Genomic DNA, 57,671 nt, shown 5'->3' with positions numbered 1-57,671 from the left:
CGCAAAGAGCTGGTGAAAGTGGCAAACAAGAGCGGTGAGGAAGCGAAAGTAGCGATCCGCAATATCCGCCGCGACGCCAACGAAGAGATCAAGAAGCTGGAAAAGGGCGGCACCATTTCCGAAGACGAGTCCCGCCGTCATCAGGAATCTGTCCAAAAGACCACGGACAAGTTCATCGCGGAAGTGGACAAGATCATCAAGGAAAAAGAGAAGGACATTCTCGAAGTGTAAGCCAGGTATCCCCCTCTGTTGAGGGGGATGTATGTCTATATCTCTCATTGCGGGGGAACACTTTATGTTAGAACATCTGGCGCGCAAGTGGTCGCGCAAGGCACAACAGGCAAACACAACTGAACTGGACCTGTCCGGCCAGATTCCGCATCACGTGGCGGTGATCATGGACGGCAACGGCCGATGGGCCAAAAAGCGCAATTTGCCCCGAGTGGCCGGCCATCGGGCAGGGATGAAAACGGTGAAGGAAGTCGTCAAGGCAGCCGACGAGATTGGCGTACAGTATTTGACGATGTACGCGTTTTCCACCGAGAACTGGAAACGGCCGCGGGACGAAGTGGATTTTCTCATGAGACTTCCCCAGGAGTTTCTGTCGACTGAATTGGAAGAATTGGTTGAACGCAACGTGCGGGTGCGGATGGTCGGCAGCCGGGAGCAGCTGCCGCCGTATACGATTCAGGCGCTGGAAACGGCGGAACAGAGAACGCGCAATAACACCGGCCTGCAGTTGAACTTCGCACTCAATTACGGAGCGCGCAAGGAAATTGTTGAAGCCGTAAAGGATATTGCAGCCCGTCTGCAGGCGGGTGAAATCGACCTGGAACAATTGAATGAAGATGTCATTTCCCGGCATCTCTACACGAGCGAAATCCCTGATCCGGATCTGTTGATCCGCACCAGCGGAGAAATTCGTCTGAGCAACTTCATGTTGTGGCAGTTGGCCTATACGGAATTGTGGTTTACCGAGGTGCTGTGGCCTGATTTTACCCGGGAACATTTCTATCAGGCAATTGTGGAATACCAGGGCCGAGCTCGACGCTACGGGGCGGTTTAAGCCGAGAGGTGGAATCAGTTGAAGCAGCGGATCATTACAGGCCTCATTGGTGGGGCAATCTTCCTGTTCCTCGTCTATCTGGGGAACATGTGGTATTCATTCCTGGTGTTGTTATTGGCCGTCATGGGCCTTTTTGAATTTTTGCGGATGGCGGGACTGCAGCCGTTCAGCACGGCGGGTGTGCTCGCTTATGCGTTGATGGTCAGCATCGTCTGGCCGGCGCTTTCGTTTTCAGCCGGGACCGGTGTTGTTATACCGAATTTGGTGCTGCCAGTCACGCTGCTGCTGCTGGTTTATTCCGTTTTGCGAAAAAACCAGTTTCACATTGAACACGCCGCCCTTACGCTGATAGGGGCGTTATACATAGGCTACGGATTTACTTACATGGCCGCCGTGCGCAACCTCCCGGACGGCTTGATGCTGACGATGCTGGTCATCCTGGGCATCTGGGCGTCCGATTCTGGTGCCTATTTCATCGGCAAGGCCGTGGGCCGGCGAAAACTTTGGCCGGCCATCAGTCCGAACAAAACCGTAGAGGGATCGTTTGGCGGACTGCTCGCTGCGGTCGCAGTCGTGCTGGGCCTCAATGCCGCTTTTGGGCATCTTCCCTTCGGACAGGCTGTGGCCATTGCCGTGGTGGCGGCCGTGGCCGGACAGTTGGGGGATTTGGTAGAATCGGCGATCAAACGCCACTTTGGCGTCAAGGACTCCGGCAGTATCCTGCCTGGCCACGGCGGCGTTCTCGATCGCTGCGACAGTTGGATTATGGTCTTTCCCGTCTTGTATCTGCTAGGCATTGTCTAAATGCGAACGCCATATAGAAAGAGATATAGAGGGTGAAACGATTGAAACGCATATCGCTCTTGGGCTCTACCGGGTCGATCGGCATTAGCACGTTGGACGTAGTGGCCCAGCATCCGGAGGAATTTTCGATAGTGGCCTTGGCGGCAGGGAACAATATAGAACGGTTGGCGGAGCAGGTGAAGCAATTCAAGCCCGAGCTGGTCTCCGTTGGCAGTGAAAAAGCGGTAGGCGAACTAATGGAGCTGCTCGGCAGCGACCATCGTCCGGAGATCGTCTGCGGAACAGACGGATTGGAGCTGGCTGCCCGTCATCCGGACGCAGATGTCGTCGTGACGGCCGTGGTCGGGAGTGTGGGAGTAGCGCCAACGCTGGCCGCGATCAAGGCGGGAAAAGCGATCGCCTTGGCCAACAAGGAGACGCTTGTCAGCGCCGGTCACCTGGTCATGAAAGCTGCGCGCGAACGGGGCGTGCCAATCATCCCGGTAGACAGCGAGCATTCCGCCGTGTTTCAAGCGCTCCAGGGGGAGCGCCGGGAGGACGTAGCCCGTATCATCCTGACGGCTTCCGGCGGCTCGTTCCGTCATCTGAGCCGGGAGGAACTGGCCCACGTGACGGTCGCCGAAGCGCTGAACCACCCCAATTGGAGCATGGGCGCCAAGATCACCGTTGATTCCGCCAGCATGATGAACAAAGGGTTTGAAGTGATCGAAGCCCATTGGCTGTTTGACATGCCGTACGACCAGATCGACTGCATCCTGCACTATGAAAGCATTATTCACTCTATGGTAGAATATAAGGACCGGGCTGTCATGGCTCAACTGGGCACCCCGGACATGCGCGTTCCGATTCAGTACGCGCTCAGCTACCCGAAGCGCATGCCGCTGATGACAGAGCCGCTTGATCTGGTGAAGTGCGGAACCCTGCATTTTGCACCGATGGATTTTGTCCGTTATCCTCTGTTACAATTGGCATATGAGTGCGGAAAACAAGGCGGCACCCATCCCGCCGTCCTCAACGCAGCCAATGAGGTTGCCGTTGCGCGCTTCCTCCAGGGCGAGATCGGCTTCCTGGAGATTGAACGCATCGTGCAGGAAACCTGCGAAATCCATAAAGGAATCAGCCAGCCCTCCCTGGAGGAGATCATGGATGCCGACGAGTGGGCCCGCAATCAGGCGCGATCCCTGTCTGCACGATAATGAAGCTTGACGATAACGTAATGAAAGGTGGCTTTCCCTTGCCTTTTCCCAATCTGGATTCGATCGAATCGATTCTCGCGATCATCATCGTGTTTGGCGTACTCGTGTTTGTGCATGAATTGGGCCATTTCCTGCTGGCCAAACGGGCCGGCATTCTCTGCCGGGAGTTTGCGCTTGGCATGGGGCCGAAAATCTTCAGCATAAAACGGGGAGAAACGGAATACACACTGCGCTTGCTGCCAATCGGGGGAATGGTGCGCATGGCCGGTGAAGATCCGGAGCTGGATATCCTCAAGCCGCACATGGAAGTGAGCGTGGAACGGGATGCAGTGGGAAAAGTGACGCGCATTCTGCTGGACAAAACGGACAGCGGCAGCGTGAACGGGACGATCGTCCGCTATGATTTGGAACACCAACTGACGCTCACCTTGAACGTGGACGGGGAGGAGCAGACGTTCTCCGTACACCCGCAGGCTCACTTGGTCAAGGACGGGCAGGAGGTGCAGATTGCGCCATACAACCGGCAGTTCAGGGGGAAGACGGTCTCTGAGCGCTTCCTGGCTATCTTTGCCGGTCCGGCGGCCAACTTTTTGCTTGCCTTTCTCCTGTTTGTGGCGATCGGACTGTCCTACGGGGTCCCCAGCAACGTGCCGTACCTGGGCGAAGTAAGGCCAGGCGGCCCCGCAGCACAGGCGGGCCTGATGCAGGGAGACCGGGTGATCGCCATTCAGGGGCAGCCGGTATCTACATGGAAGGAAATCGTGCAGATCGTCAGCCAGTCCCCCGACAAGGAACTGCTGTTTGACATCGAGCGGAACGGACAGCGCAAAAGCGTAAAAGTCCGCATCTACAACGACAACAACGTCGGCAAGATCATGGTGACGCAGACGCTGACGTACGCGCCTGGCGAGGTGCTGAAGTACGGAGCCGTCTCCACGTACGAGTTTACCGCGATGATTCTGAAAAGCTTGGGGATGCTGTTTACCGGCGCCGTCGGGTTGAACGACCTGAGCGGACCGGTGGGAATCTTCAAGATGACGGGCGAATTTGCCCAGCAGGGATTGGCGGTCCTGCTGAAGTGGGCAGCGGTGCTGTCCATCAATCTGGGCTTGTTTAACCTCTTGCCGCTGCCGGCACTGGACGGAGGACGGCTGGCGTTTTTGCTGGTGGAAGCTTTGCGCGGCCGGCCGGTCGATCCGCACAAGGAAGGCATGGTGCATTTTCTCGGCTTTGCTTTCCTGATGCTGTTGATCCTGGTCGTGACCTGGAACGATTTGCAACGCTTGTTTTTGCAGTGACGTGTAATCACCGACACAAACAAAAGGATGGTGCTCTATGTACAAGCGCGAGGAGACGAAACCGGTATATGTTGGAGGCGTACAGATCGGCGGACAAAAAAGCGTCGTGATCCAGTCGATGACGACGGCGGACACCCGCGACGTGGAAGCCACGCTGGCACAAATCCAGCGGCTGTATGAAGCCGGCTGCCAAGTCGTCCGCCTGGCGGTGATCAACGAAGACGCGGCGCGCGCCATCAAGGCAATCAAGGAACGCTCCCCGCTTCCGCTCGTCGCCGACATCCATTTTGATTACCGTCTGGCGCTGATCGCCTTGGAAAGCGGCATCGACAAGATTCGCATCAACCCCGGTAACATCGGCTCCAAGGAAAAAACGAAAGCGGTCGTCGAGGCGTGTCGGGAGCGCAACGTTCCGATTCGCATCGGTGTCAACTCCGGTTCCGTGGAAAAACGGCTGTTGGAAAAGTACGGGTATCCGTCACCGGAAGCGATTGTGGAGAGCGCCATGGACCACGTCCACATTCTGGAAGACCTGAACTACGACAACATCGTCATCTCCCTGAAGTCGTCTGACGTGCCGACGATGATTCAGACCTATTCGCTGATGGCGGAGAAGCGCAACTATCCGCTTCACGTCGGCGTTACCGAAGCAGGGACGCAGTTTTCTGGCAGCATCAAGTCGGCGGTCGGCATCGGCACTGTGCTGTCGATGGGCATCGGGGATACGATTCGGGTCTCGTTGACGGCTGACCCGGTCGAGGAGATCAAGGTGGCGAAACAGATTCTCCGCAGCCTGGACATCGTCAACAACGACCCGGTGGTGATTGCCTGCCCGTCGTGTGGACGCTGTGCGATTGACCTGATCGGGTTGGCCACCAGGGTGGAGGATGCCGTTTCCACGCTGAAGGTACCGCTGAAAATTGCCGTCATGGGTTGTGCCGTCAACGGTCCCGGCGAGGCCCGCGAAGCGGATGTGGGCGTCGCCGGGGGCAATGGCGAAGGACTGATTTTCCGCAACGGGGAGATTGTGCGGAAAGTGAAGGAAACGGAACTGTTCGAAGAGCTGATGAAAGAAATTCACGAATTGGTGGAAGAGCGGAAATCTGCCACGGTTGGATAAGAACACGTTCTAACCGGTGACAAACCCACGTGCATAGCGGCGGCCCCTTGCGAGCGGGCGGAGGAAACACCCGCTGCGAGGCTCCCCAGGCACGTGGGTTTGCTTTGCGAAAAAAGTTTGACGACGCAGTTGTGCGATGCATGAAGGAGGACAAGCGTGTGTTTAAGCAAAGTCAGATGTTGATTCCCACCCTGCGGGAAGTGCCTGCGGATGCGGAGATTGCCAGCCACAAGCTGCTGCTTCGGGCGGGCATGGCCCGTCAGCTGGCATCCGGGATTTACACCTACCTGCCGCTGGCGCTGCGCAGCCTGCAGAAAATCCAGACCATTGTGCGCGAAGAGATGAACCGCGCCGGGGCCCAGGAACTGCTGATGCCGGCGATGCAGCCGGCGGAATTGTGGCATCAAACGGGCCGATGGGACGTATACGGTCCCGAACTGGTGCGCCTGCAGGACCGCCACGAACGTTCGTTTGCGCTTGGTCCGACGCATGAAGAAGTGATTACCAGCCTGGTGCGGGACGAAATCAACTCCTACAAAAAACTGCCGATCAACCTGTACCAGATTCAGACGAAGTTTCGCGACGAGGTCAGACCGCGCTTCGGCCTGATCCGCAGCCGCGAGTTCATTATGAAGGACGCCTACTCGTTTGACACCACGCCGGAAGGGCTGGACAAAAACTTCCAGGCGATGTTTGATGCATATACCCGCATTTTCACTCGCGTCGGCCTGAACTTCCGCGCCGTGGAAGCGGACGCGGGAGCGATTGGCGGAAAAGGAACCTACGAATTCATGGCGCTGTGCGACATCGGTGAAGACACGATTGCCTATTCGGAAGAGGGCGATTACGCTGCCAATTTGGAAAAGGCGGAAGTGGTGTACAAGCCTTCCCCCAAACCGGCCGGAGAAACACCTGCGATGGAGAAAATCCACACGCCTGGTGTAAAAACCATTGACCAACTGACGGAAACGCTTGGCGTGGACGCCAGCCGGATCATCAAAAGCCTGATCTATCGGATCGACGACAAGCTGGTGATGGTGCTCGTCCGCGGCGACCACGAGTTGAACGAAGTCAAGCTGAAAAACCTGTTCGACGCGACGCAGGTACGCCTTGCGTCCGCAGAAGAGGTGCTGGCAGTGAGCGGCGCACCGGCAGGCTTTGTCGGGCCGGTCGGTCTCGCTGACGAAAAAACGGAAATCGTCGCCGACAACTTCGTCCAGGACGTCTACGACGGAATCGTGGGCGCCAACGAAGCCGACTACCATCTCATCCATGTGCAGCCGGGCCGGGACTTTACCGTGTCTCGTTACGCCGATCTGCGCAACATCATGGAGGGAGACGTCTGCCCGCGCGGCGGCGGTGTCATCAAATTTGCCCGCGGGGTGGAAGTAGGCCACGTGTTCAAACTGGGCACCAAGTACTCGCAGGCGATGGGCGCCACCTTCCTCGACGAGAACGGGCGCAGCCAGCCGATGATCATGGGCTGCTACGGCATCGGCATCTCCCGTACTCTGGCCGCCGTGATTGAGCAAAACAACGACGAACACGGCATCATTTGGCCCGTGTCCGTGGCGCCGTTCCACGTCCACGTCATTCCGGTCAACACCAAAGTGGAGGAGCAGCGGCGTGCGAGTGAACAGATCACCGAAGCGCTGATGGCGGCTGGCATCGAGGTGCTGTACGACGATCGGCCTGAGCGCGCCGGCGTGAAGTTCAAGGACGCTGACCTGATTGGCCTGCCGCTGCGCATCACCATCTCCGACCGGGCCGCGCAGGAGGGCGTCGTCGAAGTCCGCGTCCGCCGCACTGGTGAAACGCACGAGGTAAAACGCGACGAACTGGTCACCTTTGTGAAAGACCTGCTGACTCGCGTCGACCGGACGGGGGCGGAACTGGTCCACGCGTAAAAAGAAAGCAGGGATTCGGCTGATTTTGTCGAATCAAATCGGGGTACTCCCGTTGAACCGTGGGAGTACCCCCTGTTTTTTTCAGACAGGTTTGTACTGATGGCATGATTGAGGTGGAGAACCGTGAATCGGTTGGAAGAGCAAAAACATCGCTTCTCGCTGTTGGTGAAACAGTTGGATCTGCCGGCAGAGTGGGTGGAGCGATTTTTTCTTGATGGGCACATCGATAAATTGGAACTCTACCGGCAGAACAAGGAGTGGGTGTTTACCTTTACACTGCCCCGGTTGCTGCCGGCGGAGATCTATCAGGCCTTTATGCGCCGTCTGATCCAGAGCTTTTCCCATTTGGCGACAGTGGACGCCCGATTCCGCTACCGCGAACAGCCGAGTGTGGAGCAGGCCGTCAGCCAGTACTGGGACGTGCTGCTGGAGAATCTGGAACAAAAGATCAACTCCTTGGCGGTCACGCTGCGCCAGGCGAAACGGAAAGTGGAGGCGCAGAGCGTAACCGTGTACCTGCCGACGGAGATGGCGGTCGAGATGGCCAAGCGGAAGAAAGCGGACAGCGAACTGGCCGCCGCCTTTGAAAAAGTGACGGCCTGCGTGCCGCGCTTTACGTTTTTGGCCGAAGAGAACGACGAGGCGTACAAGGCGTTCATGGAGCAGCGGGAAGAAGAGGAGCGGGCGCTGATCGAAGAGGTCATGAGCGCGGTCCAGCAGGAGAAAGAGAATAAGGAAAGTGAGAAGACAGAGGCAGTGACCACGCTGATGATCGGCTACGAGATCAAGGACGAGCCGCTGCCGATCCGCGAGATCCAGGACGAAGAGCGGCGCGTCACCATCCAGGGCACGGTGTTTGGCGCGGAACTGAAGGAGCTGCGCAGCGGCCGCCATTTGTTGACGTTCAACATCACCGACTACACCGATTCGCTGACGGTCAAGATTTTTTCCCGCGACAAGGAAGACGTCAAAATGCTGGAGGCCGTAAAGGACGGTTTGTGGGTAAAAGTGCGCGGCAGCGTCCAGCATGACACCTTCCTGCGGGAACTGGTAATGGTCGCAAACGACATCAACCAAATCGAACAGGTCGTGCGAAAAGACACAGCCGAGGAGAAGCGGGTAGAACTGCACTGTCATACGCCGATGAGCGCGCTCGATGCCGTCGCCTCCGTCAAGTCGCTCATCAGCACGGCGGCCAAGTGGGGGCACAAAGCGATCGCCATCACTGACCACGGCGTCGTTCAGGCGTTCCCGGAAGCGTACAGCGTCGCCAAAAAGAACAACATCAAGTGCATCCTCGGCATGGAGGCGTACGTGGTGGAAGACGGCGTAGACATCGTCTACAACCTGACTCAGGAGAACAACCTGCCGATCGACGAAAACACCGAGTACGTCGTGTTCGACACGGAGACGACCGGTCTCAACGCAGCGGAGCACACGATCATTGAAATCGCTGCGGTGAAGATGCGCGGCACGGAGATTGTCGACAAGTGGACGGAATTGATCGATCCCCAGATCGAGATTGGCCCCAAGACGACCGAAATTACCGGGATCACCAACGAAATGCTGCGCGGCAAGGAGACGCTGGACGTGGTCCTGCGCCGGTTCAAGGAGTTTACCGGTGACGCTGTGCTCGTGGCGCACAACGCGGAGTTTGACAAGGCGTTCATTAATGCCTGCGCCAAGCGAATCGGGATGGAGCCGTGGAACAACCCCTTCCTGGATACGCTGCCGCTGGCCCGCCTGCTTTACAAGGGCATGCGCAACTACCGCCTGGGCACGCTGGCGAAAAAGTTCAACGTGGAACTGATCAACGCCCACCGCGCACTGGATGACACCGTGGCGCTGGCCCACGTCTTCCAGTACATGCTGAAAGACATCCGGGAGGCGGAGATCAAAACCCTGGCCGATCTGAACGAGCGGAGCAATGCGGAGGCAGACTACAAGAGCGGCCGCCCGTTCCACGCCACGCTGCTGGTAAAAACGAAGGCCGGGCTGAAAAACCTGTATAAACTGGTCAGCCGCTCCCACGTGGAGACGTTTTTCCGCGTCCCTCGCATTCAGCGCAGCCAGCTCGTCAAGTACCGCGACGGGCTCTTGATCGGAACGGCCTGCAAAGAGGGCGAGCTGATGCAGGCGATCCTGCGCGGGAAGACGCGGGACGAGCTGAAAGAAGTAGCCGCCTTCTACGATTTTCTCGAACTGCAGCCGCTGGATCACTACGCGCCGCTGCTGCGCAATGAGGAGATTCCCTCACTGGAGACGATGAAGGGATACCACCAGTTGATCGTCGATATCGGAAAGGAACTGGGCAAACCGGTGGTGGCAACGGGGGACGTCCACTTTCTCAATCCGCAGGACGACATCTTCCGAGACGTGTTTTTGCTGTCGCAAGGCTCCCCTGATGCGGGCAACCAGCCGCCGCTTTATCTGCGCACCACGGACGAGATGCTGGAAGCGTTTGCCCACCTCGGCGAGGAGACTGCGCGCGAAGTGGTGGTGACCGCCCCCAACGCGATCGCCGACATGATCGAGGACGTCAGCCCGATTCCGGACCGGTTGTACACGCCGATCATCGAGGGAGCAGATGACGAGCTGCGCCAGATGTGCTACGACAAGGCGAAGAAGCTGTACGGCGATCCGCTGCCGGAGATCGTGGAAAAGCGCCTGGAAAAAGAGCTGAACAGCATTATCACACACGGATTCGGCGTGATTTACCTGATCTCCCAGCGGCTGGTGACCAAGTCGCTGATGGATGGCTATCTCGTCGGTTCCCGCGGTTCCGTCGGGTCTTCCTTCGTGGCCACGATGGCCGAGATCACCGAGGTCAATCCGCTGCCGCCGCACTATCGCTGTCCAAACTGCAGGCACAGCGAGTTCATCACGGACGGCTCGATCGGTTCCGGTTTCGACCTGCCGGACAAGGATTGTCCCGCCTGCGGACACAAGCTGGCCAAAGACGGACAGGACATTCCGTTCGAGACGTTCCTCGGCTTCAAAGGGGACAAGGTCCCTGATATCGACCTGAACTTCTCGGGCGAATACCAGCCGCGCGCCCACAAGTATACGCAGGAACTGTTCGGCGTGGACAACGTCTACCGCGCGGGAACGATCGGCACGGTTGCGGAAAAGACCGCCTACGGCTACGTGCGCAAATACGCGGATGAGCGCGGCCTGACGCTGCGAAACGCGGAAATCGCCCGGCTGGTAAACGGCTGCACCGGCGTCAAGCGGACGACTGGCCAACACCCGGGCGGAATCATCGTGGTGCCCGACTACATGGAGATCGAGGATTTTTGTCCGATCCAGTACCCGGCGGACGACAGCGAATCGGAGTGGCGGACCACGCATTTTGACTTCCACTCCATCCACGACAACCTGTTGAAGCTGGACATTCTCGGCCACGACGACCCGACCGTAATCCGCATGCTGCAGGATTTGACCGGCATCGATCCGAAGACGATCCCGCTCGACGACAAGGCGACGATGTCGATCTTCAGTTCGACCGAGGCGCTGGGCGTCACGCCGGAGCAGATTCGCACCAATCTGGGGACGCTGGGCATTCCCGAGTTTGGTACCAAATTCGTGCGGCAGATGCTGGAGGACACCAAGCCGACGACGTTTGCCGAGCTGGTGCAGATCTCCGGTCTTTCCCACGGTACGGACGTCTGGCTGAACAACGCGCAGGACTTGATCCGCAGCGGGACGTGCAAGCTGTCCGAGGTGATCGGGTGCCGCGACGACATCATGGTGTACCTGATTTACAAGGGGCTGGAACCGTCCCGCGCCTTCAAGATCATGGAGTCGGTGCGCAAAGGAAAAGGCGTTCCCGAAGAAGACCAGGAAGAAATGCGCCGCAACAACGTGCCGGAATGGTACATCGAGTCCTGCCAGAAGATCAAGTACATGTTCCCGAAGGCGCATGCTACCGCCTACGTGATGATGGCGGTGCGGATCGCCTACTTCAAGGTGCATTACCCGCTTGAGTTTTACGCAACATACTTCACGGTGCGAGCGGACGACTTCGACATTCCGTTGATGGTCAAGGGCTCGTCGGCAATCCGGCAAAGAATCGAGGAAATCGAAGAAAAGGGACACGAGGCGCAGCCCAAGGAGAAGGCGCTGTTGACCGTACTGGAGATGGCGCTGGAGATGGTGGAGCGGGGTTTTCGCTTTGCCAACGTCGACCTCTACCGTTCCGATGCGACCAAATTCCTGATCGACGGCAACAGTTTGATCGCGCCGTTCAACGCTCTGCCCGGTCTGGGGACCAACGCGGCGATCAGCATCGTCAAGGCACGGGAGGAAGGAGAGTTCCTCTCCAAGGAAGACCTCTTGACCCGCGCCCGGATTTCCAAAAGCATCCTGGAATATCTGGAGGAGCAGGGAGCCCTTAAAGGGCTGCCGGAATCCAATCAGCTCTCGCTGTTCTGACGACTCCGGACGAGGAGCGGTCCGGAGGGGCCTGTCGGGATTTGGGCAACACACGGTTGTCAACGACAGGCTGTTATGCTATAATTTTTTTGGAAATACTGGTTATACGCACGCAGAGCGAGAGTGGGGAAACCCACTCTTTCTTTCTGGCCGAACCCCATGCTTCAACGACAAGGAGGTACTTGCTTGAGCAAGGTAACAGACATTGTCACCGAACTGGTTACGCCCATTCTCGACGAACTGGGTCTGGAACTGGTTGACATCGAGTACAAGAAAGAAGGCAGCAACTGGTTTCTGCGCGTGTTCATCGACAATGAAACCGGGAACATCGACATTGATGACTGCGGCCTTGTCAGCGAGCGGCTGAGTCAGCGTCTGGACGAGGTGGACCCTATTCCTACCGCGTACTTCCTGGAGGTGTCGTCACCGGGAGCAGAGCGTCCGCTGCGCAAGGAAAGCGATTTTCGCAAGGCTGTCGGCAGGCATGTACATATCGTAACCAAGGAGCCGCTGGAAGGCTCAACCGTGTTCGAAGGGGAACTGGTATCCTTCGAGGACGGACAGCTGACAGTGAAAGAAGCGAAAAAAACCTACGTCATTTCCCTGGACCAAATCGACGCGGCCCGGATGGCCATCGTCTTCTAATCCCGCGGGTGTGTGTTCGTAAAGGAGGAGGCAACGAAAATCATGAACGCCGATTTTATTGAGGCATTGGAAGCCATTGAGAGAGAGAAAGGAATTTCCAAAGACGTGTTGATCGAGGCCATCGAAGCGGCCCTCATTTCCGGATACAAACGGAATTTCAATTCGGCGCAAAACGTTCGCGTAGACGTGAATCGCCACACCGGCCAGGTGCGTGTGTTTGCCCGCAAAACGGTCGTGGAGGAAGTGCTCGATCCGCGTCTGGAGATTTCTCTGGAAGCGGCGCAGGAGATTGATCCCAACTTCCGGCTGGATGACATCGTCGAGATCGAAGTGACGCCCCGCGACTTTGGCCGCATTGCCGCTCAGACCGCGAAGCAGGTGGTGACCCAGCGCATTCGCGAAGCAGAGCGCGGACTCATCTACAGCGAGTTCATCGAGCGGGAGGACGACATCATCACCGGTGTGGTCCAGCGCATGGATGCCCGCAACTACTACATTGACCTGGGCAAGGCGGAGGCAGTGATGCCGATCACGGAGAAAATGCCGACCGACGACTTCAAGCCCCAGGATCGGGTGAAAGCCTACATCATCAAAGTTGAAAAGACGACCAAAGGACCGCAGATCATCGTCTCCCGCACGCATCCCGGCCTGTTGAAACGGCTGTTTGAACTGGAAGTGCCGGAAATCTACGACGGCGTGGTGGAGATCAAATCCGTCGCACGTGAGGCCGGCGACCGCTCCAAGATCGCCGTCCATTCGATCAACCCCGACGTCGACCCGGTAGGCGCCTGTGTGGGGCCTAAAGGGATGCGCGTACAGACCATCGTCAACGAGCTGAAGGGCGAGAAGATCGACATCGTGCGCTGGTCGGAAGATCCCGCGGAATACGTGGCCAACGCGCTCAGCCCGGCCAAGGTGCTGCACGTGGAAGTGAACGCTGCCGAGAAAGTGACCCGCGTGATCGTACCGGATTATCAATTGTCGCTGGCAATCGGCAAGCGCGGTCAAAACGCCCGTCTCGCGGCCAAGCTGACCGGTTGGAAGATCGACATCAAGAGCGAGACACAGGCTGAACAGGAAGGCATCGCCTACCCGAAAGCGGGCGATGAGGGGGCTGACCTCGAATAGCCATGAAGCAAAAGAAAATTCCATTGCGGAAATGCATCGTGTGTCAGGAAATGTTTCCGAAAAAAGAACTGGTGCGCGTCGTGCGGACCCCGGACGAAGAGATTATCATCGATCCGACTGGCAAGGCAGCCGGGCGCGGGGCGTACGTGTGCCGTCAGGAAAGCTGTCTGAAGCCGGACACGTTTGCTTCGGGCAAGTGGAAAAAAGTGCTGGAACGCGCACTGAACATGTCCATCACCCAGGAAAAATACGACGCGTTCCGTGAGAAATGGCTGGAGATGATGGGACAATGATCCCCAAGGCAGCGCAAATGCTGGGGTTGGCCATGCGTGCACGCAAGGTGATATCCGGCGAGGAGCTGGTCGTTCAGGCAGTGCGAACCGGTCAGGCCAAGCTGGTGCTGCTCGCGGCCGACGCTTCTGCCAACACGACGAAGAAGGTACGTGACAAGTGCGCCTATTACGGTGTTCCGTGCGTAACGGCAGGCGACCGGTACGCGCTGGGGCACGCCATCGGCAAGGAAGGGCGTGTCACCGTAGCGGTTACGGACGGGAATCTGGCGGACAGCATACTGCGCCTGCTCACCTAATTCAGAAGGGGTGAAGATCACTTGAAGACTCGAGTGTATGAATACGCCAAACAGCATAACATGAGCAGCAAGGAAATCCTCAATTTGTTAAAGCGGCTGAACATAGAAGTGGCAAATCATATGAGTATCATGGATGAAGCAACGATCAAAAAAATTGAAGATCACCTTGCCAAGCTGCGGAGCGGCGGCAAGCCGGAACAACAGCGGCCCGCCGGTCAGGCGGAGGCGAAGCCCAAACAGGAAGGCGACAAGAAGCGGACAGAGGAGTCGAAAGGGAAGCAAAAGCCTCAGCAGCAGCGTCGCAACGAACGCCCGTCTGATCGCGGAGCAAGCCGTCAGGGCGGCGGCCAGCGTGCCGACCAGCAGCGTCCGCAACAAGGAAAAAATCAGGGGAAGAATCAGGAGAGAAAACCGAGCGATATGAAAAGCCAATCCGCAAAACCATTTGATCGCAAGCAGCAGGTTGCCCAACATGAGCCAACGGTCAATGAACATGACGATCCGCGCGCAGGCGACGACTTTGAGGACAAGGTAAAAATCCCGCCCAAAGTTTCCCTGGAAAAGCGGGAAAAAATCAAAAAAGGTGCGGGCGGCAAGAAGGGATTCGACGACAGCAAGAAAAATCAGCCGTTCAAAGGCGGCAACAAACGTCAGGAGAACCGCAAGCAGGGGCGCGAACAGCAACAGCGCCAGCTGCCGGATCCGCCGTCCAAAATTACCTTCACCGAGTCGCTTACCGTCGCAGAACTGGCGAAAAAACTGCGCAGGGAACCGGCGGAAATCATCAAAAAGTTGTTTAATTTGGGTATCATGGCGACGATTAACCAGGATCTCGACCGCGATGCCATCGAGTTGATCTGCTCCGAGTACAACGTCGAAGTGGAAGAGAAGATCGTCATCGACGAAACCAACTTCGAGACGATTGAAGAAGTGGATAACCCGGCCGATCTGGTGGAACGTCCGCCGGTTGTCACCATCATGGGTCACGTCGACCACGGGAAGACCACCCTGTTGGACGCCATCCGCTCCACCAACGTCGTAGCGGGTGAAGCAGGCGGCATCACCCAGCACATCGGTGCGTACCAGGTGGAAGTCAAAGGGAAGAAAATTACGTTCCTGGACACCCCCGGCCACGCGGCGTTTACCACGATGCGTGCCCGCGGTGCGCAAATCACCGACATTACCATTCTCGTCGTAGCAGCGGATGACGGTGTCATGCCGCAAACCGTGGAAGCCATCAGCCACGCCAAGGCAGCAAACGTGCCGATCATCGTCGCCGTGAACAAAGTCGACAAGCCGGAGGCAAACGTCGAGCGCATCAAGCAGGAACTGACCGAGTATGGACTGGTGGCTGAAGAGTGGGGCGGCGACACCATTTTCTGCCCGATCTCCGCAAAACAGCGCATCGGCCTCGAGGAGCTGTTGGAGTACATCCTCCTCGTTGCCGAGGTGCAGGAGTTGAAAGCAAATCCGAACAAGCGCGCCCGCGGTACCGTCGTCGAGGCCGAATTGGACAAGGGGCGCGGACCGGTGGCAACCGTCCTGGTGCAGCATGGTACGCTTAAAGTCGGGGACCCGATCGTCGTGGGCACCGCATATGGCCGCGTCCGTGCGATGGTAAACGACAAGGGACGCCGTCTGAAGGAAGCAGGACCGTCCACGCCAGTGGAGATTACCGGTCTGAATGACGTTCCGCAGGCGGGCGACCAGTTCATGGTCTTCGAAGACGAGAAAAAGGCCCGCTCCATCGGTGAAGCGCGCGCAGCCAAGCAGCGCGAATCGGAACGGCGCGCCAACACGCGCGTTTCCCTGGACGATCTGTTCCAGCACATTCAGGAGGGCGATGTGAAAGAGCTCAACCTGATCGTGAAAGCGGATGTGCAGGGCTCCGTGGAAGCGCTCCGCGGCGCGCTCGAGAAGATCGATGTGAACGGCACGCGTGTCAAGATCATTCACACCGGTGTAGGGGCGATTACGGAGTCCGACATCACCCTGGCCAACGCGTCCAACGCCATCGTGATCGGCTTCAACGTGCGTCCTGAGCCAAATGCCCGCAACATGGCGGAACAGGAGAAAATCGACATTCGCCTGCACCGCGTCATCTACAACGTCATCGACGAGATCGAGCAGGCGCTGAAAGGAATGCTGGACCCGGTCTACAAGGAGACCATCATCGGCCAGGCGGAAATCCGCGAAATCTTCAAGGTCTCCAAAGTGGGCAACATCGCCGGTTGCTACGTCACCGAGGGCAAGATTACCCGCGATGCTGGCGCCCGCGTGATCCGCGAAGGTGTGGTCATCTACGAGGGCAAGCTGGATACGCTCAAGCGGTTCAAGGATGATGTACGCGAAGTGATGAGCGGCTACGAGTGCGGCCTGACCCTGGAGCGCTTCCAGGATATCAAGGTCGGCGACGTGATCGAAGCCTTCATCATGGAGGAAGTGAAGCAGTAATGCTGGCGGGGGCGCGGATCGAACTGTTTCTGCCCGCCTGCCGCAATCTAAAGGAGAAACGGGCCATCGTCAAGAGCATACTTGGCAAGCTGCGGAGCCGCTTCAACGTCTCCGCGGCGGAGTTGGCCTGTCAAGAGCAGTGGCAGCGTACCGTGCTGGGTATCGCTGCCGTTGCTAATGAATGGTCGTTTTTGCAGGAACAAATCCAGGCGGCTGTCCGTCTGGTGGAAAACCATCCCGGCGTGGAGTTGATTCGCGCCGATACGGAATACTACGACTAACGCCAGCGGAGGTGACAGAAATGAACAAGACGAGGATGAGCCGGGTGGGCGAGGAGATCAAGAAAGAACTGAGCGTCCTCTTGCAGCGCGGCCTGAAGGACCCGCGCATCGGCTTCGTCACGGTAACGGATGTGGAAGTGACCAGCGATCTCCAGTTGGCCAAGGTGTTCGTCAGCATTTTCGGCGACGACGAACAGCGCAAGGCGTCCCTGGCCGGGCTGCAAAAGGCAAAGGGCTATCTGCGCACGGAGATCGGCCGGCGTGTAAAGCTGCGCCACGTGCCCGATTTCGTATTCAAACTGGATGAGTCGATCGATTACGGGAACCGGATTGAATCGATTCTCCGTGAAATCTCCACAGAAGGTGCCAAAGGAGACAAGCAGGATGACTGATTATCGCCGTGCCTTGGAGGAAGCGGTCCGGTTCCTGCGGGAACACGATCGCTTCCTGATTCTCTCCCACGTCAACCCGGACGGGGATGCGATCGGTTCTACACTGGCTGTGGCCGCAATGCTGGAACAGTTGGGAAAATCATACGTGCTCGTCAATGAGAGCGGCGCGCCGGACAAATTTTCATTTTTGCCCCGGTTTGAGCGGATTTGCAATCTTTCGCAAGATTTGGCCGGCGACACCTTTTCCGCCGTGATCGCGGTCGACTGCGCCGATGCGTCGCGAATGGGGGACGTGCGTCATCTGTTTGCCCCCGACGCCGCCCTGCTCAATATCGATCACCATCCCACCAACGACGCCTTTGGTGCGGTAAACGTCATTCGCACCGATGCGGCGGCCACGGCAGAGATTCTGTATGACCTGAACGAGGCGGCCGGGCTGCCGATCACCGAAGATTTTGCGCTCTGCATCTACACGGGACTTTTGACCGACACGGGCGGCTTCCGCTACTCCAACACGTCGCCGTACAACATGGAGATCGCCGCCCGCTTGCTGCGGTACGGCGTCAATCCGGGCGACGTGGCGGAGCGGTGTCTTGAAGTCATCACGCTGTCCCATGTCAAGCTGCTCAGGCAGGCGCTGCAGACGCTGCGCATGTCCCATGGCAACCTGGTGGCATCCGTTTTTGTTTCTCGCCAGGATTTGGAAAGTGTAGGGGCCGACCGGGAGGATGCCGGGGGACTGGTAAATTACTGCCGCAACATTGAAGGCGTGGAAGTAGGCGTGTCGTTTGTGGAAGCGGAGCCGGGGACGGTGAAGGTGAGCCTGCGGGCCCGCAGCCGCGTGGACGTGTCGGAGATCGCCAAGCAGCTGGGGGGCGGCGGCCACGCCAAAGCGGCAGGCTGCACGCTTCGCGGAACGCTGGCGGAGGCGCAGGAACGGGTGTGGAACGCCCTGGGGCAGGCGTTGGGAGTGAACGCCGATGAGTAACAAGTGGCATGGCGTCGTCGTGCTGGACAAGCCGGCCGGAATGACCTCCCACGATTGCGTGGCGCGTATCCGCCGCCTGTTTCGCACGAAAAAAGTGGGGCATGCCGGCACCCTGGACCCGGACGTGACCGGTGTGCTGCCTGTCTGTCTGGGGCATGCCACCCGCTTGGTGGAATACCTGCAGGACCTTCCGAAGCGTTACGATGTGGTGATGCGCCTCGGTTCCTCCACCACGACCGAGGACGCGGCCGGTGAACGGGTGGAACACGTGCCGGTCGACTCTGCGGAGATCACGACAGAGCGGCTGAATGACGTGTTCCGCCAGTTTCTGGGCGAGATCGAGCAGGTGCCGCCGATGTACTCTGCCGTCAAGATAAACGGCAAGCGGCTGTACCAATTGGCCAGAGAGGGCGAAGTGGTGGAGCGCCCCGCCCGCAAAGTGACGATCTACGAACTGGACCTGCACGACATCCGGCCGGACGGCGACGGCGTAGACGTGCACTTTTCCTGCACGTGTTCCAAAGGCACGTATGTGCGCACCTTGTGTGTTGACCTGGGACGAGCTCTAGGGTATCCTGCCCATATGAAGCAGTTGAGGCGCGTCAAAAGCGGCCCGTTTTCAGAAAGGGACGCCGTGGCGCTGGAGCTGCTGGAAGAAAAAAGCGCGGGCGGTGAGGATTTGTCCCCCTGGTTGGTCCCCTTGTCGCAAGCGGTCTCGTTCTTGCCGAGGTATCAGGTGCCGCCTGAGCGGACAAAAGCGGTGCTGAACGGTCTGTCCACCGCTCTTCCCGGCGTGAAGGCGGAAGAGGGCAGCCTGATCTGCCTGTTTGCAGGCGAACAGCTGCTAGGCATTCACCGCGTCTGCCGCGGCCCCAAAGGTCTTTTTGCCAAGGCTGAAAAAGTCTTTCCCACCGAGGTGTAAACGTGAAAACGATATCCTTGACGTATCCACTGCCGCGGGATTTGCAGCCGGACCCCTGCGCCATTGCCCTGGGGTATTTTGACGGCGTACATATCGGCCATCGGCGCGTGATTCAGAAAGCGATCGACACGGCCAAGATGAACGGATGGAAAAGCGCGATCATGACCTTCGATCCCCATCCGCGCGAGGTGCTGGGGCAGACCGGGTACAGCCAGTATCTCACCCCGCTGGCGGATAAGCTGGAACAACTGGAAAAGATGGGCGTAGATCTGACCTACGTGATGCGTTTTGACATCGCCTTCGCGGCCGTCTACCCGGAGGACTTCATCGCCGAGTGCCTGCTGCCGCTCAACTGCCGCCATGTGGTCGTCGGGTTTGACTACACGTTTGGCTACCGCGGCATGGGTACTGCACAGACGCTGCTGGCATCAAGCGAGGGACGGTACGGCATCGACATCGTCGGACCGGTCAACCGGTTGGGCGAAAAAGTGAGCAGCACGATCATCCGTGAGTATCTGCACCATGGCAACGTGGAGCAGACCCGTCTGCTGCTCGGACGGCCGTACAAGATCAGGGGCGTGGTCGTCCACGGCGACAAGCGCGGCCGCACGATCGGCTTCCCCACAGCCAACGTGCGCCTATCACGCCCGTATCTGATCGGGAAAAACGGGGTGTACGGCGTCCGTTTCAACGTGGACGGGCAAAGCTACCGGGGCGTGATGAACGTGGGCATCAAGCCGACGTTTGAGCTGGAGAAGAAGGAAAAGTCGCTGGAAGTGCACATTTTTGACTTCCAGGGAGACCTGTACGGAAAAGAAGTGGAAGTGGAATTTCTGTTCTTCATCCGCGACGAGCAAAAATTCTCCGGTGTGGACGCGCTGATCGCACAAATTCGGGAAGATGTGGAGTACGCCAAGCGGAAGTTTGCCGAGGCGAACGTGTAAATCTTTTCTTTGCTTTTCCATGAGCGGTATGCTATAATTCAAAACGTTGTACAGATAACCGCAGCTTGGCTGTCCGACACTCACCGGCGGCAGACTCGGCTGACGGGGATAGACAAGAGGGAGGTGAGTCATGATGGCACTGTCTCAAGAACGCAAAGCTCAACTGATTCAAGAGTTCCGCACGCATGAGAACGACACTGGTTCTCCGGAAGTTCAGATCGCTATCCTGACCGAAAACATCAACAACCTGAACGAACATCTGCGCGTTCACAAGAAAGACCACCACAGCCGTCGTGGTCTGCTGAAGATGGTTGGTCAGCGCCGCAATCTGTTGAACTACCTGAAAGAAACGGACATTCAGCGCTATCGCGTACTGATTGACCGTCTCGGTCTGCGTCGCTAATGACATCAGTTGGAAAGCGGGTTCATCCCGCTTTTTCTGCTGTCTGCGCCTCTTTCCGCCAGCGGGGTGACGTTACGAGCTGCAGACCAGTCGCTTCTCGGCGATCCTGCGCCCGGCGACCGCTGGCGAAACTCCATTCTTCCCGTGCAACTGGCACAGGGTGCCATTTAATTTTCAAACAGGCAGGAAATAATACATATAGGTAGAAAAAGATTGTATACGTGTCACTACGTCGTGAAGGAGGACTGCTAGCAACATGGAGCAACAATACCGTACATACGACTTTGACCTGGCAGGCCGCAAACTGACGCTGGAATTCGGCAAGATGGCCAAGCAGGCACAAGGTTCGGTTTTGGTTCGGTACGGCGATACGGCGATTCTCTCCGCTGTGACGGTATCCAAGGAAGCAAAGCCGATTGACTTTTTCCCGCTGACCGTCAACTACGAGGAGCGCCTGTATGCAGTCGGGAAAATTCCCGGAGGGTTTATCAAACGGGAGGGACGTCCCAGCGAAAAGGCGATTTTGGCCAGCCGCCTGATTGACCGTCCGATTCGTCCGTTGTTCCCCGAGGGGTTCCGCAATGAAGTCCAGGTGGTAAACACGGTGCTGTCCGTTGACCAGGACTGCTCGCCGGAGATCGCTGCGATGATCGGTACGTCGGCTGCGCTGTGCGTATCGGAAATTCCGTTTAACGGCCCCATTGCCGGCGTGATCGTCGGGCGCGTAGACGGCCAGTTCGTGATCAACCCGACCGTCGAACAGATGGAAAAGAGCGACATTCATCTGGTCGTGGCCGGTACGCGCGACGCCATCAACATGGTGGAGGCGGGAGCCGACCAGGTGCCGGAAGAAGTGATGCTGGAAGCGATCATGACCGGTCACGAGGTCATCAAGGAACTGGTCGCATTCCAGGATCAGATCGTCGCCGAGATCGGCAAGGAAAAAATGGAAGTCGTGCTGCATGAAGTGGACCCGGAGATTGACCAGGCTGTCCGCAGCTATGCCGAAGCCCGGTTGAAGGAAGCGATCCGCATCGAGGAGAAGCAGGCGCGCTACGACGCAATTGACGCAATCAAGGAAGAAACGCGTCAGCACTTTGCCGAGCTCAATCCGGAGACGTATCCGGAACAGGAAGCGATGATCAACGAGGTGCTGCACAACATCGTCAAGGAAGAAGTGCGTCGCCTGATCACCGAGGAGAAAATCCGGCCGGATGGACGGGCCCTCAACGAAATTCGTCCGCTGTCCAGCGAAGTGGGCTTGCTGCCTCGCACGCACGGTTCCGGGCTGTTCACACGGGGCCAAACGCAAGCGCTCAGCGTATGTACGCTCGGTGCGCTGGGGGATGTGCAGATCCTGGACGGATTGGGTCTGGAAGAGTCCAAACGCTTCATGCACCACTACAATTTCCCGCCGTACAGTGTAGGGGAAGCACGTCCGTTGCGGGCACCGGGACGCCGCGAAATCGGGCACGGAGCGCTGGGCGAGCGGGCGATCGAACCGATCATCCCGTCTGAGAGCGAGTTCCCGTATACCATCCGGCTTGTTTCCGAGGTGATCGAATCCAACGGCTCCACCTCCCAGGCGTCGATTTGCGCCAGCGTGTTGGCTCTGATGGATGCAGGCGTGCCGATCAAGGCGCCGGTTGCCGGTATCGCGATGGGGCTGATCATGGGCAACGACGGCAAGACCTTCTCCATCCTGACTGACATCCAGGGCATGGAAGACCATCTCGGCGACATGGACTTCAAGGTGGCCGGTACGGAAAAAGGGGTTACCGCCATTCAGATGGACATCAAGATTTCCGGCATCAACCGGGAGATTCTGCAGCAGGCGCTGGAACAGGCTCGCGAAGGACGGCTCGTGATTCTCAAGCACATGATGGAAACGATCTCCGCACCGCGGCCGCAGCTTTCTCCATACGCGCCGAAGATTATCACGATGCAGATCAATCCGGACAAGATCCGCGAAGTGATCGGTCCCCAAGGACGCGTCATCAACAAGATCATCGACGAAACGGGCGTCAAAATCGACATCGAACAAGATGGTCGCATCTACATCGCCTCGGTCGATCAGGAAGCCAACCTGCGTGCGAAACAGATCATCGAAGACCTGGTTCGCGAGGTAACCGTTGGCCAGACCTATCTGGGCACCGTGAAGCGCGTGGAAAAATACGGGGCGTTCATCGAACTGTTTGCCGGCAAGGAAGGTCTCTGCCACATTTCCCAACTGGCGGAAGAACGGGTCGCCAAGACCGAAGATGTCGTCTCCATCGGCGACAAAGTGCTCGTCAAGGTTACGGAAATTGACGACCAGGGCCGGATCAACCTGTCCCGCAAGGCCGTGCTGAAGGAACAGGCGGCACAGCGTGCGGCTGCTAAAGCAGAATAACTTACAAGCAAAAGGCTTCGTCACTCGAAGGTATCTTCGCGTACGGAAGCTTTTTCTTTTTGCGTTTTGCGTTTTGCCAACCACGTCGTCTGCACACGGACATCTCTGTTTTGACAGGGATGTTCTTTTTTCGTCTAACCGTTTTTCTCCATACATACACTGGACAAAGAAAGGTTGTACGGCAGAGAAGGAAGGGGGCAACCCTCATGGGTCAAAAGGCAAAACGCTTGTGGTTTATGGGAGGGGGTGCGGTCCTCCTGTTCTTTGTTCTCAGCAACGGTCCGATCGATCAGTACGTTGACACGGTCAAGCGCCAGACCGTGCAGGCAGCGCTTTCCCTGGAAGGGGATGAACGGCTGCGCGCCCTGATCGATCAGTGGAAACAGGGACGGGAAGAGGCACCGATCAATGCCCGGATCGACCCCATCTGGAAAGCGATTCCCGGTTACAACGGACGCGTCGTGGACGTCGAGGCATCCCTGGCCAACATGAAGCGGTCCCGCACGCCAGGCCCGGAGTCGCTGGTGTACAAGGAGGTCCCTCCGGCGGTCACGCTGGAACAATTGGGTGCGCACCCCGTTTACCGGGGGAACGAAAAAAAGCCGGCCATTTCGTTTATGATCAATGTTGCCTGGGGCAACGAGTATCTCGATACCATCCTGGACACGCTGGACAAACACGGGGTGAAGACCACGTTTTTCCTGGACGGGTCGTGGGTCAAACGCTTCCCGGAATGGGCGAAAAAGATTGCTGCCCGGGGTCACGAGATCGGCAACCACGCATACTCCCACCCCGACATGAGCCGGTTGGGCCGTGAGCGCATTCGCCAGGAAATCGGCCGCACACAGGAGGTGATCCGCCATACACTAGGGGTAACACCTGTGCTGTTTGCCCCTCCCTCCGGTGCGTTCAATCAAGCGGTCGTCGACATCGCCCGCCACGACTTCCAGATGACGACCATCCTCTGGACAGCGGACACGGTTGACTGGCAAAAGCCGTCGGTAGACGTGCTGATTCGGCGGATCGAGCCCAAAATGGGCAACGGAGTACTGGTTCTGATGCACCCGACCGCGCCCACGGCAGCAGGGCTGGATACGTTGATCAGGATGGCGAAGCAAAAGGGATTGGTCCCCACCACCGTTTCTGGAGTGATTTCCAGCCGGCGCTTGCCCTGAAAGTGCAAGACAATGGGATCATTTATTGTGGAGTCAAGGGAATTTTGCTATAGTTAGACGTGTTTACAAGAGAGTCCCGAAGCGGATAGAGACAGATAGACAACCGAGGAGGATTTGTGTGATTCAACGGCATACATGTGAAAACGGTCTGCGGATCGTGACGGAGAAGATTCCTTCCGTGCGTTCCGTTGCACTGGGCATCTGGGTGGGGACCGGCTCCAAATACGAAACAAAACAGGACAACGGCATTTCCCATTTTCTGGAACACATGTTTTTCAAGGGGACCACATCCCGTTCGGCAAAGGAAATTGCCGAAACCTTTGACGAAATTGGCGGCAATGTGAATGCCTTTACCTCCAAGGAGTACACCTGCTACTACGCGCGGGTGCTGGACCAGCATGCCCCGATAGCGCTTGACGTGTTGGCGGACATGTACTTTCACTCCGTATTTGACGAGGAGGAGCTGGAAAAGGAAAAAAACGTGGTGATCGAAGAGATCAGCATGTACGAGGATACCCCGGACGATCTGGTGCATGATCTGATTGCCCGCGCCAGCTTCGCTGACCATCCGCTGGGGTCCCCCATTCTCGGCACGGAAGAGGTGCTGCGAGCGCTCAAACGTGACGATTTGATCAATTACATTGAACGTCGTTATTTGCCGACCAATACTGTGGTGACGGTGGCGGGCAATTTTGACGACTCCCTGATCGAAGAAATCAAACGGCGCTTCTCTGCGTTTCAGCGTCATGCCCAGCAAATGGACGTGGCCCAACCTGTGTTCGCGGCCAACGCGTTAGCGCAGCACAAGGCCACGGAGCAGGCGCACCTGTGCATTTCGCTGCCTGGTTATCCGGTCGGACACGAGGAGATATACTCGCTCATTCTGCTCAACAACGTGCTCGGCGGCAGCATGAGCTCCCGGCTGTTCCAGGAAATCCGCGAAGAACGCGGGCTTGCGTACTCCGTCTATTCGTACCACTCTTCATACAAAGAGACGGGTACCTTCACGATTTACACCGGGACGGCGCCGGAGCAGGTCGGGCAAGTCTTTGACATCGTCGCCCACGTGCTGCGGGACGTTGCTGAAAACGGCATTACCGACAAGGAACTGAACAAGGGCAAGGAGCAGTTGAAGGGCAGCCTGATGCTCAGCCTGGAAAGCACCAACAGCCGCATGAGCCGGCTGGGCAAAAACGAGCTGCTGCTGGGGCGCCACCTCACACTGGATGAGATTCTCGCCAAGATCGACCGCGTCTCCCATGAGTCGGTCCACGCCGTGGCACGCGAATTGTTCCGCTCCAAACTGGCGCTGGCGATGGTGAGCCCGCTGGACGGTTTCCCGGCCAATGTGAAAAGCGATATTCTCCTGTAGAAAGGGAGGACAAAAAATCCGGCATAGGCCGGATTTTTTCGTATAAGCATGGTGATGACGGGCTGGTGCCCAAACACGGGAAAGATCTGCCGGCGAATGACTGCGGCGGTTCGGAACAAAGGGGGAGACGGCATGCGCTTGAGCGAGTTTGGCGGCAAGGAGATCATCGGGCTGGACAACGGGGAACGGCTGGGCGTGATCGGCGACGCGGATCTGGAGATCAATACGGAGACGGGACAAATCCGTTCGATCATCATACCGCAAGGCGGCTTTTTCGCTTTGGGGAAACGGCGCGAGGACATCGTGATCCCTTGGGAGGCGATCGTCAAAATCGGTCCTGACATGGTGATCATCCAAATGCACAGACGAGAGCCGCAAGCCTCTGAAAAGTAGGGTGAGTGTAACCGAACCTATAAACGGCGAATAGGATGGGGGTAGACCGCAACGATTTCCGTTATCTTTTTCACACGGAAAAACCTTTGCGTTTCGAATCGATTGCAGTAAAATGTGTGGAAAGGGGAACGCAGCATGCTAACGGGCATACATGTTGCCTTTATCGGCGGCGACGCCCGCCAGTTGGAAGTCATCAAGCGGTGCATACAACTGGATGCCAGCGTCACGTTGATTGGCTTTGACAACCTGGAAAGCATCTTCACCGGGGCAACGAAGAGACCATTATCATGCGATGTGTTGCGAGACGTGGATGCCCTCATCTTGCCCGTGGTCGGTACTGATGACGACGGTTACGTGGAAAGCATCTTCTGCTCCAAGCCGCTGCGGCTTTTGGAAGAGCACGCAGCCAGCTTGCAGAAGCACTGCGTCGTGTACACCGGCATGGCGAAGCCCTATCTGAGACAACTGCTGGCAGCCTCGCAGATTACGTTGGTGGAACTATTAGATCGTGATGATGTTGCCATCTACAATTCCATCCCGACGGTGGAGGGAGCGTTGATGATGGCAATTCAACATACGGACATTACGATTCACGGATCACAGGCCATCGTGCTCGGATTGGGGCGGACAGGCATGTCCATGGCGCGGGCGCTGCATGCGCTGGGCGCCCGCGTCAAGGTGGGGGCGAGACGTCAGGAACACTTGGCACGCATTTATGAAATGGGGCTTACCCCTTTTCATTTCAGCGAATTGAAGCAGCAGGTGACCAATGCCGATTTTATATTCAACACCGTGCCTCATCTTGTCCTCACAGCGGAAGTGATTGCCCAGATGCCGCAGACGGCATTTATCCTGGACCTGGCGTCGAAGCCGGGGGGCACTGATTTTCGCTATGCAGAAAAACGAGGCATCAAAGCGCTGCTCGCTCCCGGATTGCCTGGAATCGTCGCACCGAAGACCGCCGGAAAGATCATGGCTCAAACGCTGTCTCGTCTAATTGCGGAACAAACGATCACCAGGGGGAATCAACATGAGTAAACTGAAGGGAAAGACCATTGGTTTCGGTTTGTCCGGTTCCCACTGCACGTTAGACGAGACGATGCCGCAGATCAAACGGCTGGTGGACGCAGGCGCGAGAGTGATCCCGATCGTCTCACAAACGATCATGACGACGGATACGCGCTTTGGCACTTCGGAAAGCTGGCAGCGCAAGTTGGTGGAGATTACGGGGGAATCGCTGATCGCTTCGATTCCGGAGGCAGAACCGCTGGGGCCGTCGAAGCTGCTGGACGTGATGGTGATCGCCCCCTGCACAGGCAGCACGACCAGTCGTCTGGCCAACGCAATCACTGACAGTCCGGTGTTGATGGCAGCCAAGGCGACGATGCGCAACTTGCGTCCGGTCGTCATCGCCATCTCCACCAATGACGGTCTGGGCTTGAATGCAGCCAACATCGCCAAGCTGCTCGCGGCGAAAAACATTTACTTTGTTCCGTTTGGACAGGATGCGCCGGAGAAAAAGCCCAATTCGCTTGTCGCCCGCATGGATTTGATCTTGGAGACGTGTGAAGCTGCTTTGGAAGGCCGACAGTTGCAACCCTTGTTGATAGAAAGATACAACTATTCGTAACAACTGAAAAGCGATTTGGAGGAGAGTAAAAGATGGCGAACCAACTGACCTACACCGTCGCTGTGGTCGGCGCGACCGGCGCAGTCGGACAGCAAATGATCAAGATTCTCGAGGAGCGCGACTTTCCGATCAAGCAGTTGAAACTGCTCGCTTCCGGACGTTCCGCCGGCAAGACCGTCCGCTTCAAGGGACAGGACGTCGTCGTGGAAGAGGCAACGCCGGACAGCTTTGCCGGAGTGGATTTCGCCTTGTTCAGCGCCGGCGGGGCGGTCAGCAAGGAACTGGCTCATCACGCCGTGCGTCACGGTGCCGTGGTAATTGACAACACCAGCGCGTTTCGAATGGACCCGGACGTGCCGCTCGTCGTGCCGGAAGTGAACATGGAGGCCGCGTTCAAGCACAAGGGGATCATTGCCAATCCGAACTGCTCGACGATTCAGATGGTAGCCGCTTTGAAACCCTTGTATGATCGATATGGAATAGATCGCATCATCGTCTCCACGTATCAGGCCGTATCCGGCGCGGGTGCATCTGCCATTCAGGAGCTGTTGACGCAGACCCGCGACGTTCTGGACGGCAAGCAGCCGGAGTGCAAGGTGCTGCCTGTCGGCAAGCTGCCGGTGCATCACCCGATCGCCTTTAACGCCATTCCGCAAATCGACGTGTTCACGGACAACGGCTTCACCTACGAGGAGATGAAAATGGTCAACGAGACCAAAAAGATCCTCGGTGACGACAGTGTGCTGGTTTCCGCCACGTGCGTGCGCATTCCGGTCGTCTACGGCCACAGCGAAGCCGTCTACGTGGAGCTGAAACAGGACTACGATCTGGACGAAGTGAAGTCTCTGCTGGAACAGGCGCCTGGCATCGTGCTGGTGGATCAGCCCGAAGAGCAGCGTTATCCGCTGGCGACCGATGCAGCCGGCAAGCTGGACGTGTTTGTTGGTCGGGTAAGACGCGACCTGCATCACCCCCGCGGCCTGCACATGTGGATCGTTTCCGACAACTTGCTCAAAGGTGCGGCATGGAATACGGTACAAATCGCTGAAGAACTCATCAAAGCACGAGCATAGGGGAGAGGTTTGTGAAAATTCTCGTCCAGAAGTTCGGCGGTTCTTCCCTGACGACGGAAGAGTGCCGAATGAGGGCTATTACGCATATGGAACGAGCGCTCGACGAAGGCTATGCCCTCGTCGTCGTCGTGTCTGCAATGGGGCGCAAAGGTGACCCGTATGCGACCGACACGCTCTTGCAGTTGATTCGCAACAACGGCAACCGCCTGCCCCGCAGGGAGACGGACCTGCTCATGCACACCGGAGAGATCATCTCCGCCACCGTGATGTGCAGCATGCTGAATGCGCGCGGCATCAAGTCCACAATCCTGACGGGCGGGCAGGCCAACATCGTCACGACAGACGAGTTTACCAACGCCCAGATCGAATCGATTGATCCCGGCCGGATTCGCAAGGAACTGGAAGCGGGGAACGTGGTCATCGTTCCCGGTTTTCAGGGGCGCACGGCTGATTGGGAGATTACCACGCTGGGGCGGGGCGGCAGCGACACCACGGCGACAGCGCTTGGTGTCGCCCTCCGCGCCGAAAGGGTGGACATTTTTACTGACGTAAACGGCATCATGACGGCTGATCCGCGGATTGTCGAAGAAGCGCAGCCGCTCAGCACGGTGACGTATACGGAAATTTGCAACATGGCCCACCTGGGGGCCAAAGTGATCCATCCCCGCGCGGTGGAAATTGCGATGCAGGCCAACGTGCCGATTCGGGTGCGTTCCACGTTTTCGGACGACCCTGGCACGCTGGTGACCACCATGCTGGAAATTGACAAGATGGGTTATACTGTACACGACCGCCTGGTCATGGGCATCGCGCACGTGCCGAACATTACACAGATCAAGGTGGCGAACAAGGACGGAACGTACGACACCCAATTGCAGGTGTTCAAGGCGATGGCCCAGCACAGCATCAGTGTGGACTTTATCAACGTAAATCCGTTGGGCGTGGCGTACACCGTCCATGACGAGATGAGCGAACAAGCAGCGCGGATTCTGACCGACTTGGGATACGAACCGCAGATTCTGCCGCACTGCGCCAAAGTCTCTGTCATCGGTGCGGGGATTGCCGGCGTTCCCGGTGTAATGGCGCAGATTGTGGAGGCGCTGACGCAGGAAGACATCCAGATCTTGCAGTCGGCCGACTCGCATACGACCATCTGGGTGCTGGTTCACGAAGCGGACATGGTGCGCGCTGTTCGCGCCCTGCACAAACAGTTCAAGCTGCACAACGGACACATGTAGCTCCATTTGCCGTGGCAGATGGGGGAACAATCGAAGAGGAGTTGGAGGACGTGGCACGTTTTGGCCGACTGGTTACCGCCATGGTGACCCCGTTTACGGAACAATTGCAAATCGACTACGAGAAAACGGAACGACTGATTGACCATCTGCTGTCTACCGGTACGGAAGCGCTAGTGGTCAGCGGCACGACCGGCGAATCGCCGACGCTGACCCGTTCCGAAAAACTGGACTTGTTCCGGCATGTCGTGGCGTACGCGAAAGGAAAATGCCACATCATCGCCGGGACGGGAAGCAACGATACGGCTGCCAGCATCGAATTCACGCAGGAAGTGGAAAAGATCGGCGTGGACGCCGTGATGCTGGTGGCACCCTACTACAGCCGTCCGTCGCAGGAAGGCTTGTACCGGCATTTCAAGGCGCTGGCAGAAGCAACCAGTCTGCCGGTCATGCTGTACAACGTGCCCGGCCGCACCGGCGTCAACATGGCCGCTGAGACCACCGTGCGGTTGGCGCAGCTGCCCAATGTGGTGTGCATCAAGGAAGCGTCCGGCAACCTGTCGCAAATGGCGCGGATTGTCGAGGAGGCGCCTGAGGGTTTTGAACTGTACAGCGGGGACGACGCGTTGACACTGCCGATTCTATCGATTGGCGGCGTTGGTGTGGTCAGCGTGGCCAGCCACGTCGTGGGCAGCGAGATGGCCGAGATGATGGCGGCGTACTTCGGCGGCGACAACGCCAAGGCTGCCGCCCTTCACCGCAAGCTGCTGCCCGTGTTCGAAGGGCTGTTCAAATACCCGAGCCCCACACCGACGAAGGCGGCATTGGAGAAGCTGGGCGTGCCGGTGGGCGGCGTTCGCCTGCCATTGGTAGAGCTCAACGACGAGGAAAAAGCGTTTGTGCATTCGCTGCTGCAATAACCTGTCGACTGCAGCCAAAAGCTGTCCCGAAGGCAAGAGAAAGTGCCGGACGGGCAGCTTTTTTGCGTCGTGACTGGGATGCAATCTATTTGGTTGTTTTTTCTTGAGTTCCGCTTTTGCGTTCGGTTATAATGTTACTAAGTGATTTGGGGCGGTTTTTTGAGTGTAATGGACAACTAAATATAGGAGGTTACACGTTTTGGCAAAATCGAAACACTCTGTTCTCATTTTCGCCCTGGGCGGAGTTGGCGAAATTGGGAAGAACATGTACGTGGTGCAGTGCGATGACGACATCGTGGTCATCGACGCCGGATTAAAATTCCCGGAAGAGGAAATGCTGGGAATTGACATGGTCATTCCGGACATCACGTACCTGGAAGAACATCGTGACAAGGTTCGCGGCATCATTATCACGCACGGCCACGAAGACCACATCGGCGGTCTCAGCTATGTGCTCAAACACCTCAATGTGCCCGTTTACGCCACGAAACTTACTATGGGCCTGATTGAAGCCAAGCTGAAGGAAGCGGGTATCTTGGCCGATACCAAGCGGGTTTTGATCAACAGCGACTCGGAGATCGTTCTCGGCAAGATGAAAGCGACGTTTTTCCGCGTCAACCACAGCATCCCGGACAGTGTTGGGGTTTGCCTGGAGACGCCGGAAGGGTACATCGTGCACACCGGGGACTTCAAATTTGACCAGACGCCGGTCAATAATCAACAGGCGGATCTGGCAAAGATGGCAATGATCGGTGAGCGGGGAGTCTTGTGTCTCTTGTCCGACAGTACCAATGCTGAACGGCCGGGATTCACCGGCTCGGAACGTGCTGTTGGCGTGGCAATCAAGGACGTCTTTAGCAAGGCAAGGGGACGCATCATCGTTTCCACGTTTGCGTCCAACGTCCACCGCATTCAGCAGGTGGTGGATGCGGCGATTCAGTTTAACCGCAAGATTACGGTTGTCGGACGGAGCATGCAAAACGTCATTGCCATCAGCAAGGACCTGGGGTATCTGAATGTACCCGAGGGCGTGTTTGTCGAGACGGATGAAGTAAACAAGCTTCCAGCCGATCAAGTAGTCATTCTCTCCACTGGAAGTCAAGGGGAGCCGATGTCTGCGCTCACCCGGATGGCCCGATCCGCCCATCGGAAAATTGACATCCTTCCAGGGGATACGGTCGTGATTGCCGCTACGCCCATTCCGGGCAACGAAAAATACGTGGCGCGCACGATTGACCAATTGTACCGCATTGGCGCAGAGGTAATTTACGGCGGTCACGGACCCAGCGGCACCGTCCACGTTTCCGGTCACGGCAGCCAGGAAGAACTGCGGCTGATGCTCAACCTGATGAAACCCAAGTATTTTATCCCCATTCACGGCGAATACCGCATGTTGCGGATGCACGGAATTCTGGCGGAACAAGTGGGCGTTCCCCGGGAGAACATCTTCCTGCTGGACAACGGCGACACGGTGGAGATTTCCGGCGGCAAAGCCCGTTACGGTCCGAAGGTACACGCAGGCAACGTGCTGATTGACGGTCTTGGCGTCGGCGACGTCGGCAATATTGTACTTAGGGACCGCAAACTGCTCTCTCAAGATGGCATTCTGGTAGTTGTCGTTACACTCAGCAAACAAAATGGCACGATCCTGTCTGGTCCTGACATCATCTCCCGCGGATTCGTCTATGTGCGTGAATCCGAAGAACTGCTGGACGAGGCGAATCGCATAGTAACCCAAACACTTGTCAAATGTATGGAAGAAAATGTAAATGAATGGTCTTCCCTGAAAAACAACGTGAAGGAAGCACTGGGGCGCTTCCTGTACGATCAGACGCGCCGTCGTCCAATGATTCTGCCCATCATCATGGAAGTATAGGAACCCTTGTTCTCACAAGGGTTCCTTTTGTTTAAAAAAACGCCCATAAAGGGCGTAATTTATTGAGCCACATCACTGTTTGCGGCGAGCATTTTGACTTTTTGGATGATTTCAAGTTCAACTTGTTCGTTGTACTTGTCAACACGTTTGCTGAGCAAAAATGCATCAATAATGAACCAAATGGTCGTAGGGATAAAAAAGTAAACCATCCGATAATCCAAACAAGAATCATGCCGATCGCAATACCTATGTCACCTACGTAAAAGCGATGACCGCCAAATGCGCCAAGGAAAAACCACAATAAATAAGCCATTCCCTTGCTTTTTCTTCTTTTTTCCAGCTCCGAGTTTACAATTAACTGCTGCTCGGTAGTCAGGCCTGATCGTGCCACAATGTTGTTCAAAACACATGGTCCTCCTTCCAAGAATTAGTCTCTTTTATTGTAAAGGCTTGCCATTCTGTCTGCAATAAAATTCCAAGAGAAAAGACCTAAGCTGTTTGAAAATATAGGTCTGACGACACGTGTTTTTTGGCCTGCCCGTTCTGCCTCATTTCCAGAAGTGTATCGTTTTCCCTTGTCCAATCCATACTAACGGAGGAAAGCGAGGAGGATGGTCCATGCCAAACCGACGAATAACCGATTACCTCAACCGCCCCCCTTTTTCAGGACAGGACGTCCCCCCGTCGGCACCGAATGATCAGCCGCGGCCGGCTGCGGCGCCGCCGGAGACTGACGATCAGAAAAAGAAGCTGCTCGACTCGATTACCCAGCTGGGGCAAACCAATGTCCCGCAGCTGGAAAGCAACATCTACTGCTTGACGATTATCGGGCAGGTGGAGGGGCATATCCAACTGCCGCCGCAAAACAAGACCACCAAGTATGAGCACATTATTCCGCAGTTGGTGGCAGCCGAGCAAAACAGCAAGGTGGAAGGGGTGTTGGTGATCCTCAACACCGTGGGCGGCGACGTGGAAGCGGGACTGGCCATTGCGGAGATGGTCGCTTCCTTGTCCAAACCGGTCGTCACCCTGGTGCTGGGCGGCGGACACAGCATCGGCGTGCCGATTGCGGTTGCGGGCGATTACTCGTTTATCGCCGAAACGGCCACGATGACGATTCACCCCATCCGCCTGACCGGATTGGTAATCGGCGTGCCGCAGACGTTTGAATACCTGGATAAGATGCAGGACCGGGTGGTCAGTTTTATCGCCCGCCACTCCAAGATTACCGAAGAGAAGTTTCGCGAGCTGATGCTGCGCACCGGCGAACTGACGCGCGACATCGGAACCAACGTGATCGGGGCCGATGCCGTCAAGTACGGGCTGATCGACGAAGTGGGCGGATTGGGCCCAGCGCTGAAAAAACTGAATGAGCTGATTGAAAAGGTGCGCAACGGAGAGAAGGTGCTGCAGTGATATTTTACTCGGTCGTTCCGATGGAAATGGTGTTTGCCAACATGGAGCAGGTGGAAAAGCGTCAACTGCGCGAACTGCCGCTGGGCGAGGCCACCATGGTGGTGGAACCGACAGGACCCTACGAGGGACGGATCGTGCGGCTGATCAGCCCCAATCCCCAGGATTACCTCAATCCGCGGCTGGCGCCTGGTGAGACGGTTCGCTTTCTCCCCGATTGGCGCGCATAAGAAGTCCTGTATTTCTATGAATTTCCTGTGTTATACTAGACATGAACGAACAGCAGCCGAACAGCAGACGGCTGCCTTTTTATGCATGACAAAGGAGGCGTGCCATTGAGTAGAAAAGAGAGAAGACAGTCACAAGCGGCATGGGCCTCGGTCGTTAAAGTGGAACTGTTGGGCCTGGTGGTGATTGTGCTCAGCCTGATCGGCTTGTTGGAGAGCGGCACGCTGGGGAAACATGTGCTTGCCTTTTTGTTTCGGTTTGTGGCAGGCTCGTGGGACTTTGTCATCCCGCTGCTAATGATCGGAATGGCCATCCACATGATGTTTACCCGCAAACCGCCGCGGCTCACCTACCGGGTGCTGGGCATTTTGTTTATCTTCCTGGCGATTTTGACGTGGGACCATCTGATGCTGTACAAGCAGGTCACGGCAGACGGCAAATTCGCTGAACAAAGCATCGTCCGCGTCACGTGGGACCGGCTGTGGCTGGACCACAGCCAGAAGGTGTCCACTACCGGTGTTGGCGGCGGCATGGTTGGAGCGCTCTTCTTCGGCCTGTGCAACAGCCTGGTGGGATTGGCCGGAACCGGCCTGATCATCGCCCTGCTGTTTCTGGCCGGCACCATGTTTTTGTTTAACCTTTCGTACGTGGACATCGTAATTTTCATGCGCAACAAAACGTTGCAGCTATACGAAAAATTGAAGGACTCGGTGAAAGATTCCGTACAGCTGTTGCAGGAAGAAAGCGAGAAGCGCAGGCAGGAGAAGGAAAAGCGGAAGGCCCGCGCAGAGCAAAGCGCCAATGAGGAAGGGACCGCTGACCGGCAGGACGGAGCAGCCTCCCCTGCATCGGAGGCTGCCAAGTCACCTGGGACGGCGGGAGCGTCAGTGGACGAGGAGGAAGCACTGCCTGTCGCCCCGTTGATTCGGGACTTTACCGAGCGGGTGGCGAGCGAACACGAACAGGAATCCCCCGAATCTGCGGCCGCGCCCGTCCGACCGCCGGCAGAGAGGGAGATTACCTTTTCGCTGGAAGGCGACGAAGAGATTTTTGGCACACTGGAGAACACAGAAGAGCAGTCGGCTGTCCCCTATGTGCTTCCCAGCTTGCAGATGCTGGCCCGGCCCAAAGGTTATACGCCGGGCAAGGATGTGGACCATACATCCAACGCGGCCAAGCTGGTGCAGACGCTGAAAAGCTTCGGCGTCAGCGCGATCGTGTCGGAAGTGCACCGGGGGCCGGCCGTCACCCGCTATGAAGTGCAGCCCGCGACCGGCGTGAAAGTGAGTCGGATCGTCAGCTTGACAGATGATTTGGCGCTGGCGCTGGCGGCCAAGGATATTCGCATCGAGGCGCCGATTCCAGGAAAGTCGGCGATCGGCATCGAGGTGCCCAATGCCGAGGTGGCGGTCGTGTCGCTTCGCGAAGTACTGGAATCGCCGCAATACCAGGAGGCGCCCGGCAAGCTGACGGTGGCGCTCGGCCGGGACATCTCGGGCGAGCCGATCGTGGCCGACCTGGCCAAAATGCCTCACCTGCTGGTGGCTGGCGCGACCGGCAGCGGCAAATCAGTTTGCATCAACGGATTGATCATGAGCATCCTGTTCCGGGCGAAGCCGGATGAAGTGAAGCTGATGATGGTCGATCCGAAAATGGTCGAGCTGAATGTGTACAACGGGATTCCCCATCTGCTCGCGCCGGTGGTGACCGACCCCCGCCGAGCGTCCGTTGCATTGAAAAAAGTGGTCGCGGAGATGGAGCGGCGCTACAACCTGTTTGCCAAAACGGGGAGCCGCAACATCGAGATGTACAACCAGCAGGTGGAAGGAAGCCCGTTGCCGTACATCGTGGTCATCGTCGACGAGTTGGCTGACCTGATGATGGTGGCGCCAGGTGAAGTGGAAGACGCCATCTGCCGCCTGGCCCAGATGGCTCGCGCAGCCGGCATTCACCTGATTATCGCCACGCAGCGTCCGTCTGTGGACGTGATCACCGGCGTGATCAAGGCGAACATCCCGTCGCGGATTGCCTTTGGTGTTTCGTCCATGGCCGACTCCCGCACCATTCTGGACATGGGCGGGGCGGAAAAACTGCTCGGCCGCGGGGACATGCTCTACCTGCCGATGGGGGCTTCCAAGCCGATTCGCGTGCAGGGGGCGTTCGTCTCCGACAAGGAAGTGGAGGACGTCGTCCGCTTTGTCAAGGAACAGCAGGAAGTCCGTTATCAGGAAGAGATGATTCCGGACGAAGTGGCGGACGAGCAGCAGGCCGTCGTCGACGACGAATTGTACGATCAGGCGGTGCAGATTGTCGCCGAGGCGCAGACCGCATCCGCCTCCCTGCTGCAGCGCAGGCTCCGCATCGGGTACACGCGGGCAGCCCGGCTGATCGACATGATGGAAGCACAAGGGGTTGTCGGCCCGTATGAGGGCAGCAAACCCCGCGAAGTGCGCATACCGCGTCCGGCACAGGAGAGCAACATCTCCTGAGCCGGGCGTTTTTTATCGGCCGAATGGGGCAGTCTATGAGCGACTGCTCATCAGACGACTGAAAACGCAAAAAATGGTATAACGACTTCTGAAAATTTGGCTTGCATGATATCTGCCCCTACGGTACAATTTTTACGGGATTCTAGGAAATTGTTGTTATCGTTGCATGTGAATCAGAGGTCTGACGTCCTACCTGTTGGATGGCTGAAGGGAAACAGGAGTGAGTATGGATGAGCATCAAGGGGAATTTCCGGTCGCTGAGCCTCTTGGTCATGGACAAGATCAAGAGTGATATTGATTCCGGCGTGTTTAAACCTGGCGAACGTCTCCCTTCCGAAGCCGAGCTGTCAAAACAGTTGGGTGTGAGTCGGGCGACGTTGCGGGAAGCGCTTCGCCTTCTCGAAGAAGAGAAAATTGTCATCCGTCGTCACGGGGTCGGTACGTTTATTAATTCCCGCCCTGTTTTTACAGGCGGAATTGGGGAACTCTTTAGTGTGACGGATGCAATTGAGCGGCAGGGGTACAAAGCGGGAACAATCCTGATTGGCACCGCGTTCGGTGAGCCTTGCGAGGACGAGCGCAAACACCTGTCCCTCAATCCAGGTGAAGGCGTGCTCATGGTAGAGCGCATTCGCACGGCGGACGGCGACCCGGTCGTCTACTGCTTTGACCGCATTCCAGCTCGCCTGGTCCCTGAAGGGTACACGGCAGAGGGCGAGTCCATCTTCAACTGGCTGGAGAGCAAGACGGGACTGCGCATTGCATACGCAGTGGCTCATATCGAACCGCTGGGCTACTCTGAAAAGGTTTCCAATCTGCTGCAGTGCGACAAAAACGCGACGCTGCTCCTGCTGAAACAGATTCACTACGACGAGAGTGAACGGCCCGTGCTATACTCCCACAATTACTTCCGGGCGGACAAGATTCACTTTCACGTCGTACGCAGACGGTTGTAACAAGCGGGGGAAACCTCGCACAACAATTTCATTCCATCTCATATTAGGGGGTATTTCGGCATGAAAAAGGTACTTTCCGTCTTCTCCGTGGCAGCCCTCAGCCTGTCGCTTGTACTGGCTGGCTGCGGCGGAAAAACAGAAGGACAGCAAGGAGCGGCCGACCAAGGGGGAACGGCTGCGCCGAACGCGAGAATCGGCATGGTGACCGACGTGGGCGGTGTGAACGACAACTCCTTCAACCAAAGCGCGTGGGAAGGTCTGCAAAAACTGCAAAAAGACCTCAACCTCCCGCAAGAAAACGTCAGCTACCTCCAGTCCACCAGTGACGCCGACTACATCCCGAACCTGACCCAGTTCGTCAAGGACCAATGGAATCTGACCTGGGGCATCGGCTTCCTGATGGGCGACCACGTGAAAAAAGTGGCGTCCGAAAACCCGGATGCCAAACTGGCGATCATCGACGCCGAAGTGGATGCGCCAAACGTGGAATCCGTTCTGTTCAAAGAGCATGAAGGGTCCTTCCTGGTTGGCGTAGTCGCCGCGAAAATGAGCAAAACGAAAAAAGTCGGCTTTGTCGGCGGTATGGAAATCCCGGTTATCAAACGCTTTGAAGCTGGCTTCGAAGCAGGTGTGAAAGCTGTTGATCCGAGCATTCAAGTCGTGAAGGTATACACCGCTGCGTTCGACAAACCGGACCAAGGCAAATCCACCGCGTCGCAAATGTACGACCAGGGCGTTGACATCATCTTCCACGCGTCCGGCGCCACCGGCGACGGCGTATTCAACGAAGCCAAGGCCCGCAAGGCAAAAGGTCAACAGATTTGGGTAATCGGTGTAGACAAGGACCAGTCCCTGACCTTCGGCGACGACATCACCCTCACCTCCATGGTGAAGCGCGTGGACGAAGCCGTGTACCGCGTCTCCAAAGACGTCATCGACGGCAACTTCAAAGGCGGCATCGTATGGCTCGGTCTGAAAGAAAACGGTGTAGGACTAGCCGACACCTCCAGCAAGAACGTGCCGGAAGACGTGCTGAAAGAGGTTGAAGAGTACAAGCAAAAAATTGTAAACGGCGAGATCAAGGTTCCTGAAACACCTCAACAGTAACCCACAGCAGGCTGCATGCGGACAAGGCTAGTTCGAGCAACTAGCCTTGTTCTTTACCTTCACTAAGACCCACAAAAACGGGGGGAACATGGTTGAACTCGGTACAGACAGTTGTTGAAATGCGCGGGATTACCAAACGTTTTCCCGGCATCGTGGCGAACGACAACATCAACCTGGTCGTGAAAAAAGGCGAAATCCACGCCCTCCTGGGGGAGAACGGCGCGGGGAAGTCTACATTAATGAACATCTTGTTTGGTTTGTATCAACCGGATGAGGGGGAAATCCTCATCAATGGGAAACCGGTAAACATCACGAGTCCCAACGTCGCGAACGATCTGGGCATCGGCATGGTGCACCAACATTTCATGCTTGTCGAAACATTTACGGTCACGGAAAACATCGTGTTAGGAAACGAACCGAAAAACGGGTTGAAGATAGATATTCGTCGCGCGGAAAAGGAAGTGGAAGAACTTTCCCGCAAATACGGGCTGAAAGTGGATCCTACTGCCAAAATTGCCGATATTTCCGTAGGCATGCAGCAGCGGGTAGAGATTTTGAAAACGCTTTACCGAGGCGCGGACATCCTCATTTTTGACGAGCCGACCGCCGTCCTGACACCGCAGGAGATTCAGGAACTGATCGAGATCATGCACAATCTGGTAAAAGAGGGCAAGACGATCATCCTAATCACGCACAAGCTGAAAGAGATCATGGCTGTCTGCGACGCGGTCACGATCATACGCCGGGGCAAGGTGATCGATTCGGTCGCCGTCAAGGATACCAACCCGGACGAATTGGCTGCAAAAATGGTGGGGCGCGAAGTTACGTTCAAAGTGGACAAAAAGCCGCCGCAGCCAAAAGAGGTCATCCTCTCGGTCGAAAATATCACCGCCATGGGCAACCGCGGTGTCAACGCGCTGAACGGCATCTCGTTTGAAGTGCGTGCAGGGGAAATCCTCGGCATCGCCGGTGTGGACGGCAACGGTCAAAGCGAACTGATTGAAGTGCTGACAGGATTGCGCAAGGCTTCCGGCGGACGGGTCCTCTTGAAGGGACAGGACATTACCAACCGGCTGCCGCGTGAAATCTCGGAAGCAGGGTTGTCCCACATTCCGGAGGACCGCCACAAGCGCGGGCTTGTGCTCGACTTTACCATGAGCGAAAACATGGTGCTGGAGACGTACTTCCACCCGCGGTTCAACAAAAACGGCTTCCTGGACTACGCAGCAATTGACAAGCATGCATCCAAACTGATCGAGGAGTTCGACGTCCGCACGCCGAGCATCCACACCAAGGCCAGAGCGCTTTCCGGCGGTAACCAGCAGAAGGCGATCATCGCCCGTGAAGTGGACAAGGACCCGGATCTGTTGATTGCGGCACAGCCGACGCGCGGGTTGGACGTAGGGGCGATCGAGTTTATTCACAAACGGCTCGTGGAGCAGCGCGACAAGGGCAAAGCCGTGCTGTTGATCTCGCTCGAGCTGGACGAGGTCATCAACGTCTCTGACCGGATTGCGGTCATCTACGAGGGACAGATCGTCGGCATTGTTGACGCCAAGTCGACGACCGAACAAGAACTGGGCCTGATGATGTCCGGCGGAAAACGGATGCAAGGAGGAGGAAGCGATGAATAGAGTGATTGCTGTTTTTACCAAGGAATCGTTCCTCGTCCCGGCAGCAGCTATCATTCTTGGATTATTGACTGGAGCCGTCGCCATGCTCGCGGGAGGATTCAACCCGATCAAGGCGTACGTGTCCCTTGTGGATAAGGTATTCGGCAATGCGTACAACTTCGGTGAGACGATTCGCCAGATCACCCCGCTGATTTTTACGGGCCTGTCCGTGGCGTTTGCGTTTCGCACCGGGCTGTTTAACATCGGGGCGGAGGGGCAGTTCATCATCGGGATGATCGCCTCTACGGCTGTAGGCGTTTCCCTGGATCTCCCGGCGTACATTCACGCGCCGCTCGCGGTGCTGGCCGGGGCGCTGGCAGGGGGTTTGTGGGGAGCGATCGCCGGCTATCTGAAAGCTGCCCGGGGTGTAAACGAGGTCATTACGACCATCATGCTGAACTGGATTGCCCTCTACTTTGCCAACTACATCCTGACCACTTTTTATGTGCCAGAGGGACAGCAGCGTTCCGAGCTGATCAAGGATTCTGCCTCCATTACGATCGGCTGGCTGTCGCAGATGTTTGACAGTGCCCGGCTGCACTGGGGGACGCTGTTGGCCTTGCTTGCCGCCGTCTTTTTCTACGTCGTCCTGTGGAAGACCAAGACCGGGTTCGAACTGCGCGCAGTCGGTCTGAACCCGCACGCTTCCGAGTACGCCGGCATGAATGTCAACCGCAACGTGGTCAACGCCATGTTTATCGGGGGGATGTTCGCCGGTATCGGCGGCGCGTGCGAAATTCTGGGCGTGCATCACTACCAGTCTGTCATGGCAGGCATGCCGGGGTACGGCTTTGACGGTATTGCCGTTGCGCTGATCGGCGGCAACAGCCCGTTGGGTGTCGTGCTGGCTGCGATTCTGTTCGGCATCCTGACGTTCGGCGCGGCCGGCATGAAGTTTGGCGCCGGTGTTCCGGTCGAACTGATTCGCGTCGTGATCGCCTCCGTCATCTTCTTCGTGGCTGCTCACGGCATCGTAAAAGTATTCCTGAAGCCCATACTGAAGAAAAAGGAGGGTGGAAACTGATGGATTGGGGCATGATTCTCAGCAACCTGATTCACGATACCATCGTGTTTTCCACTGCCTTGATTTTTGCCGCGCTGGGCGGCATGTACTCGGAGCGTTCCGGTGTCGTCAACATCGCACTGGAAGGGATGATGATCATCGGGGCGTTTACCGGTGCCGTGATCACCTTCTTTGCGCAGGACGCGTTTGGCAGCGGCGCGCCGTGGATAGGTTTTGCCGCTGCGATTGTGGCCGGTGCGATTTTTGCCCTGCCGCACGCGGTCGCCTCAATCACGTTCAAGGCCGACCAGGTGGTCAGCGGCGTTGCGTTGAACTTCCTGGCCGCCGGGTTGTCCGTCTACCTGACCAAGATCATCTTCAACGGTGCGGGTCAGACTACGACGCTCGCCCATGTGTTCAGCAAATGGCAGATTCCGCTCTTGGCCGACATCCCGTATGTGGGACACGCACTGTTCGAAGGGTACCCGACCAGCTTTATCGCCTTCGCACTGGTGGCACTTTCCTGGTACGTGCTGTTTAAAACGCCGTTCGGTCTGCGGCTGCGGGCGGTCGGTGAGCATCCGCGCGCCGCTGACACTGTGGGCATCAATGTCAAGCGCATGCGCTACACGGCGGTCATGATCAGCGGCGCCCTGGCAGCGATGGGCGGTGCGACGATCGCCCTGACCACGACCAGCAACTTCTCCCACAACACGGTGTCCGGCCAAGGATTTATCGCGCTGGCAGCGTTGATTTTCGGGAAATGGCATCCAGCTGGTGCGATGGGCGCGGCGCTGTTCTTCGGGGTTGCGCAGGCGATCAAATCGCTGGTGCAGATTTTCGGACTGACGCAATACGTACCGACCGGATTCATCTACATGTTCCCGTACATTTTGACCATCCTGGTCCTGGCAGGCGTCGTCGGCCGTTCGAACGCACCTGCTGCACTGGGCAAGCCGTACGAGACTGGCTCCCGCTAAGCATACACAAGCATGCGTCTGGAATCTGGGACTCTTCCTGCACGAGTCGTGTTCTCGTCGAACGATGCAGGAGGAGAAGAGCGATCCGCAGCTCTCTGCAAATGGTGGTCGTTCAAATTGCCCGGACTTCCGGGCGCTTTTTTTATGAAAACAAACCACCAGCAGGTGCGTTGCGCGTAATCCGGCGGGAAATCGGGGCACACTAGACGAGTACAGCACTTTTTCATAAAGGAGGACGTCTAATGTGGACCTGCCCCTACTGCGGCGGCACGCACGGTCTGCCGTTTCATGACAGCCAACTGGATGGGATCCTATGCATGGAACCAGACTGCGGCCGGTTTGTCGACAGAAATTGGGACCCTGACGACCTCAGCGAGTGGGATGACACCGATTTGTAACGACACAAGAAAAAATCCATTCGGTAGTGGTAGGTATCGTCCGGGGTGCATACAGTAACAGCAGAGATCATTTCCACGATGAAAAGGCGGCGACGGTACGGTCCCGCCTTTTCTCGTCTGTTTTGCTGAACGGCCTGCCAATTGGTTACAATAGAAACGATCAAGCCGACCGAGAAGGGAGATTGGAATATGAGCGAGCAGCGGAATGAGATAGCGTTTCACACCTCCTCAGTCAACGGTATTCGCGTACATATCCTGCCGACTGCCAAATTCAAGACGACGACCATCGTGACGATGATTGAACAGGAACTCTCCGAAGCGGACGTGACCAAGACGGCGCTGCTGGCCATGCTAATGAAGCGGGCAACCGCCCGTTTTCCTGAGACCAAGCAGCTTCGTGAACATCTGGACTTTCTTTACGGGGCCACGTTCGACGTGGACGTGGTGAAAAAGGGGGAGCGACAAATCCTCCAAATCTACATGGAAGTGCCCAACGAGAAGTACCTGTCAACTGAAACGTCCCTTTTGGACCAGGCGATTCACTTCGTCGGCGACGTGCTGACCCGTCCCTATCTGGAAGGGGAAGCGTTTGCCGAAAAGTACGTCGCTCAGGAAAAAGAGTCACTGCGCAAGCGGATCGAGAGCCTGATTGACGACAAGATGAAGTACGCCAACCAGCGGGTGACGGCGGAGATGTGCAAAGGGGAGCCGTTCGCCCTGCTTGTTCAGGGGCGTACCGAGGACCTGCCGTCCATTACGGGGGCGGAGCTGTACCGCTATTTCCGTGAGATCACGTCGTGCAATCCGATCGACATCTTCGTGGTCGGGGATGTGCAGCAGGCGGAGGTGGAGCGGGCAATCGGCACTCATGTGACGCTGAAGCGGGCCGATGTGAAAGCGTTCCCGCCGACTGACGTCACCAAGCAAGTAACCCAGGAGCGGGAAGTGATCGAGCGGCTCGATGTCACCCAGGCGAAGCTGAACATCGGCTGCCGGACGCAGATTTCCTTTAAGGACGACGATTACCCGGCGCTTTTGGTCTACAACGGCGTGCTGGGCGGCTTTCCCCATTCCAAACTGTTTGTCAATGTCCGCGAAAAGGCGAGCCTGGCTTACTACGCCGTCTCCCGGCTGGAGAGCCACAAAGGCATCCTGATGATGATGTCCGGCATCGACGTAAACAATTACCGGCGGGCGGTCGACATCATCAAGGAACAGTTGGAGTTGATGCGACAGGGAAGCATCACCGCCGGAGAACTGGAGCAGACGAAAGCGACGCTGACCAACCAGTTCCGTGAACTGCTGGACAGCGCCCGGATGATGATCGACTTTGCCTACAATGGCGTGCTCAGCGGGCGGAAACGGCAGTTGACGGAACTGCTGAACGAGATCAACAGCGTGACAGTGGACGATATCAAGCGCGTGGCAGAACGCGTCGCCATTGATACCATCTATCTGTTGCGGGACAAAAAGGGGGACGTGTAACATGCAGACCACCGTCTTTGAACAGGTGAACGAGACCGTCTATCACGAGACACTGCCGAACGGCCTGCAGGTATACCTGGTGCCCAAGCAGGGATTCAGCAAGACATACGCCGTCTTTACCACGCGGTACGGCTCAATCGACAGCCATTTTCGCACCCGCAACGGGGAGGAAGTGCACGTGCCGGACGGGATCGCTCATTTTCTGGAACATAAAATGTTTGAGAAGCAGGACTGGGATGTCATGCACGAGTTCAGCAAGAACGGCGCCTCCTGCAACGCGTTCACCAGCTTCAACCGCACGGCGTATCTGTTTTCCTGCACTGACAAGCTGGAGGCCAACCTTAACCTGCTGCTGGATTACGTGCAGGAGCCGTACTTTTCCGATGCCAGCGTGGAAAAGGAAAAAGGCATCATCGGGCAGGAAATCACCATGTACGACGACAACCCGGACTGGAAAGTGTACATGAATCTGCTGAAAGCCATGTACCAGCGGTATCCGATCAACATCGAGATCGCCGGCACGATTGACTCCATCTCCAAGATCACCAAGGAGATGCTGTACCAGTGCTACGAAACGTTTTACCACCCGGCCAACATGCTGCTGTTGGTGGTGGGATCGTTTGCGCCAGAAGCAGTGATGGAGTTGATCCGGAACAATCAGGCCGCCAAGCAGTTCCCGCCGGCGCCGAAGATTGAACGCATCTTTCCCGAAGAGCCGGCGGAGGTGGCCAAACAGCGCATCGAACATCATCTGCCCGTGGGGATTCCCAAATGCATGATCGGCTTTAAGGAAAAACAATGCGGGTTGTCTCAAGAGGCCTTGTTAAAACGGGAGCTAGCCACTAAACTGTTGTTGGACATCGCATTTGGCACCAGTTCCGCGCTCTACCAGAAATGGTACGACAGCGGGCTGATCACGGAGAATTTCGACGTCGACTACAGCGGTGAACAGGACTACGGCTACTCCATTATCGGCGCCGATACCCCAGATCCCGACCGCCTGGCCGAGGAAGTCAAGCTGGGGATCGAGACGTTGAAGCAGTCGGGCATCGCGGAGGACGATTTTGAACGCGCCAAGCGGAAAAAAATCGGCCAGTTTTTGCGCTCGCTGAATTCCGTGGAGTTTATCGCCAACCAGTTCACCAGCTACAAATTCAACGGCAACGATCTTTTCTCCGTGGTGCCGATGCTGGAGTCGATCACCCGCGAAGACGTGGAAGAACGCATGAGGGAGCACTTCCTGCCGGAACAAATGTCTGTCTCGATCGTTCGTTCCGCTTCGCCGCAGGAGTAGTGAACACAGATGAATCAACAGACGCCGTGGGCGTTGGTGACAGGGGCGTCCGGCGAGATCGGCCGCGCCATCAGCCTGGCGTTGGCCGCGTCGGGCGTCCCGCTGTACCTTCATTACCATCAATCCTACGACAAACTGGAGCCGGTGCTGAGCGAATGCCGGGCGCTAGGCGTCCCTGCGTATGCCCTGCAGGCCGACTTGCGCGATGTGAAGCAAATCACCGCCATGTTTCAGGCCATGCCCGTCGCTCCGCTGCTGCTCGTCAACAACGCGTCAGCGGATCACGTCGGCCTTTTTACCGATGTGTCGCCGGAAACGTTTGACGAACTGGTGGCGCTCAACGTCCGCTCCGCCTATTTTGTGACACAGGCGGCGTTGGGCGCGATGCTCTTGGAGCGGTACGGCCGGATCGTCAACATCTCCTCCGTCTGGGGCCTGACGGGCGGCTCCTGCGAAGTGCTTTACTCGCTCACCAAAGGGGCTGTCAACGCCTTTACCAAAGCGCTGGCCAAAGAGCTTGCCCCCAACGGGATCACCGTAAACGCAGTGGCACCGGGAGCGATCCAAGGCGGCATGATGGAGCGGTTTTCTCCCGAAGAACGGGAGATGATCGCGGCCGAGATCCCTGCCGGCCGACTTGGCACGCCGGCGGAGGTGGCTGCGGTCGTTCGCTTTTTGCTGACGGCAGAGGCGAGCTACCTGACCGGTCAGATCATCAGCCCCAACGGTGGCTGGTACGCCTGAGCCGGCATGCATAATTCCCTCTTGATGAAGGCATTCTACCAATATACGGGCACAAACCTAGTCCGTAACGACAGTAAGGAGGGAATAGTACATGTCGGTTCTCGACAATTTCCGCGACTGGAAGCAATTTCTCGGCGAGCGAGTAGAGCAGGCCAAACAGGCAGGCATGGAATCTGACACGATTGAAAATGTGGCGTACCAGATTGGCCATTACCTGGCTGATCAGGTGGATCCGAAAAACGATCAGGAACGCCTGCTGAAACAGCTGTGGGACGCCGGCGACGAACAGCAGCAGCGCGCGCTCGCTTCCATGATGGTCAAGCTGGTGGAGAACGACGCCAATCAAAACAGGTAACTTGCTTGAAAATCCCCTTTTTACGGGGATTTTTCTTTTCTGTCTGAATACTGATTGTCGATTGTATGGAACGTGATATACTACATACGAAGAGAAAATTGGCTGTCGGAGAGGGATAGGGCATGGAAGCGAAAAAAGAATGGTACATGGAATACGAAATCTCCAAAAACCGGCCCGGTCTGCTGGGGGATGTCGCCTCCATCCTGGGTATGCTCAACATCAACATCGTGACGATCAACGGTGTCGACAATATGCGACGCGGCATGCTGCTATTGACGGATGATGACGAAAAAATAGAGGTGCTGCGCAACGTTGTGCAAAAAATGGACAAAATAACCATAACGAGGCTGCGTCCGCCGACGATGCTGGACAGACTGGCTGTTCGCCACGGTCGTTACATCGAGCGCGATAGCGAGGATAAAAAAACTTTCCGCTTTGTGCGCGACGAGCTGGGGCTGCTGGTCGACTTCATGGCGGAGATTTTGAAGCGGGAGGGCCACCAGCTGATCGGCATTCGCGGCATGCCGCGCGTCGGCAAAACCGAGTCGATGATCGCGGCCAGCGTCTCGGCCAACAAGCGCTGGACGTTCATCTCTTCGACGCTGCTGCGGCAGACCGTGCGCAGTTCCCTTGCCGTTGATGAGATGTCGACTGATCATGTATATTTAATAGATGGAATTGTGTCGACGCTGCGCTCTACGGAGAAACATCACGCACTGCTGAGGGAAATCATGAACTTCCCGGCGGCCAAGATCATTGAACACCCCGATATTTTTGTCCGCGAGTCGGAGTATGAACTGTCAGATTTTCACTACATCATCGAGCTGCGTCAGCATCCGGACGAAGAGATTACATACGAGTTGATCAACAACCGCGGCTTCGACCATTTCGACATGAATTAAGGAGGGTAAGCTGTGTCTGAGCTAGGTCAAGTACTACAAAGGGCCCGCGAAGAAAAAGGGATCACGCTCGACGACATTCAACGGATCACCAAGATCCAACGGCGATATTTGGAAGCCATAGAAAGGGGCCATTTTCACGTACTCCCTGGCCACTTTTACGCACGGGCTTTCGTCAAGAGCTACGCGGAAGCCGTCGGTCTTGATCCGAACCACATCATGAGTCACTTCCAGGCAGACCTGCCTGCCCAACCTCCGCAGGAACAAGTGGAACGGCTGCGCCGTCGCCGGGTGGTGGCCGCCAACAACCCGCTGCAGGCCGGAAGATGGTTGACCAAGACGCTGCTGGTGCTGTTTATTGCGCTGATCATCGGGGTGATCTACATCGCTGTCGTCAACAGCGGAATGAACATCCAGCCGGCGCTGCCGGGGGGGAACCTGTCGCCGGGCGCGGAAATCGTGAAACCGGGCCAGGGCGGAAACGCGACGCCAACTCCTTCACCGCAGAGTCAAACGCCTATCCCTCCGTCCACCGATACGGAACCAGACCCCGGCTCGACCGCGGTCAACCCGGAAGTTCCGAGCAGCGAGCAGCAGGCGACGATCACATTCGAGTCGCAGCAGGGGGCCCTGTACAATTACACGCTGAGCGGCGGCGACAAGATCACGGTCAAACTGAAAGTTGTCGACGACAAATGCTGGTACGGGGTGTCCGAGGCGAAGGGCAAGAAGTACGTCAAAGAGGGCACGTTGAAGAAAGACGAGGAAGTCGTCGTCGAACTGGGCAAGACGGCATACATCCGTCTGGGCAAGCCGATGGCTGTAGAGTTGACGGTCAACGGCGCGCATGTAGACACATCCAACATGAAATACATGCCGTCCAACGTCGTCGTTACGATGGCACAATCCCCTACGCAATAGGCAAGCGTCATGCTTGCCAAAGCGTGTAGACAAAGTCCGAGGCGCATGGAGATCGGGCCCGCTCGCTCGCTTGACGCCCAGCACAGAAGCGGATGAAGTCCGCTCCAAAACGAGACGCGGGCAGGGGACAAACATCTGGGTGTTTCGATGAAGTGAGACTTGTGTCCCCTGTGTATCCCCGCGTCTTTCGTTTTTCCGCTGAGTTGGTCGTCAAAGGAGCTCGCTTGGCCCATCCCGCCATGCGATGCACATTGTCTTCAGCCTGAGGCAAGCATCTCGCTTGCCTTTCGTACTTTCTTCACTTTTGACACTCTGTTGGGGCTTATATTATACTGAATAGGTGTAATCTGGGCAGGTGTGACCAATTGGAGGAAAACAAATGACAGAGAAGGTAGGCTCACGTGAAAAAGTAGCGATCGTTACGCTGGGCTGTGAAAAGAATCTTGTCGATTCGGACATGATGGCCCATCTGATAGATGAAAAAGGGTACGAATTGGTTGATAACCCCGAAGAAGCAACGGTCGTCATCGTCAATACCTGCGGATTCATCGACGCCGCCAAGGAAGAATCGGTCAACAAGATTCTTGACATGGCGGAGCTGAAGGAATCCGGCAAGTTGAAATCGCTTGTCGTGGCAGGCTGTCTCACGCAACGGTACAAAGAGGAAATTCTACAGGAGATCCCGGAAGTGGACGGCATTGTCGGAACAGGCGATTTTATGTCGATTACGGACATTATTGCTGAATCGCTCGCGGGCAAGCGGCCCGTCTATGTCGGCAATCCCGTTTTCACGTACGAGGAAGTGGTCAAACGGAAAGTGAAGGCGGGCACTTATTCCTCCTACATCAAGATTGCGGAAGGCTGCGACAACGCCTGTACGTTCTGCAGCATTCCGCTGATGCGCGGAGGATTTCGCAGCCGGACCATCGAATCGATCGTGGAGGAGGCAAAGCATCTCGCCGAACAGGGGATTGTGGAGATCAGCCTGATCGCGCAGGATTCCACCAACTACGGCACGGACATTTACGACGGCAAGCACATGCTGCCCGAATTGCTGAACCGATTGGCCGAAGTGGATGGGATTCAGTGGATCAGACTGCACTATGCGTACCCCGGCTTCTTTACCGACGAGCTGATCGAGGTGTTTGCAACCAACCCCAAAGTGTGCAAATACATCGATATGCCGCTGCAGCACTCCGAGGATCATATCCTGAAAAAGATGCGCCGCCCCGGCCGCCAGCGGGATGTTCGCGAACTGGTGGCGAAGATTCGCGCCCGCGTACCGGACGTCGCCCTGCGCACGTCCCTGATCGTCGGCTTCCCCGGTGAGACGGAAGAGGACTTCCAGCGGCTGTGTGAATTTGTGAAGGAAGTGAAGTTTGACCGGCTGGGCGTCTTCACCTATTCAAATGAAGACGATACGCCGGCAAGCCGACTGCCGGACCACGTCGATGAGGAGACCAAGGAAAAACGGGCCAACATCCTGATGGAGATTCAGCGGGAAGTGGCTGCCGAGCAAAACGGCCGCTTTGTCGGAAAGGTACTGGATGTGCTCATTGAGCGGTACGAAGGGCACAATGACATTTACGTCGGCCGCACCCAGTACGATGCTCCAGAGATTGACGGCGAGGTGTTCGTCACGGGATACAAGGGCGAACTGGGCAAAATCGTAAAGGTGAAGATTACGCACTCCTACGAATACGACTTGGCCGGGGAGGTAGTCTAGGTGAATCTCGCCAACCGCATCACCCTCGCCAGGATCTTCCTGGTGCCGGTAGTCATGTTTTTTCTGCTGGTGCGATACAACATCGGGACGTTTACCATCGGCACCGTGTCGATGACGTACAACGAACTGATTGCGGCATTGGTGTTCATCCTGGCAGCCAGTACGGACGGACTGGACGGCTATATCGCCCGCAAGCGCAAAATCGTGACCAACTTGGGGAAATTCCTTGATCCGTTGGCTGACAAGCTGCTGATTTCCGCTGCGTTGATTTCGCTGGTGGAAATGCATCGGTTGGAAGCGTGGATTGCCATCGTCATCATCAGCCGTGAGTTTGCCGTGACCGGTCTAAGACTGGTCGCAGCGGCGGAAGGACAGGTAATTGCCGCCAGCGCATTGGGCAAACTAAAAACATGGGTGCAGATCGTGGCCATTACGGCGGTGATGGTAAACAATTTTCCGTTTGAGATTTTCGGCATTCCCTTTGATGAAGCAGCGATATGGGCAATGGTGGTGATTACCCTGTACTCCGGGTATGACTACTTTGTCAAAAATCGCAATGTCATCCAATACTCGTGAAAAACGGGTATTGGTCTTCTTTTCTTCCGCGTCAGACAGGAAACGTCCGAGGCGGCCTGACGATGCGTAAGGAAAGGCTTCGCCGGATGGGCTTTGCCGGCAGCGTTACTTTATTCCAAAGAGAGTGGATGAGGGGCATGAGAGCGGAGATAATCGCGGTTGGAACGGAACTGTTGCTTGGGCAGATCGCCAATACGAACGCCCAGTATCTCTCCCAAAAGCTCGCCGAGATTGGTATCGGCGTCTATTTCCACACAGTGGTGGGGGATAACGCCGAACGGCTGGCTAGCGTGATTCGTCAGGCCGCGGCCCGGTCCGAGCTGATCGTGTTCACCGGCGGACTGGGACCGACCCAGGATGACTTGACCAAGGAGACGGTGGCGGAGCACCTGGGCGTCGGGTTGACCATTGATCAGACGGCGATGGCGCGGATCGAGGCGTTTTTCCGCCAGCGTGGCATTACGATGACGGAAAACAACCGCAAGCAGGCACTGGTGCTGGCGGGCAGCCACGTCTTCCCGAACGATCACGGCATGGCACCGGGCATGGCAGCGCAGCGCGACGGACGCACGTTTGTACTGCTGCCGGGGCCGCCCAGTGAACTGTATCCGATGGTAGAGAAATACGTGATGCCGTATCTGATCGGCTTAAAGCCGGAACAGCAAGTGTTTCATTCGCGCGTGCTGCGCTTCTACGGCATCGGCGAATCGGCGCTGGAAGAACGGTTGATCGACCTGATTGAACAGCAGGACAACCCGACCATAGCCCCGTATGCCAAAGAGTTTGAAGTGACGCTGCGGATTACGGCCAGGGCGGCGAACGTAGACGATGCGGAGCGGCTGATTCAACCTGTAGAGCGGGAAATACGTGAGCGGTTGGGCGAGTACATCTACGCGACAGGAGAAACGTCACTGCACGAGGTGCTGGTGGACGAACTGAATCGCAGGGGGGCGACGATCGCCTGTGCGGAAAGTTGTACCGGGGGAACGGTCGCATCCCTCATTACGTCCGTACCCGGCAGCTCTGCCGTCATGCGCGGAGGCGTGGTGTGCTATACCAACGAGGCGAAGCGGCAGATGCTCAACGTGCCGGAAGAAGTCCTGGCAGAGGCAGGGGCCATCAGCGAGCAGACGGCCCGGTTGCTCGCCGAAAATATCAGGGCGACGCTCGGCGCGGACGTCGGCATCTCCGTGACGGGGGTGGCCGGCCCAGACCCTGCGGAAGGCAAACCGGTGGGACTGGTCTACGTTGGCGTTGCCGTGGAAGGACTGCCCACGCTGGTCAAGGAGCTTCGCCTGGCCGGGCGGCGCCAGGCCATCGTCGGCCGGGCAGCGAAATTTGCGTTGTTTTACGCGTTGCAACGACTAAAAGAAAGGTGACAACACATGACGATTTTTTCTGATTTTCCTTTACATAAATCCATTCTGCAAGCCATTTACGACATGGGCTTTGAAGAGCCCAGCCCGATCCAGGCTGCCTGCATCCCGAAAGTACTGGAGGGCGGCGACCTGATCGGTCAGGCGCAAACAGGTACGGGTAAAACCGCCGCGTTCGGGATTCCGCTGATTGAAAAAGTGACGCCGGGCAACCGCGTGCAGGCGATTGTGCTCACGCCCACCCGCGAACTGGCCATCCAAGTGGCAGGCGAGCTTTTGCGCATCTCCAAATACAAAAAGGTGCGGACACTGCCGATCTACGGCGGACAGTCCATCGGCCACCAAATCCGTGCGCTCCGCCAGGGTGTCCAGGTCGTGGTGGGGACCCCCGGCCGCGTGCTTGACCACCTGCGCCGCAAAACGCTGAAGCTGGATCACGTACACACACTGGTCCTGGACGAAGCGGATGAAATGCTGGACATGGGATTCATCGACGACATTGAAACCATTATCAACCACCTCCCGGAAGACCGTCAGACCCTGCTGTTCTCCGCGACCATGCCGCCGGAAATCAAACGCCTGGCGACCCGCTACATGAAACAGCCGCAGACGATCGCCGTCAGCCGCGAAGAAGTGACCGCTCCACTGATCGAGCAGGTGTACTACAAGGTATTTGAACGGAACAAGGTGGAAAGCCTCTGCCGCATTCTGGACAGCGAAGACGTCGAGCTGGGAATCATCTTCTGCCGCACTAAGCGGGGCGTGGACGAGCTGACCGAAGTGCTGCAGGCGCGCGGCTACCTGGCCGACGGTCTGCACGGCGACCTGTCCCAGGCTCAGCGCGACAAGGTGATGAATGCGTTCCGCGAGGGTTCCATCGAACTGTTGATCGCGACCGACGTGGCGGCGCGCGGCATTGACGTCGGCAACGTCTCCCACGTCATCAACTACGACATTCCGCAGGATTCGGAAAGCTACGTGCACCGGATCGGCCGTACGGGCCGCGCCGGCCGCAAAGGCATTGCCATGACGCTGGTGACGCCGCGCGAGATGCGCCAGATGATGTTCATCCAGAAACAGACCAAAGCCCAACTGATCTGCCGCAACGTGCCGTCCCTGGAGGAAGTGGCGGAACGCAAGCAGGAACAGCTGCGGGAACAACTGGTCAACCTGCTGGAGAGCGATGGAGTGGCCGACATGTACCTGAAGGTGGCCAACTCGCTCATCGCTCAGTACCCGGCTGAAAAAATCGCCGCTGCAGCGCTGCACCTCGCGTTCCATACCGAGATCGGCGAGACGGACGATACCGACGCCTACAACTTCGGGGAGACGGGTGCCGCCAAGGGAATGGTGCGTTTCTTCCTCAACGTGGGCCGCAATGTCAACGTACGCCCGCAGGATTTGGTGCGGGAGATTTCCGAGTCCGTCGGAATCCCCGGAAAGGCGGTTGGCCGCATCGACATCTTCGAGAACTTCACCTTCGTGGAAGTTCCCGAAGACGTAGCCCCGTTCGTCTACGAATCGCTGCGTCAAACGCGCATCAACGGCAGACGGATCAATCTGGAGCCGGCAAAACCGCGCGCCAAGCGTTCCTGATACCGACAGCACGCAGACACAGGCCGTCACGTTCCGTTTTCGGGACGGACGGCCTCTTTTTGCAATGCGAATATTTGTTCGCAAAAAATACTTGGCAAACGCTTCTGTCTCGATGTATGATGAAGACAAGCAAATCAGTTACGAGTTGAAAGGGAGTGTACCATTTGTCAGATCGTCGCGCTGCTTTGGAAAACGCATTGCGTCAAATAGAAAAACAGTTCGGGAAAGGGTCCATCATGAAGCTGGGGGACATGGCCAACGTTCAGGTTTCCACGGTCTCCAGCGGTGCGCTTGCCCTCGACATCGCCCTGGGTGTGGGCGGATTCCCGCGTGGACGGATCATCGAAATTTACGGACCGGAATCCTCCGGTAAAACGACGGTTGCCCTTCACGCCATCGCCGAAGTGCAGCGCCAGGGCGGACAAGCTGCGTTTATCGACGCAGAGCACGCACTGGACCCGGTCTACGCGGCAAAATTGGGAGTAAACATTGACGAACTGCTGCTCTCCCAGCCTGACACAGGGGAGCAGGCGCTGGAAATCGCCGAGGCGCTGGTGCGTTCCGGTGCCGTTGACATCATCGTCGTAGACTCGGTTGCCGCGCTCGTGCCAAAAGCAGAGATTGAAGGCGAAATGGGAGACTCCCACGTGGGGCTGCAGGCCCGCCTCATGTCGCAGGCGCTGCGCAAGCTGTCCGGTGCCATCAACAAATCGAAAACCATCGCCATCTTCATCAACCAGCTCCGGGAGAAAGTGGGCGTCATGTTCGGCAATCCGGAGACGACTCCGGGTGGGCGCGCGCTCAAGTTCTACGCGAGCATTCGCTTGGACGTGCGCAAGGCGGAAGCGATCAAGGTGGGCAACGACGTGGTCGGCAGCAAGACCAAGATCAAGGTCGTGAAAAACAAGGTGGCGCCGCCGTTCAAAACTGCCGAAGTGGACATCATGTACGGTGAAGGCATCTCCAAAGAGGGCAGCATTCTCGACATCGGCGCGGAGATTGATGTGGTTCAAAAGAGCGGAGCATGGTACTCCTTCAACGATGAGCGTCTGGGTCAAGGACGGGAGAACGCCAAGCTCTTCCTCAAGGAAAATCCGGAAGTGGCGGCGCAAATCGAAGCCAAAGTACGTGAGTATTACAGCCTCAATCCCAGCTCCATCCCGAGCATGGAGCCGATCAACGATCCGGAGCAGGATGAGGAACCGGTATTTGATTTCGACTAATCGCATGACAGCCTGTCGGCCTGACAGGCTGTTTCATGTTCAAACCGCCCGGTGTGAGGAGCTGCGAGCCGGGCGGTGTTTGCCGTAAAGGGGGAGAGGCGCGATGAAAAGCGGCCGGATTACCGCCGTTCACCGCGACGCGAAAAACCAGCATCGCTATCACATTCAGATCGGCGATGACATTGTCTTTTCCGTTCATGAAGACATCCTCGTCAAGTATCAGCTGTTAAAGGGAACAGAGCTGGACGAGGCGTTTTGCCGGGAAGTGCTTGAGGCGGAAGAAAAGCACAAGGCCTACCTGTTGGCACTCCGCTATCTGGGCATCCGCCCGCGGACGAAAAAACAAGTCGCTTCCTATCTCCGGGAAAAAGGGTATGAAGGGGACGTGGCGGATGAAATCTGCCGCCGCATGGAAGAGCAGGGCTATCTGGACGATGAGCGGTTTGCCCGGCAGTGGGTCGACGAGCGGATGCGGCTCAAGCCGCGCAGCTCGTACATGATGCGGATGGAACTGCAGCAGCGGGGGATTGACAGCGACACGGCGGAGGCGGCCGTGCGCGCCGTTTCCTACGAGGATGAGCTGGAAGCGGCCCGCAGGCTGGTGGAAAAAAAGCGGCGGCACCGGCAAGGGCCGCCGGAACCGGACGAAGAGCGAAAGCTGCTGGCCATGCTGGCGCGCAAGGGGTTCGCCGGCTCAATCGTGCAGAGGATTCGCCGCGAATTGCGCGAGGACGTGGAGTCGTAGGCAGGAGCGGCACACTTGCAGTTCTTGACATTTCTTGTTCACAAATAATAAAATAGATGTGTATTTACTTGGTGCATCATACTATTTCGCTGATTTGATCGCTCGTTGCCAGTGTCACAACTGAACACCCGTACATACCAGTGCGGATTCAGCGGACCGAGTAAAATCGGTCTTGTTTTTTAACTAATACCAGAGCGAAACAACAGCGACACGCCATGAAAACGAATGTGTGGAAAGCGGGGAGATGTCTTACCACAAGGAGGTGAAACAAAAGAGCCTATGGCCATTATGGATCCGATTGTACTGATCGTGCTATTCGCCGTGCTGATTGTCGGTTATGGTGCCGGCTACTTCACGCGCAAATCCATTGCGGAGGCGAAGATCTCCAGCGCCGAGGAAGCGGCGCGGCAGATCGTCGAAGAAGCCAAACGGGACGCCGAAGCCGTCAAAAAGGAAAAGGTGCTGGAAGCCAAGGACGAGGTATTCAAACTGCGCTCCGAGGCCGAAAACGAGCTGCGCGAACGCCGCAACGAAATACAGCGCCAGGAACGCCGCATCCTTCAGAAGGAAGAGGCGTTGGACCGCAAGATGGAACAGCTGGAGCGCAAGGAGAGCGAACTGTCCGAGCGGGACAGAACCATCGCGGAACTGCAAAGCAAGGTAGAGCACTTATATAAAGAACAAGTGGCCGAGCTGGAACGCATCTCCGGACTGACTCAGGAAGAAGCCAAGAACATTATCCTGACCGATGTGGAGAACACCGTTCGCCATGAAATGGCGGTCATGATCAAGGAGATTGAGACACAAGCCAAGGAAGAGGCGGACAAGCGGGCACGCGAGATCATCACCACCGCCATCCAGCGGTGTGCGGCAGACCATGTAGCGGAGACCACCGTTTCCGTGGTAACGCTGCCGAACGATGAGATGAAGGGCCGCATTATCGGACGCGAAGGCCGCAACATCCGCGCGCTGGAAACGCTGACCGGCATTGACTTGATTATCGATGACACGCCGGAAGCGGTCATTCTGTCCGGCTTCGATCCGATTCGTCGGGAGATCGCCAAAACTGCTCTGGACAAGCTTGTTGCCGACGGACGCATCCACCCTGCCCGCATCGAGGAGATGGTGGAAAAAGCGCGTCGGGAAGTGGATGAGCGCATCCGCGAATACGGCGAGCAGGCGACATTTGAAACCGGTGTTCATGGCCTGCATCCGGATTTGATCAAGATTCTCGGCCGTCTGCGCTACCGGACCAGCTACGGGCAAAACGTGCTGAAGCACTCGATGGAAGTGGCCCACCTGGCCGGACTGATGGCAGCCGAACTGCGCGAAGATGTCAAACTGGCAAAACGGGCCGGTCTGCTTCACGACATCGGCAAGGCTATCGACCATGAAGTGGAAGGTTCCCACGTGGAGATCGGCGTGGAACTGGCGAAGAAATACAACGAGCATCCCGTTGTCATCAACAGCATCGCGTCCCATCACGGGGATACCGAGCCGACATCCGTCATTGCGATGCTGGTGGGAGCGGCTGACGCACTTTCCGCCGCCCGGCCGGGAGCTCGCCGCGAAACGCTGGAGACGTACATCAAGCGGCTGGAAAAGCTGGAGGAGATCTCCGAGTCGTTCGACGGCGTGGAAAAATCGTACGCAATTCAGGCCGGCCGCGAAATCCGCGTAATGGTGCAGCCTGAGAAGATTGACGATGCGGAAGCGGCGCGCCTGGCACGCGACATTACCAAACGAATCGAAAATGAACTTGACTACCCGGGTCACATCAAGGTGACCGTCATCCGCGAAACACGGGCAGTCGAGTATGCAAAGTAAAGTGGCTTTGGGCCACTTTA

The 57,671-nt window shown here is 57.0% G+C and carries 52 protein-coding genes (1 of these 52 running past the window's edge); 51 read left to right on the top strand and 1 reads right to left on the bottom strand.

All coding sequences use genetic code 11. The features are described 5' to 3' along the window. From frr to KDN35_RS07260, 29 genes are all read left to right on the top strand, one after another. Window positions 1–231 carry the final stretch of a ribosome recycling factor gene (gene frr, locus KDN35_RS07400; RefSeq protein WP_171564668.1) on the top strand. Its footprint begins 327 nt before the window's first position, so only the last 231 of its 558 coding nucleotides appear in the window; its start codon lies off the left edge, out of view; it ends in the stop codon at window positions 229–231. Between the two features lie 64 nt (window positions 232–295). Further along, complete coding sequence (locus tag KDN35_RS07395) at window positions 296–1,066, top strand: isoprenyl transferase (RefSeq protein WP_212132456.1); 771 nt, start codon at window positions 296–298, stop codon at window positions 1,064–1,066. A gap of 18 nt (window positions 1,067–1,084) precedes the next feature. After that, window positions 1,085–1,870, top strand: a complete 786-nt coding sequence (locus tag KDN35_RS07390) for a phosphatidate cytidylyltransferase (protein WP_171564670.1) — start codon at window positions 1,085–1,087, stop codon at window positions 1,868–1,870. Between the two features lie 41 nt (window positions 1,871–1,911). After that, window positions 1,912–3,066 (top strand): 1-deoxy-D-xylulose-5-phosphate reductoisomerase, encoded by a 1,155-nt coding sequence (locus KDN35_RS07385; RefSeq protein WP_212132488.1) that lies wholly within the window; start codon window positions 1,912–1,914, stop codon window positions 3,064–3,066. Between the two features lie 38 nt (window positions 3,067–3,104). Next, window positions 3,105–4,364, top strand: a complete 1,260-nt coding sequence (gene rseP, locus KDN35_RS07380; RefSeq protein WP_212132455.1) for an RIP metalloprotease RseP — start codon at window positions 3,105–3,107, stop codon at window positions 4,362–4,364. A gap of 37 nt (window positions 4,365–4,401) precedes the next feature. After that, window positions 4,402–5,484: a flavodoxin-dependent (E)-4-hydroxy-3-methylbut-2-enyl-diphosphate synthase gene (ispG, locus tag KDN35_RS07375; RefSeq protein ID WP_171564672.1), complete on the top strand. Its 1,083-nt coding sequence runs from the start codon at window positions 4,402–4,404 to the stop codon at window positions 5,482–5,484. A gap of 176 nt (window positions 5,485–5,660) precedes the next feature. Further along, window positions 5,661–7,391 carry a proline--tRNA ligase gene (locus tag KDN35_RS07370; RefSeq protein ID WP_249178982.1) on the top strand — a complete coding sequence of 577 codons (1,731 nt, stop codon included), beginning with the start codon at window positions 5,661–5,663 and terminating at the stop codon, window positions 7,389–7,391. Between the two features lie 123 nt (window positions 7,392–7,514). Further along, on the top strand, window positions 7,515–11,825 hold the full coding sequence (locus KDN35_RS07365) for a PolC-type DNA polymerase III (protein ID WP_171564674.1): 4,311 nt from the start codon (window positions 7,515–7,517) through the stop codon (window positions 11,823–11,825). A 186-nt stretch (window positions 11,826–12,011) separates the two neighbouring features. Continuing rightward, window positions 12,012–12,470 carry a ribosome maturation factor RimP gene (gene rimP, locus KDN35_RS07360; RefSeq protein ID WP_171564675.1) on the top strand — a complete coding sequence of 153 codons (459 nt, stop codon included), beginning with the start codon at window positions 12,012–12,014 and terminating at the stop codon, window positions 12,468–12,470. A 42-nt stretch (window positions 12,471–12,512) separates the two neighbouring features. Next, on the top strand, window positions 12,513–13,598 hold the full coding sequence (nusA, locus tag KDN35_RS07355; RefSeq protein WP_171564676.1) for a transcription termination factor NusA: 1,086 nt from the start codon (window positions 12,513–12,515) through the stop codon (window positions 13,596–13,598). A gap of 2 nt (window positions 13,599–13,600) precedes the next feature. Beyond that, the gene (gene rnpM / locus KDN35_RS07350; protein ID WP_029098991.1) at window positions 13,601–13,891 is read left to right on the top strand and encodes an RNase P modulator RnpM; all 291 of its coding nucleotides are present in this window, start codon (window positions 13,601–13,603) and stop codon (window positions 13,889–13,891) included. Next, window positions 13,888–14,187 (top strand): YlxQ family RNA-binding protein, encoded by a 300-nt coding sequence (locus KDN35_RS07345; RefSeq protein ID WP_171564678.1) that lies wholly within the window; start codon window positions 13,888–13,890, stop codon window positions 14,185–14,187. Before rnpM ends, KDN35_RS07345 begins: the two co-directional genes overlap by 4 nt. Window positions 14,188–14,208: 21 nt before the next feature. Beyond that, on the top strand, window positions 14,209–16,641 hold the full coding sequence (gene infB / locus KDN35_RS07340) for a translation initiation factor IF-2 (protein ID WP_171564679.1): 2,433 nt from the start codon (window positions 14,209–14,211) through the stop codon (window positions 16,639–16,641). After that, window positions 16,641–16,922 (top strand): DUF503 domain-containing protein, encoded by a 282-nt coding sequence (locus KDN35_RS07335; protein WP_171564680.1) that lies wholly within the window; start codon window positions 16,641–16,643, stop codon window positions 16,920–16,922. Before infB ends, KDN35_RS07335 begins: the two co-directional genes overlap by 1 nt. A gap of 20 nt (window positions 16,923–16,942) precedes the next feature. Continuing rightward, window positions 16,943–17,314, top strand: coding sequence for a 30S ribosome-binding factor RbfA (gene rbfA / locus KDN35_RS07330; protein ID WP_171564681.1), 372 nt, complete (start codon window positions 16,943–16,945; stop codon window positions 17,312–17,314). Next, window positions 17,307–18,302 carry a DHH family phosphoesterase gene (locus KDN35_RS07325; protein ID WP_212132454.1) on the top strand — a complete coding sequence of 332 codons (996 nt, stop codon included), beginning with the start codon at window positions 17,307–17,309 and terminating at the stop codon, window positions 18,300–18,302. The genes rbfA and KDN35_RS07325 overlap by 8 nt, the downstream gene beginning before the upstream one ends. Then, window positions 18,295–19,224, top strand: a complete 930-nt coding sequence (gene truB / locus KDN35_RS07320; RefSeq protein WP_212132453.1) for a tRNA pseudouridine(55) synthase TruB — start codon at window positions 18,295–18,297, stop codon at window positions 19,222–19,224. The genes KDN35_RS07325 and truB overlap by 8 nt, the downstream gene beginning before the upstream one ends. Before the next feature lie 2 nt (window positions 19,225–19,226). Next, a complete protein-coding gene (locus tag KDN35_RS07315; protein ID WP_171564684.1) occupies window positions 19,227–20,168 on the top strand; it encodes a bifunctional riboflavin kinase/FAD synthetase in 942 nt (313 codons plus the stop codon). A 133-nt stretch (window positions 20,169–20,301) separates the two neighbouring features. Further along, complete coding sequence (gene rpsO, locus KDN35_RS07310; protein WP_171564749.1) at window positions 20,302–20,571, top strand: 30S ribosomal protein S15; 270 nt, start codon at window positions 20,302–20,304, stop codon at window positions 20,569–20,571. A gap of 256 nt (window positions 20,572–20,827) precedes the next feature. Further along, window positions 20,828–22,963 carry a polyribonucleotide nucleotidyltransferase gene (gene pnp / locus KDN35_RS07305; protein ID WP_212132452.1) on the top strand — a complete coding sequence of 712 codons (2,136 nt, stop codon included), beginning with the start codon at window positions 20,828–20,830 and terminating at the stop codon, window positions 22,961–22,963. Between the two features lie 206 nt (window positions 22,964–23,169). Next, complete coding sequence (locus KDN35_RS07300; protein ID WP_212132451.1) at window positions 23,170–24,138, top strand: polysaccharide deacetylase family protein; 969 nt, start codon at window positions 23,170–23,172, stop codon at window positions 24,136–24,138. A gap of 118 nt (window positions 24,139–24,256) precedes the next feature. Beyond that, window positions 24,257–25,510, top strand: coding sequence for a M16 family metallopeptidase (locus tag KDN35_RS07295; protein ID WP_212132450.1), 1,254 nt, complete (start codon window positions 24,257–24,259; stop codon window positions 25,508–25,510). Window positions 25,511–25,642: 132 nt separating this feature from the next. Further along, the gene (locus tag KDN35_RS07290) at window positions 25,643–25,903 is read left to right on the top strand and encodes a YlmC/YmxH family sporulation protein (RefSeq protein ID WP_171564688.1); all 261 of its coding nucleotides are present in this window, start codon (window positions 25,643–25,645) and stop codon (window positions 25,901–25,903) included. A 135-nt stretch (window positions 25,904–26,038) separates the two neighbouring features. Then, window positions 26,039–26,941 (top strand): dipicolinate synthase subunit DpsA, encoded by a 903-nt coding sequence (gene dpsA, locus KDN35_RS07285; RefSeq protein WP_212132449.1) that lies wholly within the window; start codon window positions 26,039–26,041, stop codon window positions 26,939–26,941. After that, window positions 26,934–27,533, top strand: coding sequence for a dipicolinate synthase subunit B (locus KDN35_RS07280; protein WP_171564690.1), 600 nt, complete (start codon window positions 26,934–26,936; stop codon window positions 27,531–27,533). Before dpsA ends, KDN35_RS07280 begins: the two co-directional genes overlap by 8 nt. A 32-nt stretch (window positions 27,534–27,565) precedes the next feature. After that, window positions 27,566–28,606: an aspartate-semialdehyde dehydrogenase gene (locus KDN35_RS07275; RefSeq protein ID WP_171564691.1), complete on the top strand. Its 1,041-nt coding sequence runs from the start codon at window positions 27,566–27,568 to the stop codon at window positions 28,604–28,606. Window positions 28,607–28,617: 11 nt separating this feature from the next. Beyond that, entirely contained in the window at window positions 28,618–29,844 is a 1,227-nt protein-coding gene (gene dapG / locus KDN35_RS07270) for an aspartate kinase (RefSeq protein ID WP_171564692.1), read from the top strand. Window positions 29,845–29,894: 50 nt separating this feature from the next. Next, a complete protein-coding gene (gene dapA, locus KDN35_RS07265) occupies window positions 29,895–30,761 on the top strand; it encodes a 4-hydroxy-tetrahydrodipicolinate synthase (protein WP_171564693.1) in 867 nt (288 codons plus the stop codon). 199 nt (window positions 30,762–30,960) lie between these two features. After that, window positions 30,961–32,637, top strand: a complete 1,677-nt coding sequence (locus KDN35_RS07260) for a ribonuclease J (RefSeq protein WP_171564694.1) — start codon at window positions 30,961–30,963, stop codon at window positions 32,635–32,637. Window positions 32,638–32,668: 31 nt separating this feature from the next. On the opposite strand, the gene KDN35_RS07255 is transcribed toward KDN35_RS07260, so the two are convergent. Further along, on the bottom strand, window positions 32,669–33,040 hold the full coding sequence (locus KDN35_RS07255) for a TM2 domain-containing protein (protein WP_249178972.1): 372 nt from the start codon (window positions 33,038–33,040) through the stop codon (window positions 32,669–32,671). 215 nt (window positions 33,041–33,255) lie between these two features. Here KDN35_RS07255 and KDN35_RS07250 point away from each other — a divergent pair, with 215 nt between their 5' ends. The 22 genes from KDN35_RS07250 (at window position 33,256) to rny (ending at window position 57,651) form a co-directional block, all read left to right on the top strand. Next, entirely contained in the window at window positions 33,256–34,053 is a 798-nt protein-coding gene (locus tag KDN35_RS07250; RefSeq protein WP_171564696.1) for a ClpP family protease, read from the top strand. Next, entirely contained in the window at window positions 34,050–34,280 is a 231-nt protein-coding gene (locus KDN35_RS07245) for a YlzJ-like family protein (protein ID WP_171564697.1), read from the top strand. Before KDN35_RS07250 ends, KDN35_RS07245 begins: the two co-directional genes overlap by 4 nt. Before the next feature lie 105 nt (window positions 34,281–34,385). Continuing rightward, on the top strand, window positions 34,386–36,767 hold the full coding sequence (locus tag KDN35_RS07240; RefSeq protein WP_212132448.1) for a DNA translocase FtsK: 2,382 nt from the start codon (window positions 34,386–34,388) through the stop codon (window positions 36,765–36,767). 230 nt (window positions 36,768–36,997) lie between these two features. Further along, entirely contained in the window at window positions 36,998–37,723 is a 726-nt protein-coding gene (locus KDN35_RS07235) for a GntR family transcriptional regulator (RefSeq protein ID WP_171564699.1), read from the top strand. Between the two features lie 60 nt (window positions 37,724–37,783). Further along, entirely contained in the window at window positions 37,784–38,830 is a 1,047-nt protein-coding gene (locus KDN35_RS07230) for a BMP family lipoprotein (RefSeq protein WP_212132447.1), read from the top strand. Window positions 38,831–38,949: 119 nt separating this feature from the next. Beyond that, on the top strand, window positions 38,950–40,464 hold the full coding sequence (locus KDN35_RS07225) for an ABC transporter ATP-binding protein (RefSeq protein WP_212132486.1): 1,515 nt from the start codon (window positions 38,950–38,952) through the stop codon (window positions 40,462–40,464). After that, entirely contained in the window at window positions 40,457–41,527 is a 1,071-nt protein-coding gene (locus KDN35_RS07220; RefSeq protein ID WP_171564701.1) for an ABC transporter permease, read from the top strand. Before KDN35_RS07225 ends, KDN35_RS07220 begins: the two co-directional genes overlap by 8 nt. After that, window positions 41,527–42,486 (top strand): ABC transporter permease, encoded by a 960-nt coding sequence (locus tag KDN35_RS07215; RefSeq protein ID WP_171564702.1) that lies wholly within the window; start codon window positions 41,527–41,529, stop codon window positions 42,484–42,486. The genes KDN35_RS07220 and KDN35_RS07215 overlap by 1 nt, the downstream gene beginning before the upstream one ends. A 242-nt stretch (window positions 42,487–42,728) precedes the next feature. Next, window positions 42,729–42,884: a hypothetical protein gene (locus KDN35_RS07210; RefSeq protein ID WP_171564703.1), complete on the top strand. Its 156-nt coding sequence runs from the start codon at window positions 42,729–42,731 to the stop codon at window positions 42,882–42,884. Between the two features lie 189 nt (window positions 42,885–43,073). Continuing rightward, window positions 43,074–44,369, top strand: a complete 1,296-nt coding sequence (gene yfmF, locus KDN35_RS07205) for an EF-P 5-aminopentanol modification-associated protein YfmF (protein ID WP_212132446.1) — start codon at window positions 43,074–43,076, stop codon at window positions 44,367–44,369. A gap of 1 nt (window position 44,370) precedes the next feature. Next, window positions 44,371–45,663 carry an EF-P 5-aminopentanol modification-associated protein YfmH gene (gene yfmH / locus KDN35_RS07200; RefSeq protein ID WP_212132445.1) on the top strand — a complete coding sequence of 431 codons (1,293 nt, stop codon included), beginning with the start codon at window positions 44,371–44,373 and terminating at the stop codon, window positions 45,661–45,663. 9 nt (window positions 45,664–45,672) lie between these two features. Then, a complete protein-coding gene (ymfI, locus tag KDN35_RS07195) occupies window positions 45,673–46,407 on the top strand; it encodes an elongation factor P 5-aminopentanone reductase (protein ID WP_171564706.1) in 735 nt (244 codons plus the stop codon). A gap of 91 nt (window positions 46,408–46,498) precedes the next feature. Further along, a complete protein-coding gene (locus KDN35_RS07190; RefSeq protein WP_171564707.1) occupies window positions 46,499–46,762 on the top strand; it encodes a DUF3243 domain-containing protein in 264 nt (87 codons plus the stop codon). Window positions 46,763–46,884: 122 nt separating this feature from the next. Next, complete coding sequence (locus KDN35_RS07185) at window positions 46,885–47,664, top strand: YmfK family protein (RefSeq protein WP_171564708.1); 780 nt, start codon at window positions 46,885–46,887, stop codon at window positions 47,662–47,664. 12 nt (window positions 47,665–47,676) lie between these two features. After that, window positions 47,677–48,582: a helix-turn-helix domain-containing protein gene (locus tag KDN35_RS20190; protein WP_212132444.1), complete on the top strand. Its 906-nt coding sequence runs from the start codon at window positions 47,677–47,679 to the stop codon at window positions 48,580–48,582. 379 nt (window positions 48,583–48,961) lie between these two features. Further along, window positions 48,962–50,308: a 30S ribosomal protein S12 methylthiotransferase RimO gene (rimO, locus tag KDN35_RS07175; protein WP_171564710.1), complete on the top strand. Its 1,347-nt coding sequence runs from the start codon at window positions 48,962–48,964 to the stop codon at window positions 50,306–50,308. After that, a complete protein-coding gene (gene pgsA, locus KDN35_RS07170) occupies window positions 50,309–50,884 on the top strand; it encodes a CDP-diacylglycerol--glycerol-3-phosphate 3-phosphatidyltransferase (protein ID WP_171564711.1) in 576 nt (191 codons plus the stop codon). A 137-nt stretch (window positions 50,885–51,021) separates the two neighbouring features. Further along, window positions 51,022–52,263, top strand: coding sequence for a competence/damage-inducible protein A (locus tag KDN35_RS07165; protein WP_212132443.1), 1,242 nt, complete (start codon window positions 51,022–51,024; stop codon window positions 52,261–52,263). Window positions 52,264–52,269: 6 nt separating this feature from the next. Beyond that, window positions 52,270–53,856 carry a DEAD/DEAH box helicase gene (locus KDN35_RS07160; RefSeq protein WP_171564712.1) on the top strand — a complete coding sequence of 529 codons (1,587 nt, stop codon included), beginning with the start codon at window positions 52,270–52,272 and terminating at the stop codon, window positions 53,854–53,856. Between the two features lie 164 nt (window positions 53,857–54,020). After that, window positions 54,021–55,079 carry a recombinase RecA gene (gene recA / locus KDN35_RS07155; protein ID WP_171564713.1) on the top strand — a complete coding sequence of 353 codons (1,059 nt, stop codon included), beginning with the start codon at window positions 54,021–54,023 and terminating at the stop codon, window positions 55,077–55,079. Window positions 55,080–55,182: 103 nt separating this feature from the next. Further along, a complete protein-coding gene (locus tag KDN35_RS07150; RefSeq protein WP_212132442.1) occupies window positions 55,183–55,824 on the top strand; it encodes a regulatory protein RecX in 642 nt (213 codons plus the stop codon). Between the two features lie 288 nt (window positions 55,825–56,112). After that, on the top strand, window positions 56,113–57,651 hold the full coding sequence (gene rny / locus KDN35_RS07145; RefSeq protein WP_171564752.1) for a ribonuclease Y: 1,539 nt from the start codon (window positions 56,113–56,115) through the stop codon (window positions 57,649–57,651). Window positions 57,652–57,671 lie beyond the last annotated feature (20 nt).

It is taken from the genome of Brevibacillus sp. NL20B1 (assembly GCF_018195675.1).
Lineage (GTDB): Bacteria > Bacillota > Bacilli > Brevibacillales > Brevibacillaceae > Brevibacillus > Brevibacillus aydinogluensis.
Note: the sequence above shows the minus strand (reverse complement) of the source record. Positions and strands in the feature narration are given on the sequence as shown.

What these genes read in the sequence shown, in the direction of transcription:
- KDN35_RS07395 (WP_212132456.1), top strand. Translation starts at nt 296, where the DNA reads ATGTTAGAACATCTGGCGCGCAAGTGGTCGCGCAAGGCACAACAGGCA.
- ispG (WP_171564672.1), top strand. Translation starts at nt 4,402, where the DNA reads ATGTACAAGCGCGAGGAGACGAAACCGGTATATGTTGGAGGCGTACAG.
- KDN35_RS07370 (WP_249178982.1), top strand. Translation starts at nt 5,661, where the DNA reads ATGTTGATTCCCACCCTGCGGGAAGTGCCTGCGGATGCGGAGATTGCC.
- nusA (WP_171564676.1), top strand. Translation starts at nt 12,513, where the DNA reads ATGAACGCCGATTTTATTGAGGCATTGGAAGCCATTGAGAGAGAGAAA.
- rnpM (WP_029098991.1), top strand. Translation starts at nt 13,601, where the DNA reads ATGAAGCAAAAGAAAATTCCATTGCGGAAATGCATCGTGTGTCAGGAA.
- KDN35_RS07345 (WP_171564678.1), top strand. Translation starts at nt 13,888, where the DNA reads ATGATCCCCAAGGCAGCGCAAATGCTGGGGTTGGCCATGCGTGCACGC.
- KDN35_RS07335 (WP_171564680.1), top strand. Translation starts at nt 16,641, where the DNA reads ATGCTGGCGGGGGCGCGGATCGAACTGTTTCTGCCCGCCTGCCGCAAT.
- rbfA (WP_171564681.1), top strand. Translation starts at nt 16,943, where the DNA reads ATGAACAAGACGAGGATGAGCCGGGTGGGCGAGGAGATCAAGAAAGAA.
- KDN35_RS07325 (WP_212132454.1), top strand. Translation starts at nt 17,307, where the DNA reads ATGACTGATTATCGCCGTGCCTTGGAGGAAGCGGTCCGGTTCCTGCGG.
- truB (WP_212132453.1), top strand. Translation starts at nt 18,295, where the DNA reads ATGAGTAACAAGTGGCATGGCGTCGTCGTGCTGGACAAGCCGGCCGGA.
- rpsO (WP_171564749.1), top strand. Translation starts at nt 20,302, where the DNA reads ATGGCACTGTCTCAAGAACGCAAAGCTCAACTGATTCAAGAGTTCCGC.
- pnp (WP_212132452.1), top strand. Translation starts at nt 20,828, where the DNA reads ATGGAGCAACAATACCGTACATACGACTTTGACCTGGCAGGCCGCAAA.
- KDN35_RS07300 (WP_212132451.1), top strand. Translation starts at nt 23,170, where the DNA reads ATGGGTCAAAAGGCAAAACGCTTGTGGTTTATGGGAGGGGGTGCGGTC.
- KDN35_RS07290 (WP_171564688.1), top strand. Translation starts at nt 25,643, where the DNA reads ATGCGCTTGAGCGAGTTTGGCGGCAAGGAGATCATCGGGCTGGACAAC.
- dpsA (WP_212132449.1), top strand. Translation starts at nt 26,039, where the DNA reads ATGCTAACGGGCATACATGTTGCCTTTATCGGCGGCGACGCCCGCCAG.
- KDN35_RS07280 (WP_171564690.1), top strand. Translation starts at nt 26,934, where the DNA reads ATGAGTAAACTGAAGGGAAAGACCATTGGTTTCGGTTTGTCCGGTTCC.
- KDN35_RS07275 (WP_171564691.1), top strand. Translation starts at nt 27,566, where the DNA reads ATGGCGAACCAACTGACCTACACCGTCGCTGTGGTCGGCGCGACCGGC.
- KDN35_RS07250 (WP_171564696.1), top strand. Translation starts at nt 33,256, where the DNA reads ATGCCAAACCGACGAATAACCGATTACCTCAACCGCCCCCCTTTTTCA.
- KDN35_RS07235 (WP_171564699.1), top strand. Translation starts at nt 36,998, where the DNA reads ATGAGCATCAAGGGGAATTTCCGGTCGCTGAGCCTCTTGGTCATGGAC.
- KDN35_RS07230 (WP_212132447.1), top strand. Translation starts at nt 37,784, where the DNA reads ATGAAAAAGGTACTTTCCGTCTTCTCCGTGGCAGCCCTCAGCCTGTCG.
- KDN35_RS07225 (WP_212132486.1), top strand. Translation starts at nt 38,950, where the DNA reads ATGCGCGGGATTACCAAACGTTTTCCCGGCATCGTGGCGAACGACAAC.
- KDN35_RS07220 (WP_171564701.1), top strand. Translation starts at nt 40,457, where the DNA reads ATGAATAGAGTGATTGCTGTTTTTACCAAGGAATCGTTCCTCGTCCCG.
- KDN35_RS07215 (WP_171564702.1), top strand. Translation starts at nt 41,527, where the DNA reads ATGGATTGGGGCATGATTCTCAGCAACCTGATTCACGATACCATCGTG.
- KDN35_RS07210 (WP_171564703.1), top strand. Translation starts at nt 42,729, where the DNA reads ATGTGGACCTGCCCCTACTGCGGCGGCACGCACGGTCTGCCGTTTCAT.
- yfmF (WP_212132446.1), top strand. Translation starts at nt 43,074, where the DNA reads ATGAGCGAGCAGCGGAATGAGATAGCGTTTCACACCTCCTCAGTCAAC.
- yfmH (WP_212132445.1), top strand. Translation starts at nt 44,371, where the DNA reads ATGCAGACCACCGTCTTTGAACAGGTGAACGAGACCGTCTATCACGAG.
- ymfI (WP_171564706.1), top strand. Translation starts at nt 45,673, where the DNA reads ATGAATCAACAGACGCCGTGGGCGTTGGTGACAGGGGCGTCCGGCGAG.
- KDN35_RS07190 (WP_171564707.1), top strand. Translation starts at nt 46,499, where the DNA reads ATGTCGGTTCTCGACAATTTCCGCGACTGGAAGCAATTTCTCGGCGAG.
- KDN35_RS07185 (WP_171564708.1), top strand. Translation starts at nt 46,885, where the DNA reads ATGGAAGCGAAAAAAGAATGGTACATGGAATACGAAATCTCCAAAAAC.
- rimO (WP_171564710.1), top strand. Translation starts at nt 48,962, where the DNA reads ATGACAGAGAAGGTAGGCTCACGTGAAAAAGTAGCGATCGTTACGCTG.
- KDN35_RS07165 (WP_212132443.1), top strand. Translation starts at nt 51,022, where the DNA reads ATGAGAGCGGAGATAATCGCGGTTGGAACGGAACTGTTGCTTGGGCAG.
- KDN35_RS07160 (WP_171564712.1), top strand. Translation starts at nt 52,270, where the DNA reads ATGACGATTTTTTCTGATTTTCCTTTACATAAATCCATTCTGCAAGCC.
- KDN35_RS07150 (WP_212132442.1), top strand. Translation starts at nt 55,183, where the DNA reads ATGAAAAGCGGCCGGATTACCGCCGTTCACCGCGACGCGAAAAACCAG.
- rny (WP_171564752.1), top strand. Translation starts at nt 56,113, where the DNA reads ATGGATCCGATTGTACTGATCGTGCTATTCGCCGTGCTGATTGTCGGT.